Below are 55109 nucleotides of genomic sequence, written 5' to 3'. Positions count from 1 at the left end.
GACAGGAATGCAGAGGCTGCCACAGCAGTCGCCCAAAGCATTACCAAATGCGGGGGCACAGCGACGGCGCGCGAGGTCGATGTCACGGATGACGCAACCCTCACCAAATCTATTGAACAGACGGTCCATGACGAAGGGCGCCTGGACATTATTCATTCTCATGCTGGGGTTCAGATTGAGGGCAAATTGGAACAGGTTTGCGTCGATGACATGGATCTGTCCTGGCGGCTGAATGTCCGGTCGCATTTCGTGGCCGCCCAAGCCGCTCTGCCGACGATGCGTCAGCAGGGCGGTGGCAGCGTGGTGATCACGTCCTCAAATTCCGGAGTACAGTTCGACCGCGAGATGATCGCATACGCGACGACGAAACACGCCGTTCTGGCGATGACCCGCCAGATGGCCGCCGATTACGCCAAAGAGAATATCCGCTTTAACGCATTGTGCCCCGGTTTCATCGATACGCCGTTCAACCTTGGCTTTGAAACGCAGATGGGTGGGCGCGACAAGCTGGAGGCTTACGTGGCCGACACCATCCCTATGGGACGGTTCGGAACGGTCGAGGAGATTGCCGAAGCCATCGTCTTTCTTGCCTCGGACAAGTCTTCGTTCATGACCGGGCACGCCTTTGTGGTCGATGGCGGAGAATGCATCTGAACGATCTGATGGGGAGGATTTGATCATGACAGGGCGATTGGCTGGGAAGACCGCCGTGATTTCCGGCGGCGCAGCCGGGATGGGGCGCGCCACGGCGCTATTGTTTGCGCAGGAAGGCGCGCGGGTGGCCATCATCGACATCCAGAAAGAGGCCGGGGACGAAACCGTCAGCATGATCCGCGATGCGGGGGGCGAGGCGTGGCTCTTTCAGGCGGACGTTACGAAAGCGGACCAGATCGACGCCGCTTTTGACGCAATCAAATCAGACGTCGGCCCCTATGACGTGCTGTTCAATCATGCGGGCACAATCATCGTCAAACCGCTGCACGACTCCACCGAGGAAGACTATGACCGGCTGATGGACATCAACGTCAAATCCGCGTTCTTGGTGTGTCGTCGCGCTTTGCCCGAAATGGCCGTGAATGGGGGCGGTTCCGTGGTGATCACGGCCTCGATCGCGTCGGAACTGGGATATGCGCTTGAATCGCTCTACTGCATGTCGAAAGGCGCGGTTTTGCAGCTGTCACGGACCATCGCCGTTGAATATCGGGACCAGGGCATCCGCTGCAACGCGGTCTGTCCGGGTTTCGTGAAAACCGCCCATGGGCTGCGCGAGATTGCCGAGTTGGATGCCCAGGGGCAACAATGGGAAGACGGCGATCTTGCCGCCACCCAAGGCCGCATCTGCGAACCTGAAGAGGTGGCAAACGCCGTTCTGTTCCTTGCCTCGGATGAGGCCAGCTTTGTCAACGGCGCGGCCCTTTATGTCGACAACGGCTGGTACACCAAGGGCTGACAGAGGGGTTTTCATGATTGATTTCTACTCGGCGCAAACGCCCAACGGGCAGAAGATTCACATCATGCTGGAAGAATGCGGTCTGACCTATCGGCTGCATTGGGTCGATATCGACGCAGGCGATCAGTTCGCACCGGAATTCCTGCGGATCAGCCCCAACAACAAGATCCCCGCCCTTGTGGATCACGACACGCCGGACGGCACGATCGAGCTGTTCGAATCCGGTGCGATCCTTCTCTATCTGGCGGAAAAAACCGGACAGTTCCTGCCCGATGACACGCAGGGCCGATGGGACACAATCAAGTGGCTGATGTGGCAGATGGGCGGGTTTGGTCCGATGCTGGGACAGGCGCACCACTTCAATATGTACGCGCCCATGAATCCGAACGGCGCGGTCGTTCTGCCCTATGCGCAAGAGCGTTATACCAATGAAGCCGGGCGGCTCTACAGCGTTCTGGACCGCAGGCTTGATGGCCGCGATTGGGTGGCCGCCGATCGATACACCATTGCTGACATGGCCATCTTCCCCTGGTGCCGTCTTGCCGAACGGCAGGGCCAGAACATCGCAGAGTTTCCCAATGTTCAGCGCTGGTTTGCTGCTATCGCAGCGCGTCCGGCCGTCGCCCGCGACATGGAAAAGACCAAAGACATCGTCGAAGGGTTTACCCCCGAGGAATGGGAAGCGTCGTTCGGCAAACCTCAATACGAGCGCAGGTAGAATGGAGGGTCCGATGAAAAAGCCCACCAGTGTCGCCGCTTTGACCGAACTGGGTCGCGTTCGCTTGTCCGAGCATTTTTTCATGCGCGAGATGCTCTATAGCGAAGTGGCTAATTTCCACGGGATGCAAAACATACCCGACGATCCCGATCTTGCGATCGAGGTCGGGCGCAACTTGTGTGAGAACATTCTGGAGCCCCTATATGCCGCCTTTGGCCATGTCACCGTGCGCAGTGCTTTCAGGTCGGCCGAGGTGAACGGGTTCTGTCATCAAAAACTGACGGAAACCGGCAGCGCGGAGGGCGGCTATTACTGCTCGGACAACACATACAGTGCGGCGCGCCATATCTGGGACCACAGGGATACCGACGGGCATTTCGGCGGGACAGTTTCGATTGTAATTCCGTGGTATCTGCCTCGGTTTGAACAGACCCAAGACCCCAAACCTCTGGCGTGGTGGATCCGGGACAACATTCCGGCCTACGCAGAGGTCATGATCTTCCCGTGGCTCTGTGCGTTCAATATTCGCTGGTATTCCGGTCCCAGCGATCAGCAGATCATTCTGGACGACGGCCAGACGTCAACGGTTCTGACTGACCGGACAATGGCGAATTATCACCAGGACCAAAGCGCAACATATACGGGCTTTCCAAAGGGCGGTCTTTGACCGCCGTCTGACGCTAGACCGGGAAATGCTTGGGGAAAAACCGCGACAGGGCCATCAGACTGCGATCAGGCAACGGTGCTGCGCAATAGGCTATCAGGTGGCAACACCCATCAAAGCAGCATTATAGGCCAGTTTCTTCTGTCGAAATCCGGTCGTTTTGGGCTCTCGGCCTCCATTGGATTTGTCGTGGGATATTCTTCGAATAGTTATTTGACCAGAGCAGGTGCGGGCAAAGCTCCAATTCGCTGCGGTAGCACCATCGTCCGCTTTGACAACGAACGTTCATGCGTGTCAGATCGCCAATTTCTGCTCAACAATCGTAGCAAAGTACGCGCAGCCATAAGCGAGTGCGTCATCATTGAAATCGAAGGCCGGGTTGTGCAATGCCGCGCTGTCTCCGTTGCCGATAAACATGAAATTGCCGGGACGCTGCTCAAGCATGAACGAAAAATCCTCTCCGCCCATGGTTGGCGTTCGGTTGCCGTCAACTGCCTCGGAGCCCACCAGTTTGGTGGCCGCATCTATGGCAAAGTCGGTTTGTGTCGGGTCGTTCTCTGTCACCGGCAAATCGTCGATGTAATTGAGATGGATGTCCGTACCCGTCATGGACGCTGCACCCGCGCAAATTTCGAACATCCTTTGTTTGCCCAAAGCACGTGCCTTGCTGGATAGGCTGCGCACGGTCCCTCTGATCTCCGCTGTCTCAGCAATGATGTTATCTGCTGTCCCCATGTGGATTTGCGTGATTGAAACAACATGCTGCGCCGACGCATTTATTGAACGCGACACAATCGTCTGGAAACCCTGGATGATCTGAGCAACGGCAATGGCAGGGTCGAGACCCTCGTGGGGAAAAGCTGCATGGCAGCCTTTTCCTGTTATTTGCACTTCAAAGAGGTCCGCTGACCCCATTATGCCACCCGGACGAGTCGAGAAATGGCCGATGGGCAGACCAGGAGACGTATGAAGCGCAAAAACGCTTTGAATACCAAAACGGTCCATCAGACCATCCTGAACCATGGCGAGGCCACCGCCTTCGGCCTCTTCCGCTGGTTGGAAAATCAGAACCGCAGTTCCGTTGAAATTACGGGTCTCGCTGAGATAGCGAGCAGCGCCCAGCAGCATCGTTGTGTGCCCATCATGTCCGCACGCATGCATTCGGCCTTCTATCTTAGACGCGTAAGGAAGATTTGTCTGCTCCTGCATGGGCAAAGCGTCCATGTCCGCCCGTAAGCCAATCACTTTGTTGCTTGCTGTACTTTCGCCTTTTATCACGGCAACGACGCCGGTTTTCCCAATACCAGTATGAACTTCGTCGACACCCATCTCATGCAAGCGCTCAGCAACCAAACCGGCGGTTCTGTGAACATCGAATGTAATTTCCGGATGTGCGTGAAAGTCGCGACGCCATTCAAATAGTTCCGTTAGCTGCGTGTCAAAAACTTCAGTGTGAACCATTGGTCTGCCCTCAGAAATGACCTTCAATGACATGATGCTACACGAAAGCGGTCATGATCAATTGGCGGTTCTTCGGTTTCAACAGCAAACTGAACGGCTGTGGTCTGGTGAAGAAGAAAGTAGCCGATGTCACGGCGCCGGGACAGAACAAGGAGCGCGTGTCCATTCAGCAAAGCAAAACGCAGAAACCGGTACGCTTCGAAATTTCCGAAGGTAAACCTGCTTCCGTCGAGAAGTGGATGGAAAATGAGATCATGGTCGGCTCCAAGTATCTTTGGCCAGACCGTCTCCATGAGCGTTTGCACATCTCAGCCCGACAGTATGCCCGGATGGTCCGGGATTGGGTGACGTCCAAGGGACTCCAGGTAAGAGCCTCCTCAAAGGCTGAAACCAGATCAGTGCTATCGTCTACGACACCCACGTCGCGATTGATCTGGAACGCAATTGTGAGGTCGTGGTGTTCATAATGCCTCCGACTTGAGACATAGCCGGGAAACCAGCCGCCGTGACCGAATACGGGACCGTGCGAGGACCACCGGAAAGAAACGCTTGGTTGTGGTCGTGATCCGCCACATCATGGCTGTGGCCGTGCATCGCCCAGAACAAGTCTTCCTCAAACCCATGCGAATGGCCATGGTTCTCGACCATTTCCAGATGGTCTTGGATCGTCTCAAATATCGCCGGTGCGTGAGAGAATGATGGCGTTACGGACCAAACGACCAACGCGAAACAGAGGGCAGCCAAGCCAACTCTCTGAATGTGCTCGTAAGCCTGTTTCATCACGTCTGTCTGCCCGGTGATCGCAGCTTTATGCGGCTGCCACGATTTTGTTCATTTCTACCGTAGTGTGCGCCGCGTGGTCAATTCCGCCCAACAGGCTCTTGTATTCGTCTGGTGATCTTGGAGCTGTTGAAGCGACCGAGACGATGACTGAATAGTACCCCGGGCCGACCTGCCAGATCTGCAGATCAGTGATCTTGTCAGTATCGCTTTCGATTGCATCGCTCATCACCGAGCTTCACTCAAAGACGTGCGCGCAAGGCTTTTTCACGAAAACCTGACATGGGCGCTATGTCCTAACCGCCACGTGGCGAAGGTTGCTTTCCTTAGTCATGCGGTAGGTTGCGGCTCGCTTGAATTTCCTGAACGCGCTCAGGCCAATTGGATCGGATATAGGCGAGAATGTCCCAAATATCATCATCGGTGAGAGCATCCCCAAATCCGGGCATGCCACTCGCAAAGCCGTCGATGCCACGCGTGGCTAACGCCATTTCACCTCCTAGCCGAGTGTATTCGAACAGAAGCTGGTTGTCGTGGTGCCATGTATGCCCGGTCTCGTCATGTGGCGGCGCAGGAAGAATACCGTTGTCGTCAGGCGTCTGCCAATCCGGCTGACCTTCGAGATCGGCGCCATGGCAGGACGCGCAGTACTCGGCGTAGAGGGTCTGCCCTTTGGCCAAGTTCCGGTCCTCCATTTCGTGACCAGCACTTGCACCCGTTGCGAAGCTGGCAAATGTGACGATTAAAAAGTTCCACTTGATCATTGGATACCTCAATTCGGTAGGGTCAAGACGCTAGTGAGCGTCGCGGTTGCTGCAAGGACCACCAGAATGATTACGGCTTCGATTTCAATGGAGCGTGCCAGGTGGCGGGCAGCTTTGTCGTCCCCGGACTGCATGGCCGGAACGAAGCGGAGCTTGTTTGCGGCTGCCAACGTCAAGACCAAGACAACGAGTGCAAGTTTGATCAGCAGAGTCTGCCCGTAACCCGTTGTCAATAAATCCCGGAGATCGCCCAGCAACATCCAGGCCATCAGCAGTCCCGCCAAAATCAATGCAGGGACAATAACCGAAGCCACCTGTCCAAACCGATGTCCCAACATGGCCGCGTTGCTCAGATATTCTGGCCGTTGAGATAGAGTACGTAATGGTCCAAGGACGCCGATCCAAAACGCGACCCCCAGAAGGTGCAAGAGCAACAGCACACGGAGGCCGGTTATCTCCAACTCGGGGACATGCCCAATCTGGGCGAATGACCATAGGGCGATCATTCCACCGGCAAGCGCGATCCATTGGCCGATAAGGGGCATGAATATTCCGACGATCATCAAAATCGCCCCGACAACCCGATAGACGAGAACGTCGCCAACCGGGGTCTGCCACAGCAGGCCGAGCATTTCTGGATCGGTCATACCATCAACTTCGCCCGTCAGGGCTGCGCCGCGAAGCATGAACCCAAGGACAGAGCCCGCAAGCGCAAGCGCCGCCAACAGCGCAATCTGACCACGCATTCTATCGCTGAGAGGCGACACCAAGTCGGTAAAAGCAGTCCGAATGATCAACAGACCAGTCGCACCACTAATGCCGACATACAGCATGAGCTTGGACAGTATTGCGCCTATTCCCCAGATATCGGGCATGGTCAGTCCACTGTGAATGTGAACTCGCCCTGCATGGCGTGCCCGTCCGCACCCAAGCCCCGCCATTCAATGCGATATGTGCCTTCGCCCATGCTTTGAAGCGGGAGCGCGAACGCGCGCCCAAAGCTTGTCTGGTCTCCTAGGTCGAGCGTGACGGTATGCGCCTCCTGATGGATCATGTTAACCTTTGTCAGGCGAATATCATCTGTGAAATTAAAGCTGATCTCAGAGGGTACTTCGGCAATAGTCGCGCCGTCTTCGGGTGTGGTGGTGTCCACACTCGAATGGGCAAAAGCGTTGGTGGCAAGCATGGAAATCAATGCAAATGTGGTGAGCTTCTTCATTCGGAGGTTCCTCAGTTTATTCCATTAGCGCGCTGGATTTCGCGGATGTAGTCGATGACCATCGTCACGTCACCGCGGGTCAACCCTTCAACAGCAGGCATGTCGCCAAACTGCCAGTGGTGGCTTCTGACGCCCATTGCGACCGCGCGTTGAAAGGACTCGTCTGCATGATGGCTGGGTTCATAGATAATATGGATCAGCGGTGGCCCCGAGCCTTCTACGCCGACTGCGTTGCGACCGTGGCATGCGGCGCATGCGTTTTCAAATATACGCTGCCCGATGGCCGCATTCCCTTCAATAGGCGGCATCTGAATTGCCACCATCGCGTCGCCCTCGACAGGTGCCGACTGCGCAGCGTCCTCAACCGGTGCGGGACGTAGACTGATGTAGGCAGCGATGGCTACCACGGCGCATGTGCCGATCAGGAGATATTTTCGGTTCATGTACTGGTCCTAACCTTGTGTAACAGAGCGGTGCCGCAGTTAAATCGCAGCACACTGGAACGTGTTCACTGCCGTGAACAGCGTCGGAATTCTGTTTCAAGTGTTAGGTGGCCTGTCCGGGTTGTCCGGTTCATTGAGCGTCGAGAGGCTTGCAACCTGTAGTGCCAACACGACCGCAGTTTGGCTAAGTTTGGTTTCGGAAGCCAGTGTCGTGAGCGCGATAATGTTACACAGGAACGGATTGCATCCTTCATGTGCTGCGCTGTCCGGCTCATGCTGCCCGGTTTCGCTAGGAGCAACCAACCCGTGGTCAACATGTTTCGACTCAACACTCATGGCCACGTGATCAATACAATGTCCGCCAACGCAATCACTGGACAGCGCATGCGCGACGTTTCCAAACCCCACAAAAAGGATCAGAAAAACCGTGAGAACTGTCGTGGTTATTGGTCGAAGGTACTTCACGTGGCGAAGCTACCCCGGATTCTGACCGAACACAACGCGCGGGCCAAAGGACCGCGCAACGCCCAGTGTTCCACTACCGGGTACGCAGTTGAGAAAGCACAGGGCAGGAAACATTCCCGCATTTTTTTTCAGTTGAAATAGGTGGCCGAGCTGATCCCAGCCTCCCGGCACACTTCAGCAACCGTCTTGCCGTCCTCAACCTGCTTCAAAACAAACGCTTTCTGTGCGTCCGTAAATCTCGCTGCTTTCATTGCTTCCGCTCCTTCTCCCAGCCAGGGATTTGTCTCGGAGAACTTTAATCACTAATGGACGGACTACTTGGATTTCAGAGCAGCCTGAACGAATGGCGACGCGTCGCCACCCGATATGACAGATGCCCAAAGATATTTCTCTAGGCCATCGCTCTCGCTGCTACAGTCCTATTGTGGCTGTGAACTAATGACACCGGAGCCCAACTTCGTCGCGATCACCAAAACAGTTCGGTTCGCTCAGAACTTTCCGACATAACCGTACAGAAGCGGTGCCTTTTTGCAGAACTTCTCTCTCTACTTCAAATACGTATTGAACCAAGCAATCGTCCGTTCCCAAGCCAGATTTGCCATCTCTTCATCATAGCGTGGCGTACTGTCATTGTGGAAACCGTGATTGGCATTTTCGTAGATGTAAGCCTCGTAGGTTTTGTCATTGGCCTGCAGTGCGGCCTCGAACGCTGGCCAACCCGCGTTGATGCGATCATCAAGCTCTCCCATTTGGATAAGCAGCGGGGCCTGGATTTTCGCCACATCCTCGGCTGCTGGCTGCCGTCCGTAGAAAGGTACACCCGCGGCCAGTTCAGGGTAGGCCACAGCGATCGCACTCACAACGCCGCCACCGTAACAGAAACCGACCGCGCCGACCTTGCCGGTGCTGTCTTCGCGGTTCAGCAAGTATTCAAAGCCGTTGAAGAAGTCGTTCATCAACTCGACCCGGTCGACCGTCCTTTGTAGTTCGCGCCCGTCTGCGTCATTTCCGGGATAACCGCCTACTGACGTCAGCCCATCCGGTGCCAATGCCATAAAACCAGCTTTGGCCAACCTGCGCGCCACATCTTCGATATAGGGGTTAAGACCGCGGTTTTCGTGGATCACAAGGACTGCCGGTAATGGATCATCCACCCCGGCCGGTCGGACAAGATAGCCCCGTACGTCGCCTGTTCCATTTGGCGAAGGGTAGGTGATGTAGTCGGCGTGGATGTCAGGATCATTGAACGACACCTGCTGCGCCAACGCATAATTCGGACTGAGCATTTTCAGCAGCGCGGCCGCTGTCACGCCTCCAACAGCGAATTTCCCGGCGCGATCCAGAAATTCGCGTTTTGTAATTTTTCCATGGGCGTAGAAATCGTAAAGGTCCAATAATTCCTGGTCGAAGTCTTCTGCCGTCATTCGGGTCATAGTGGATCTCCTGTTAAGACTGGTCTTTCAAATGTTGGGCCGCTGCCATCCGGCTGATGGATCGCGATCCGTCAGAATTCGGCGTCGCATTGCATAGCATATTATCTCACTGCGAACCCTGAATTTCGACCTCCCAGATTGAGAGGTCGAGTGTTTGATCATTCGATTTAATCCGCCGACGTCGGAAAGCCGGCTTGTCCTTGATTAACGTCGCCGTAGTCAAAGTACTTGGCGTTATTTTTCTGGAATTCCCACGCGGCGTCCAGCCAACGGCGCACTGAACTATCGCCGTTTGCCTCGGCTTTTTCAGCGACCTTGTTTAACGCGTCCGGCGTTGCGGCGCGCAACTCATCCAAAAGGCCTTGGGGCCACGTCAGGTGCTTAACTCCGGACTGTTCCAGACGTTCAATCGCTTTGCCTTGGATGCTGAGCCGTTCTGCCTGCGTATCAAGAATGGCTGCCTTTGCCACGGCTTCGATCAATGTGCGCTCATGGGCGGGGATGCTTTCCCAAAAGCCCCTGTTCACCACCAGTTCAACCGTCAGCGTTGGCTGGTGCCACGACCCGGAATATTTGTAAGGCAGGCCGACGTCAGAAAGGTTGGCCTCGGCATCAGTTTTGCCCTGCTGCCCTGAAATGAGTTTCAGGAACTGAATGTCATCTGCGGGCATGTTCAATTCGAACGCATCAATGTTTCCGTTTTGGAACATGGTGTGCGGGATCACGCCCGGAGCGAATCCGCCAAAGGTAAGGGTCTCGGGCTCGAACTGAATAGGATTGTCGGGGTTTGTGGCGGGATCACACACCGCAGATGCGTCCTCGCATCTGGTCTGACGACCGATGTTCGGCGTCGTGACGCCCAGTTTGGCGCAAGCTTCCGTCATGACCGCAGCAGCAGAGTCGGGCCAGCGAACGATCATAGGGGTTTCGCAGACTTTCAGTAGCGCGTCTGCATTGCTCAGATGGGCGTCTGTATCCGGGTCGGGCAGTGGATTGGGGAAAAAACCGGGGCCCTGAGCCGTCGTGATTGCAACCGGTATTGTAACGACATTTCCGTCAAAGGTTTCGTCGTAAATCTGCTGCTGCAGCGCTAAGCCGCCGCCATAGAACAGAAACGAGGCGTATTCGTCAGGTGCCATGCCAAATGGCAAACCGCCGGACAACATTTCACCAAACGCCAAACCCGATTCAGCAGGAATAGCCAAAGCGGCGTTGATACCGCCCTCTTCAGCCCCGGCCGCAACCGCATTGTACAGGTTGCCCATAGCCTTTCGGTCGATCAGCTGTGGTTTGACATTGTGCTCGTCAAACGGATTGACTTTGCCCGAGGCGTGAACCTGAAAAGTGATCCCAAAAGGTTCCAGAATCTCATTCGCCTTCAAGACAAAGGCATTTCCGGGCCCGCCGATTGGGTGCGCCCCGCCCGGCGCGGCATCCGTAAATTGCAGCGGTGCGTATCTTGATTGGACCTGGATCGTTGTTTCAGCAATGGCCTGTGAGGCAAGTACAGTCGTCGCGGCCGTTATCAGCGCAAGCGGTTGGCTGGACTTCAGTTTCATAGTTTTCCTCCCGTTTTCGTAAACCTGAATGTCCAGCCATGAAATCTTCGTCGGGGTTTGCGTATTATCCGCTTCGATCAAGCCCGCGACACCGAAACGATGACGCCGACAAAACAGCGTTGACGACAGGCATTCACCCTCAAACGAATGTCGCAATTCATCTGTATCCCCGCGTTATTTCAACGCGGGATCATGACAGCGTAGAAGGCTGAAAATCTGGACAGGACCAAGGTGTACTCGGCGCTGAATATCATTTTTTGAATGACTGCTCAATCTTATTTTTGAATGATCGCTCAAAAATATTTGACGGGCTTCTTGCCGGTCAGAAAGCCAACTCAGGATAATGGCGCATGGAATACGCGCAGCTTGCGAGTTTCTTTGTGCTACCCAAGAATTTCGCAGTGGACTTGGTGCCTATCAAACCCTGCGGCCTACAATGGGATGTAAACGCCATGCGTTCCTGAGGACGGCCCAAAGCTGACTTTGAGCACGGTCATCGGATATTGCGACCGCAGCCCGCTTTTTGGACATTCGCCGCGCACGCAACATCAGCGGCTGTTCAAATCCCTGCGTCGAGGCAAATCCTAAACCGAAGACACTTGCCGTCAGTATCAAAGACATCGCTAAGGCGCCGAGCTTCTGTTTGAAGCCAATCTCCCACCGAGAGTTTAAGCGCGCCTTAGCGCTGCCCTGAAGCGACTGCTTATCTCATGGACCTGGACCTATGTCCTAGGCCCGATACGCGGCCTCCAGCACCTCGGCGGCGCGATAGATCGTGGCCTCGTCGTGGTGACGCCCGCTAAGCATCGCGCCGATTGGTCGGCCATCACTGGTTTTGCCCACCGGCACCGACAGTGACGGATGCCCGGTCGCACAGAAAGGAGAGGTGTTTCCGACCATCTCGAAAGCGCGCGCCACGATCTCTTCATCCGGCGCACCCTCAGGCGGCAATTTACTGGCCGCCATCGGGGTGGTTGGCATCAGCAGCAAATCATAGTCGGACAGTACATCATCATAGGCCTTGGTCAGAGCACGGTTGAGGTTCTGTGCCTTGCCATAGAACCGTCCCTTGTTGCGCGATGACATGTAGTGCCCGGTCAGCAAGCCCAGCTTCAGCGTAGGCGAGAACTCATCTGCGTGATCGCGCCATTTGGATTGGGCATCCAGCAGGCTTTCGACAAAGAGGCCTTTCATATTGGTTCCATAGGCGTTCTGCCGCATCATCAGCTCGGTCGCGCCTTCGACGAAAATCGGTGTCCAGATTGCTCCACCGGCGGCATGCATCGGAATGGATATTTCTTCGACAACGGCACCTGCATCCGCCAGTTTCCGACCTGCTTCGCGTACCCGATCTTCCACCTCATCTTCAGCTCCGGGATGACCGAACCCTTCGCTGACAATCGCGACCCGCAGCCCCTCGGCGCCCTGACCCAAAGCACCGGTATAATCCTGCGCAGGAGCGCCGTTCTGACGCGGGTCCAGCCCGTCGGGTCCGGCCAGGACCTCCAGCATCTGGGCGTTTTCCGCCACGGTCCGCGTCATCGGACCGACATGATCAATGGTCGTGTCCACGGCGAGAATGCCGGTGTAAGGCACCAACCCGTGGGTCGGTTTCATCCCGACAATCCCGCAATAGGAGGCCGGAATGCGAATCGAACCGCCCTGATCGCCGCCGGTGGCCATATCCACGATACCCACCGCAACCAAAGCCGCTGACCCAGAGGATGACCCGCCCGCGTTATGCCCCGGCACAACCGGGTTTTCGACAATCCCCTGCGCCGCGGTATGACTGCCCCCCGAGGCGCAATAGTACTCGCAAGCCGCCTTGCCAGTGATTTCGGCCCCGGCATCCAGCAGACGGGTCACCACCGTGGCATCAATCTCGGGCACATACCCGTCCAGTACGGTCGAGCCGACCTGCATTGGCCAGTCGGCCACGCATGTGTTGTCTTTGATCGCGACGGTTTTTCCTGCCAACGGCCCTTCGGCCTTGCCCTTGATGCTGCCCTGAACGGCCCAGGCACCATAAGGGTTGTCGGCGGGGGTCGGCACGGTGTGGACGCTGCGCGGATAGGACGGCGCCGGATGGGGCTCGTCCATTTCTTCAACAGCGTCATAGGCATCCAACAGACCCTGCATCAGATCGTTGAAAGTCTGTGCCGAGGCGTCGGACAGATTCATACCCAGTTCAGCTGCCGCTGCTTGAACGTCTGAATTTGAGGGCCTTTTAACAGTCATGATCTTCTCCCTGAAATGTGGTCGAGTTTGTTGTTCAGCCGGTCGCTAGTGCTCCGGAAAGGCTTTGAAAACTGTGTGAACAAGCTCCGTCAATGTAGCTCGATCTGGTTGGGTAACGGCCAACACGTTCATCCCCTGCGCCATACAGAGGAGGTATGTAGCCCGACCTTGCGGGTTGTCCCACCCGGCGCGTTCCAGCGCATTCCGGAAAGCTTGCTCGAGAAGATCGAGATGCTCCAGCATGATTGTGCGCACCTCGTCGTTGTTGCGGCCCAATTCCATCAGGGAATTGGTGCCCAAACAGCCAAAGCGCCGCCGACCTGTCAGAATGCCTTCGACGATGAAATGAAAATAGCTGCGGATGCCTGCAATCCCATCCTCGGCCGCATTGATCCTGTCGATACCTTCGGTCGTCACCTTTTGCAGGTATGCGCGAACGGCGGATAGAAACAGCTGATCCTTCTGCCCGTAAGTTGCATAGACGCTGCCGGGATTCAGGTCCATCGCCCGGCAAAGATCTGTCATCGCGCTCGCCGCATATCCTTTCTCCCAGAATACCTCCACGGCCTTCAGCAATGCCGCGTCCGCGTCAAACGTCTTGTGGCGACCCATCCAAGCTCCCTCGGCGTAATTTCACATCAGCTATAGAAATTTCTTGAATGTAAATTCAAGAAAAATGCATTGCAAGACCCATACGACGAACCCGGCGCAACCCGGCAAGGAGAGTGACCAGCCCATCAAAGCCGCTGTGTTCGACACTTATGGCGCGCTGTAGGACGAGCATTCCGTCTCAGCGATCACCGAGGTGGAGTTCCTGGGACATGGCTGCCTTTTTATGCAGATCTGGCGGTTGAAACAGTTGGAATACACTTGGCTGCGATCGCAAATGGCGGACTATAGCAGGTTTTGGGGCCTGTCGGCGAAAAGTCTGCGCTTTACGCTCAAGGCGATCAGGCTGGAGTATGACAGGGACCGGGCTCAGCGGATCATGGCCAAATACAACGAGCTTGATCCATACCCTTCGGCCCTTTCGACTCTGCAGGACCTTTCCGAGCTGCCATGGGCGATACTATCCAAAGGCAATCAGGAAATGCTGGACGCGCTGGCCGAAAACACCGGGCTGAAACCGCATCTTGAGGCAGGTGTCAGCGTCGGCCGCAATCAGGTGTTCGAACCCAACTCCAAAGCTTGCGACCTTGTCGAGGAAACACTGGGCGTGGCGCTGGAACATGTCTCGTTCGTGTCACCCAAATCCTTAGATGCGACTGCCGCGAAGTACTATGGGTTTATCGGACCCACGGACTGTCGACTTTGCCGTCATTCGTTCAACCATGGGCGCTGGCACGAGAGAAAAACGTGCCCCGGCCCTCGACCGGAGCACGGTTATCTTGAAACCAGAGCGCTTTAGAAATCCCCGGTTCGGTCGTTGATAACAAAACCGGTCTCGGACAGCACGAATTTGTGAGCGGTCAATCTGATCCGTCTGGACCGGAGGCATAACCCCGGAACTGGTCGCCGCCGTCTTTTTACTGGCCGAGATACTTTGAAACTTACCGTAGCCCATTCCATGAGCGGAGTGGGTTTTCCTATGGCTGGCCTAGAAACCATTGCCAAAGCAGTCGCGATGCGGGCGGAAAATCAGTTGTCTATGGAGTATTTGGGGCATAAGCATCCCGACAAAAATTTTGGATACGTGACATATCCAATCGAAAACGGCGACTGGGCTATTGTTCCGTTACACGACAAAAGTGAACCCCCGAAAACAACCCCGCCTTGCGTCCAAATTATGTTCGCGGACCGCCTAATTGAACGTGTCCTTGAAAAACTCAACGCAATGGTGTCCGAACAGCCTATTCCGGTCTTTGAGGACCATCGCCCCAACCCGCCTGCTAACGAATACGCGCCCTGTTCCGACTTTTTCAAGAAGTGGGAAAAGGATGAACAAGATCGTTGGGTCTATGTCGGACTAGATCACGGCGAAACGCAAGAGTTTTTAAAGCTCCAAGGCCTGACTCTTGTCGGCGATGACTTGGAAATCAATGAGGATGGTGTTGTTGCCAACGAAGCCGATGACGAACGCTTTCTGCAACTCGATGATCGGTATGAATTGGCACGCAAGAAGCGTATTGACGAAAAACGGAGTGAAACAACCAACTAAAAATCGGTCCGCGCGGCTAAGTTTGGCAACCATCCCGCGCGGACCTTCACTTTAGAACCTAAGAAAGGAAACAAGGATGCCCCTTGACAATTTGAACGAACTCAAAGAGCAACGCGCAGGCAAGATTGCTGAAATGCGCCGGATCAACGAAAAAGCTGTGGGCGACAACCGCGACTTGTCCGGCGAAGAGCGTAAGCGCTTCGACACTCTGGAAACTGAGGTGCACGTTTTGAACGCCCGTCTGAGCGACGCTGAGAAGCTCGCAGAGTTTGAAAGGCTGGAGGCACACGCAGATTCCATTAGCGGCGATGCGGTGGCACTGCGTTCTCTGAATGACTATTCTCTGTCCAAGGCACTGAGCGAGAGCCGTTCCGGTACTTTGACGGGCGTTGAGGCAGAGTGGCACAAAGAGTTGGGCCGGGATCGCGCTGAAGTTCGCGGTGTCATGGTTCCCACCCAAATCATCCTTGGTGGAGATTCCCGCGCCCTGACTACCGCTGGTACTGCCGGTAACATGGTGGCAACCGATCTGGCTGCGATGACAGATCGTCGCCGCGCTGCGCTGAAAGTGGAGATGATAGGGGCGACCGTCTTGCGTGGTTTGAGCGGCAACTTGGAATAGCCCCGCCTTGTCGGTTCCGGCACTGCCGCATGGGTGCCCGAACATATTGATGCCACCTTCGGCAAGAAGGCCATGGGCCCCAAGACGGTATCAGCTGAATATGAATTGTCTCGCCGCATGTTGCTGCAGGCAAATCAAGCTCTCGAACCGATCCTTCGCGCTGATCTGGCTTACTTGCTGGCCCAAGCTTTGGACAGTGCGGCCATCCGTGGCGGCGGTGCCAACGAACCCACAGGCGTCTTGACCGATGCTGATGTAAACAGCGTGCCCGGTGGTGCATTCAGTTCCGATATCACGGCAGACCTGATTGCGGCCTTGGAAACCGACAATGTGTGTGGAACCGCAGGCTTTCTGACAAATCCCGACATCATGAACAAAGCTCGCAAGACCAAGGATGCAGACAGCCGTGTAATCCCGATTTCCGAATTGTTTCATAACGAACGTGTCGAAAGCTCTACTCAGGCTCCTACTGACATTGGGGCTGGATCAGACAAAAATGCGCTCATCTATGGTGAATGGTCATCAGGTCGATCCGGATGTGTCCCACACACCCACAGTTGCACCCGGTTCAGTCGATATCGCAGGCAGCCACGATGCCGACGCTGACACGTCGCATGATGGTGCTGTTTCGCAGGGTGCTGCACCCGCTCGGGTCATTGACGGCGCGCATCACGATGACCCGGATACGTCCTACGGGGCGACAGTCACGCCAGGCGGCGTGGATGTGGATGGCGACCATCATGTTGATGGAGATACATCCCATAATGGCGCTGTATTACAGGGTGGGGCACCTGATCAGAACATCGGCGGCACGCACCAGTCTGATCCAGATGCCGCCCACGATCCGTCAATCGACGTTGGGCCGGTCGGTATAAGTGGCGATCATCATGCAGATGGCGACCAATCGCATGACGGTGCGGTTTCACAAGGCGCATCACCAGATCAGGCCGTAGGTGGCGAACATCAAACCGATCCCGATGTATCCCATGACCCAACAATCAGCGCTGGCTCGGTCGGTCTCAGCGGTGATCATCACACGGACGCAGATGCATCACATGGGGGCACTTTAACACCCGGTGCGGTGGACATCACCGGTGATCATCACGCGGACAGAGATCATTCCCATTCTGGCACTATTACAGCAGGTGTCGCACCGGGGACGCCTGTCTCTGTGTTTCAGGCGGTTTTTGACGCTGCATGGGTCATTCCCCAGTTCGAAGGAACGTGGGTGGAAGCCGTTGAATATGCGTCTTGGACAACGCCCACTGGATACTCGGCCAAATGGTAGGCCGACATTCGCGGTAAACTGGAGAGAACGACATGACAAATCGCCCAAGTTTTGAAATTCATGAGCACGATTCATTAAAGTTTCAAGCCATCGTCTATGAGTCAAAGAGCAGCAAAATCACTTAACCCAAGGTACTCAGAGATCTGACGGGTGCCACGGCGGAAGCAAGTGTCACCATTCCGGGCGGCGTGAGAGTGGACGCTGTTTGCCAGATACCGCAGCCGACCACAGCAGTGGTAAACGTGTTCTTTGCCGAGGGCAGTTTTAGCGGTCATCCGGGGAAGTACGAGTGCAAAGTCCGCGTTCTGGCACCCGGTCAACGTAGTCAAACTGTGTTGGTCGTGCGTTTCACAGTCCGGGATGCCGACTGAAAACAAAGTGCGGGTAAGTTGTCGCATTAGTGTGGTTCAAGGGTGGTGAATGTTTTTTTTGACGCTCTACCATCTGGTGAATATGGCCGCCAAGCGGCAATTGTGACTGTATTTTTTGATAGAGGTATCAATGTACTTAGTATTGGCTTCCGCACTTTCATTGGCCTGCCTGGTGGCCACTATTTTTGGAGTAGTTCTGCAATTTAAGAAGGGTAGGCGCAAAAGGGATTCATGATCATCCCGAGTGCATTGCTCGTTTGGTTCATTGGTTTAGGAACTATCGGGAACATGATGGGAAACGCCGACGCTCAAGAGACAGGTTTTCTAAATCGTGGGGATCAGCAGGCAGCTATTGAGGCTGGGTATTCCGATGCAGAAGCCTGGTCCGCTCGGAAAGCTGAGATCGCGGCCGGAGAAGCCGCTCAAAAACGCGCTGATGAACAAGAGGCAGCTCGGTTGGCCGAGGAGGCGGAGAGATTGGCGACCGAAGCTGCGGAGAAAGAAGAAGCCGAGCGCATAGAGCAAGAGCGTGTTGCCAAGGAACGTGAGGCCGCCGAGAAGCGTTTGGCCGAGGCTAAAGTTGCCGAGGAAAAGAGAAAGGGTTTTCAATGCTTTAGTGCATGGGGCGGTTCTCATCCCGGTTTCAAACGTTCGGTCAAAGACCTGATGAGAGATCCAGATAGTTTTGAAGAAATCGAGACACGTATCGCCCCTGTTTATGCCGAGGGATATCACTCGCTGATCATGACATATCGGGCCAGGAATGGGTTTGCCGACATGAACGTCAGCGAAGCACTCGGGTTAGTTCGCAATTCGGATTGTATGGCGACGGTTGTTTCTGTGGAATAGTTGACCCTTAGTCTGTCTAAATAGGCGCGCACGCTCATCTAGTTAGGCGCGCCGCGCTATAGCCATGCGCATCGGAGCGCTTGTACGCCCTTCCTGAAGGTTGCACATTTTTCAGTGCAATATCCGTCAAAGGCATCAAATAACCCGCCAAATTGATCACATCGGTTATACCAACACTTTTTTCGGATGGAAGCGGACAAATGCGGAACAACCCAGACTCCCAAAAGTGGAAATTTCTGCAAAACAGACACATCGCACAATCTTGGACAGATTTGGAAGGTAGTATGGTGCCCGGGGGCGGAATCGAACCACCGACACGAGGATTTTCAATCCACTGCTCTACCCCTGAGCTACCCGGGCACGGGAACGGTGTTTGCCGTTGGGTGGAGGCCTTCTATGACTTGCACCAGGCAGTGTCCAGAGGCTTTTTACATTTTTTCAGTGCGGGCGCGGTTGTGGGGCTTCGTCTTCCGGGCCGTCCGCATCGACCTCGTCTTGGCGCTGCGACGGAACAGCGTACGAGCCGTTCAGCCATTTGGCAAGATCGACATCCGCGCACCGTTTCGAGCAGAACGGACGGTAGGTCGCCTGCGTGTTCTCACCACAGATCGGACAGCTCATTTCAGCACCTCCGACAAAGGCAGTCGGGCGCGTTTGCGTTGCAATTCGTAGTGACCCAACGGCGTCCAACCGGCCAGAACGGTTTCGATCGGGTCGGACCGGAATGCGGCACGCAGGGCGGATTCGAAGCCCCTCCGGTCTTTCTTCGGCATCGGCGCGAGGTCCAGTGTGATCTGTCCACCCAACCCGCGTACGCGTAGTGCGCGCGGCAGAGTTTTGGCGCAGGCGAAATTGGCTTTGGTTCCGGCAGCTAATGAGGTATCGGCCCCGGTGTTGACATCCACGGCAATCAACGCCCGTGTCGGCTGGATGTACAAATGCCCTCCGCCCGGCAGCGTTTCGGTGATACCCAGAGTGGTCTCGAGAGCGTCCAGCACGCCATGCGTTTCAAAACCACCCGCCTGCGTCACGACCTCAGCCGGGTCGGTCCAGTCGCGCCAGGCCAGGACATGTGGTCCGTCGCCATCCTCAAGCCGTTCGGTTTCAGTTCCGGGATCGTTCATGACCTGATCCGCCTGCGCGCGCATGGCGTTGATGTCCTCGGCAATCTCGGCCGCGTCCTCGCCCTGGCAGCAAGAACGCAGGATCAGCCCGTATTCGCTGCCCTCCATGACCTCATGCGCAACCTGCAGCAGACGGTCGCGTTCTGCGTCATCGCGGATGCTGCGCGATACATTCAGCCCGGGCGCATTCGGCGTAACGATTGCGTAGCGGCTTTTAAACAGGATCCGATCTGTGACGGGCAAAGCCTTGCCCGGCTCGGCATATCCCGTCACCTGCACCAAAAGCGTGGCACCAGAGGCAAGCCCCTTGACCTGACGCAGGAAGGCCGGGCCGTCGGGCGTTGTCAGGAACATGCCGCCTTGTCCTTTGACAGGACGGTCAGCGCGCGCGCGATACACCGTTCCGGGTGGTGGCGCGTCTGCGGAAATCAGAAAATCGTCCAGCATGCCATCCACCATCAGGGCTGCGGCTTCACGATTTTCGATATGGTCCAGAATGATTGTACGGCCCTTCATGGTGCCTCACGATACAACGGATAGCCGATGCCCTGCAAAAGTGTGGCCGTTTCCGCCAGTGGCAAACCGACAATGGCCGTGAATGAGCCCGAAATCCAGGGGATGAACGCCCCGGCAGGGCCCTGAATGGCATAGGCACCCGCTTTGCCCTGCCAATCGCCGGTTGCCAGATAAGCATTGATCTCAATATCCGACAAGCGTTTGACCTTGACCTGCGAGACCACGTCGCGCTGCAGGATTTTCTCGCCCCTGCGCACAGCGACCGATGTAATAACCCGGTGGCGTCGCCCGGATAGTGAATGCAGGAACTCAGCTGCCTGCCCGGCATCATCGGGTTTGCCCAAAATCCTGCGACCCAAAGCAACCGTGGTGTCGGCGCACAGGGTGATATCCTCTGTCCCGGCTTGAACCGCCCGCACCTTTTCGCGGGTGATACGGCTGCAATAGGGAACCGGCAGTTCGCCCTTCATGGGCGTTTCATCGATTTCAGGGGGCTGTATCGCATCGGGCCGAACGCCAAGCTGCGCCAGCAGGTCCAGCCGCCTAGGGCTGCCCGATCCGAGAATGAGCGCCATGGGGTGGGGCGTTACTTGAAGCGGTAGTTGATCCGACCCTTGGTCAGATCATAGGGGGTCATCTCGACCTGCACCTTGTCGCCGGCCAGAACACGGATGCGGTTTTTGCGCATCTTGCCTGCCGTATGTGCGATGATCTCATGGCCGTTTTCCAGCTCGACCCGAAACGTCGCATTAGGCAGGAGTTCCTTCACGACACCGGGAAATTCGAGCGTATCTTCCTTGGCCATGTTGTCTCCATAGTTACGTTGCACTCGCAGAATCTGCGAGGATGTGCGCTTAAATGAGCCTATTTCCGCCTTATTTCAAGGCCGGAATCACTAAAGTGCAGAGATTGTGACCGATTCGACTCGGGGGGGCTGCTCGGCCCAGTGGGTGCGGTTCAGCACATGACCATCGGCCCGGACATTGGCGATCGCCTTCAGATCGACATCCGCATAGGTCCAGCCGGGCTGGTTCAATTCGCCTTCGGCCAGAACACCCGTTGCCGGAAACCCTTTGTCCGGCGGGCCAAAGATGCCGCCGGTGCCGGTGTTCTGATCCACGGCCTCGGACCAGGCATTATTGCCAACCAAAGACGCCATGACGGACAGGCATTGAGACTCCAGCGCTCGGGACATCGCACCGATGCGAACGCGCCAGTACCCCGAGAGGGCCTCGGTACAGGACGGAACAAGGATCAGATCGGCCTCGCTCAGCGCCCGGCCCAACAATGGAAATTCGCTGTCATAGCAGATCAGCACACCGATTTTGCCAATCGCGGTGTCAAACAGCTTAAGCGGGCCACCCGGGGCGATGTCCCAGTCTTCCCGTTCGAACCGGGTCATGATTTGCTTGTCCTGGTGGTCGTAGCGACCGTCCGGCGCGTAGAGCATGGCCCTGTTAATCGGGCGTCCCGCGCCGTCCACCACCGGAGCGGATGCGCCCAAGATGTATGTGTTGTGTTCCTGCGCCAAACGCTGATGCAGGGCGCAGGCTTCATGCATCCGATCAGACACAGCGTGAATTGAACGTTCCAGATCACCCGCAACATCGGCACCATCGAGCGTGGACAATTCCATCGCTCCATATTCCGGAAAAACCAGCAGGTCCGCCCCATGGCCCGCAGCCTCGGAAACCCACCGGGCCAGCTTATCTTCGTACTGCGCCCAACTGTCGAGCCAACTGAGGTCATAGGCGGCGGTGGCGACTTTCATGGCATTGGTCCAAAATGGTCAAATCGGCCGGACCTTAAACGGGAATGCCACCAGCTGTATAGACCGTTTCACCCCGCCGTCGTCGGATCAATGATAGTGGTGACTTCGGTTACGACATTGGCCGGAAACCCACTGAGTTCCGCATGCTTGTGGATGGCCTGCTCGCTTTCGGCCAAATAGATGCAAAAAGTCTTGTCGCCCGCGACGTAGGAATGCTCCCACTGCACGCCGGGGATTTGTTCCAATGCTTCATTTGATTTAGCCGACGCGCCGCACAATTCGTCTTTGGACATCGAGCCGACGCCAGGCAGATCGCGTTCAATCACGTAACGTTTCATTTCACTTCCCCCACAGAAAACACAAGGGTAGCACATTTCGATCTAACAATCTGCCCTGCAGCGTCAAAGGTCCCTGATCCAGAACTGCAATGGCTTCTGCGTCTCGGTCTCTTCGCCGATATCTTTCCATGAAAACTGCGCCACGACACCGGACAAAGGCGCATACCCCCGCGCTTTCCAGAACGCATTGAGCGGACGGTAGTTCGTGGGGCGCATCGGGTGATCATCAGGGCGCTGAACACTGCAGAAAGCGCATTTGGACAAACCCAACATGCGGGCATGGGTCTCGCGCAGATCAAAGAACTTGTGACCCACGCCCTGTCCGCGATAGCCGGGCAGTAAAACCGATTCCGCGCAATAGAAGATGTCGGACAGGTTCAGGCCGGCGCCATCGAACGCAGCGGCGAAATCATCGGCATGATCCTCCAGCGGCGCGCCGGTTGACGCACCGACAAGACGATCCCCATCAAACGCGCCGACGACAATGGCCCTTTCGCTGTCGCGGTAGGATTGCAGGTATTTGCGCTCGTATTCCAGATCTCCGTCATAGAGATAGGGCCACGCACGAAACACTTCGATCCGCAGACGCGCAACATCGACCAATGCTGCCTCAAGCGCATCGCCGATCAGGGGGCGAACTGCGGTGATCTCAGCCACCGGACACCTGTTTGGTCCAGTCGGCGAGATTGTAATAGGTCGTTACGCGGGTGATCTGACCGTCATGGAGGTCAAAGAACGATCCGGCAGGCAGCCGGTAGGTCTGGCCATGCGCGTCGGGCAATCCCTCGTCCGTTTCCAGATAGGTGCCGTTGACGATGAACTCGGCAGCCGCGCGGGTGCCGTTTTCAGCCTCAAAGATCACGATGTCCGTCAGGTTTTCGCGATAGCAGCGGTTCATATGGACACAGAAGGCGGCAAACTTCTCTTTGCCGACGCGGATCTGACCTTCGTTTACGTGATGGGCCACATCTTCGGACAGGCAGGCCAGCATGCCATCCACATCTCCGGCATTGAAGGCTTTGAAATAGGTTTCGATGGTCTGGTTCATGATCACTCCGTGGGTTCACCCCAGCGATCTTTCAGATGTTTGATGATCTGATCGCGGGTCTGTCGGTAGTGCGTTAACTTGTCTTCGCGGGTTTCGCCCAACCCGGTAGGGTCCATTATTGGCCAATAATCGACATCGAGGTGGAAAATCCGCGTCAGTTCCAGCGCCCGACGCTGGCTTGCGGGGGACAAGGCGACAATCAGATCAAACGAACTGAGGTCGTCGCCCCATTCCTGCATTTCATCGAAAGACCGCGACCTGTGGCGAGACAGCTCGACTCCCACCTCGTGACAGACCGCGATGCAGAAGCCGTCAATCTCAAGATCATTATGGACACCCGCGGATTGCACATAGGTGCCGGTGCCGTAGAATTTTTTCATAATGCCTTCAGCCATGGGCGAGCGCACCGAATTGTGGTCGCAACAGAACAGAATAGACTGTGGCAGAGGGCTCACCCGTCACCCCCCGAAATGCAGGACGCAGATCAGTGTGAACAGGCGGCGGGCGGTGTCAGTATCAACCTCGGCTTTCCCTTCCAGCCTTTCCTGCAAAACCCGGCTGCCTTCGTTGTGGATGCCACGCCGGGCCATGTCGATGGTTTCGATCTGACTGGGCGGCAGAGATTTCACCGCATCGAAATAGCTTTCACAGATTTGGAAATAGTCCTTGACCACCTGACGGAAGGGCCCGAGCGACAGGTGAAACTCGGCTGCCTTTTCTGCGGCTTCAGTAGCGACATCGAACACCAGACGCTTGTCGCGAATTGAAAGCTGCACGTGGTAGGGACCATCCGGCACAACGCGATCATCGCGCTGGGGCAGTTCGAACGAGTTATCCTCGAGCAGATCATAGATTGCGACTTTACGCTCCTGCTCGATCTCTGGGGTTGGCGGCGGCAGGTTTCTGTCGTCCAGTTCGATATGCGATATGCGGGTCATGTCATGCTGTCCTGTCGGGTCCGACACGGTTTAGCGCGAGCCTGCACCAGGAGCAACGCAGGTTACGCGAATTTGCAAACACCAATGTCAAAGCGGATGCGCAATCGGGTCGACCGCATGTTTCTTCAAGAGAACATCGACCAACGAACCGGAGTTGATCTTTTTCCCTGCAAGAACCTGTCGAAACCAGGACCCAAAGAAATGAATGGACATTTTATCCTGCCATTCCAGGTGATCCAGCTTTGAGATATCGGGATCATTCCAGAGGTTCCTGAACCTCAGCGGGATCGAATAAAGCTGCTGGCGGTGGACATGCATGGAGCGTTCCGGGGAACCATTAAGAAAGTGAAAAAGCATCGGCGGACCAAATGTAAAAAGTGGCAAGCTCCAGTATGTTGAGCTGCCAAAAAGAGCCAGATAGTTCTCTTTTTTCTCATTGGGCCACCACGGTGGGACAAGATCACTATGAAAGGCGAAGTCGAGCATGCCTTTCAGGGCGGGGCTGTCACTGGGCAGGGCCAGAACACCACTGTTGATCCGCCTTTGCCTTTTGTGGGCATGAGGGAACAGATACCCCTCGCGGGTTTCAAAGGGTTTGACCGCGTAGGCATCTGCGTCCACCCAGATGTAATCCGTCAATTCGAGCAGCTTTAACCGAAACAGATCCGAGTGAACGGCAGCAGATCGCTTGATCGGATCTCTGTAGATTTCCGCGGTGTCGAAAATCTCGCGGGCGTCCCGCACTTCCACAAAGTCCGGAATATCCTGCACGTCACCATAGTGGTACAAAATCGGCCGTTGATCCAAATCCGCAAATGACTTCAGGCAAAGACGCTCAAGGTAAGAAAGGCGGCTTCCAATCCAAAGCGTAGCAACCCGTTCCAAATCTCTCTCCATCCACGTCCTGAAACACAGCTATTTCAGAATATTTCTGAATTCAAACCGGAAAGCCGCGATCAATTCAGAGCCCCGACTCACTGTCTGGATTTTGACACGGTGTATGAAAAAACCGGCGTTTCTAAGTATTCAGGCGATCCAGCCGCGCTGTGACCGAAAGCCCATGCGCTTCTAGGCTTTCGGAAGCGGCCAGCTGCGCTGCGGCTGGACCGATGGCCCTTAAGGCCGCCGGAGTCATTTGACTAAGTGTGGTGCGCTTTAAGAAATCCAGCACGCTCAGGCCTGACGAAAAGCGCGCAGAACGCGCAGTGGGCAGCACATGGTTGGGGCCGCCAACATAGTCACCGATCGCCTCGGGTGTGTGTTGTCCCAAGAAGATGGCCCCCGCATGTATGGTCTTCTGGCTGAGCGCGACCGGATCAGTCACGCAAAGTTCCAGATGTTCGGGTGCAATCCGGTTGGACAGTACAGCCGCCTCGTTCAGATCTTGCACCGTGATCACCGCGCCGAAATCACGCCAGCTGGCCCCGGCAATCGCGCGGCGTTGCAGGGTTTCAAGCCGGTTATCGACGGCCTGAGCGACGGCCTGACCAAACGCGGCATCATCGGTGATCAGGATCGATTGCGCGCTTTCGTCATGTTCAGCCTGGCTCAGCAGGTCCAGCGCAATCCAGTCGGGATCGTTGTCCTTGTCGGCGATCACCAGAATCTCGGACGGCCCTGCGATCATGTCGATGCCCACCTTGCCGAAGACGCGGCGTTTTGCGGCGGCCACAAAGGCGTTGCCCGGGCCGGTGATCATGTCCACGGGCGCGATAGAGGCCGTGCCATATGCCAACGCGGCGATCGCCTGTGCCCCGCCGATGCGGTAAATCGTATCCACTCCTGAAAGCCTCGCCGCCAACAAGACCAGCGGATTGACCTGTCCGTCCGGCGTTGGCACCGCTATGGCCAGCCGTTCGACCCCAGCCACTTTGGCCGGAATGGCATTCATCAACACCGACGAGGGATAAGACGCCAAGCCCCCCGGCACATACAACCCCGCCGCCGACACGGCTGACCAGCGCCAGCCCAGCGTCGCCCCGGCCTCATCCGTCCATTGCTGGTCTGCAGGCAGTTGCTTTTCGTGATAAGCCCGGATGCGGTCCGCCGCCAGTTCCAGCGCGGCGCGGTCTTGCGCCGACACTGCTGCAACCGCCGCATCGATTTCCCCGGCCGAGAATGCAAGCGTGTCTGGCGTCAGCTCAAGCCGGTCGAATTTCGCAGTCAGTTCGATCACCGCCGCGTCTCCACGGGCGCGTACATCCTGAATGATATCAGCGACGACCGCATCAACGTCTGGACTGTCTTCACGCTTGGCGGACAACAAAGCCTGAAAGGCAGTTTCAAAATCGGATGAGGTCGTATCCAGGAAAACAGGCATATTGGGCACTCCGAGGCAGTTCATCGGGACATATCGCCGGGATCGGGTGGCCTCAACCCTTGTCCGCCTGGTGCAGCAATTTGCGCATCGGATATTGCGGCATACCGTGCCAGTCACCCGGATCATCCCATTCTTGCCAGCCAAACCGGCGATAAAACTCACGGGCGGTAGCCGTGGCATCCAGATGTGCCAGCGTACAGCCTTGACGGGACAGCTCGTCCTCAAGCCGGATCAACAACGCCAGTCCGACACCGCGCCGCGCATATGCCGGATCAACATACAACAACGAAATCTCGGACCGGTGGCGTAGTCCGCCGACACCGGCGACATGCCCTTCGACCTCAGCCAGCCACAGCTCGGCCCCGGATTGTATCCAGTTTCGGATGGCCTGCGGGTCTTTGTCGGCTGTCCACAACGCCAGCAGCACGCTGTTCTTATGGTGATCCGCAGCGCACAGATAGGTAATCGAACGGATCAGCATCCGGCTGATCTGAAAAACGTCAAAAACCGTTGCACGGCGCAGCACCAAGCCCTTTGAAGGCCCGGAGAACGCTTGGGCTATGCCGCGTTTATTCCGGATGGTGCGGGGCCTGGCCCGAGGGCGCCTGATAGGGTCGGGTCACATCCTTGAGCGTCACGTCCAACGCTTCGACCGACAGGCGGATCGCGCCGTCTCCGGCCAATGTCAGCGTGATCCGTCCCGCGCCATCTTCCACCGCTTCAAAGTCTACCGACAGCAGCGACATCACCATGTCCTTGTCACTTCGGTCGATGCCCTGACTGGACACGGATAGAACCGAGTCAAACACCAGAACCGATTGCACCCGTTCAAACGGTCGATCACGACGGGTGGCGGCGTTCTGATCTTCCCAACGGAACCGGTTAAGCAACAAGCCAAACCGGCGTTGCGATGGCCGCCACGTCATCTCGGTGATCGGAAACACCGCGTCTTGCGTCAGGGTCGAGATCACCTGCAAATCATCGACATCCTCGGCCCCCAGATTCAACGGGGCCTCGCGCCCTTCGTGAAAACTTGCGTCAGTCATTGACCTTTGATCCGTTCAATTTTTGCGCCCACACCTTCCAGCTTGCGCACTACTTGCTCATATCCGCGGTCCAAATGATAGACCCGGCTGACCGTTGTTTCCCCTTCCGCCGCCAATCCGGCAAGGATCAGCGAAACCGAGGCCCGCAGGTCCGTCGCCATCACCGGCGCGCCCTTCAGGCGATCCACACCCGTCACGGTAGCGGTGCCGCCATGCACCTCGATCTCAGCGCCCATTCGGACCAGTTCAGGCGCATGCATAAAGCGATTCTCGAAAATACGCTCTTCAAGAACGGACACACCTTCGGCAGTGCACATCAATGCCATCATTTGCGCCTGCAGATCGGTTGGAAAACCGGGGAAGGGTTCGGTCACTACATCAACCGAAGCCACCCGCCCATTCTTGCGCGCCACTTTCAGGCCCTTCTCGGTTTCGGTGACATTGATCCCCGCTGCATCCAGCTTGGCCGCGAAGCTTTCGACCAGACGCATCCGGCCACCCAGCAGCTCGACCTCGCCGCCGCAAATCGCAGGGGCCAACATATAGGTGCCCAGCTCGATCCGGTCGGTTACGACCTGATGGGTCGCGCCATGCAGCCGGTCGACGCCCTGAATTTCGATGGTCGAGGTGCCCTCGCCCGAAATCTGCGCGCCCATCTTGCGCAGACATTCGACCAGATCGACAATCTCGGGCTCGCGCGCGGCGTTTTTCAGCACCGTGGTGCCTTTGGCCAGCGTGGCGGCCATGACGATATTCTCGGTCGCGCCCACGGATGCAAAACGCATCTCATGCACCGCGCCTTTCAACCCGCCGGGGGCGTTGGCGTGCAGGTAGCCGTCTTTCAGCTCGATCTCGGCCCCCAGCGCTTCCAGCCCCTCGACATGCAGGTCCATGGGGCGTGCGCCAATGGCACAGCCGCCCGGCAGCGAGACGACCGCCTGCCCGAACCGCGCCAGCAACGGCCCCAGCACAAGGTTCGAGGCGCGCATCTTGCGCACGATATCATAGTCGGCGACATGGCTGGTCAGATCATGACTGGACATTGCAATCACCTGCCCGTCCTGCAGCGCCGAGACCTCGGCCCCCAGCGATTGCAGCAGCGCTGTCATGGTCTTGATGTCGCTCAGACGCGGCGCATTGGTCAGCGTCAGCGGTTCTTCGCTGAGAAGCGTCGCAGGCATCAGCGTCAGACACGCATTCTTGGCCCCCGCGATCGGAATATGCCCGTTCAGCGGGCCGTTGCCCGTCACCAGAATCGAATCCATCTGCTCTTATCCCTCGTCCTTGCCGGCCTTGTCATCCGAAGCCGCCCGCGCCTTGGCCTGCGCCTTGCGCCGCCCCATGTTCGCTTTCAGCGCTGCTTTCAAGCGGTCTTCGCGCGTTTCCCCGGAATTGCCGTGTTTTTTAGGTGAATTTTTCTCTGCCATTGCCTTTCTCTACAGGAGACACAAAAAACCGTCCAGACACCCTTGCGCCGCGTTTCGTTTGAGTCTAATCACCCGCCCACGATGCTGCTGTAGCTCAGAGGTAGAGCACTCCCTTGGTAAGGGAGAGGTCGAGAGTTCAATTCTCTCCAGCAGCACCATCTCGCTTTTTGATCCCGAAATCCCCCCTAAATACCTGAAAGGGAAGGAAAATTCGGGAGTTCCATACACACCATTTAGGCCGTACCTTAGTGGCTCTGCAAATGCCAATCTGAGTACAGTTTGGCGCATGGCGTAGTCACCATTTTTATAAATATTCCAAGGACTTGATAGGAACCGTAGTGAGAGTTCCATACACTCCTCCAGCCGTCCCTTGTCAGGCACGGCAGCATCGATCTTTTCTTGGAGTACCATTTTGTCGCGTTCGAGCCTATCGATACGCGCTTCATAGGCGCTCACGACGGATGCATTTCTTGCTTCGACAATTCGGTCGAGCAAGCCATCGATTTGCTTGTTGGTATCATCCAACTTTTTCTGCATCGCTTCCTTTTCGCCTAGGGCGATTGCAAAACGCATATCCCAGGCATCGCGTAACATGACCTTCGCCAGATCGAAGAGTTCTTTGGCTGGCTGCAAACCCTTTAGGATTTCAGCAAAACCTTCTTCTAGTTTCGCCTTGGGAACAGATTTGCTCTTAGCTTCGCAGCCACGGGTTTCGCATCGGTAGTACGCGTAATGACGGTACTTGCCTTTTGACCAAGCGGCGGTCATCGCGTTGCCGCAGCAATCACACGCAACAAAACCGCGCAGCGGGAAGTCTGCGTTGTGATCTTTACGAGCGGGATAGTGGCGTTTGCGACCTTCCAGAACGTCTTGAACCTTTTGGAAGGTCTCAAAACTAACGAGACCTTCATGTTGTCCTTTGCGGGTGCTCACGCCCCATTTGGGGGCCTCGACGTAACCGGCGTAAACAACCTTCTTAAGCAGACGATTGACCGTCATTGGTCGCAATGTGCCGTCCGGTTTGTCCTTTGGGAAATGTGGGCTGCGTTCCAAGAAACGCTGCACTTCGGCCTGAGAGCCAAAGTGACCTGATGCGTAACCTTCAAGCGCATCCGTTACAATCGGCGCAAGCACTGGATCGGGTTCGAGAACCTTGCCACCACCTGAAGGCGCTGACACGTAACGATATCCAACAGGCGCGCGGAAAACCCAAAAGCCGTTCTCGACGCGTGCCTTCATTTTCTGAACAACTTGGCGACGATTTTGCTCGCGTTCCAACTCACCTTGAGCTGCAATTACTGTTTCGATGAATTTGCCTTCAGGTGTATCCTCGATGCGGAAGTTCAAACATTCTATCGTTGCCCCTCGCACGGCAAATTCGCGGCGAAGCTTCAAATGAAATTCAGTATCGCGGGCGAAGCGCTTCAGGTCGTCAAAGATGACGACATATGGCTTGCCCTTTTGAGCGTCGAGAAAGCTAAGCAGAGCGACCATGCCAGGACGACGCATGAAGTCGCCGCCACCGCTGACATCATCAGGGAAAACAGCTTCGACAGCATAGCCTTTTTCATCGGCATATGCGCGGCAGCGCTGTTCCTGGCTTTCGAGCCCGCTACCTTCTAACCGTTGCTTGGTTGATGACACGCGGCAATAGACCAATGCCCGTGTTACTTCCGCGCTTTTTAGATACTCGTCTTTCATTCTAACTCCAAACTGCCTTCACGCTCATTGGCGCGGGCGTCCTCGTCATCTTGGGGGTGATCCAAGTTTAGCGCATCTGAATCTGCATCGGTGGACAGAGTGCTTGTCCCAGCATCTTTTCCACAGACTTCCTGAAGCGGATGCACACCGAACCCCAGCTCAACAAAACTCATCATGATGTTCCAAAGAGATTGAAGGAACTCAGCTTTCTGAACTTCGGTCAAATCGCTTTCATCAAGGAAGTGTTGATAGCGCTCCACATCCACCGATAGGGTTGGTTTTGTAGAGGAGTCGAACTCGAACTTAAGGCCGTCACGGCCTGTTTTATCATTCGGTTTTTCAACCATATTATCACCTAACTTCATTTTACCATAAACTCCTAAAAACGCCTAATTTCTGCGGGTTACAGCGTGACTTCCCGCATAAGTTGCGATTGATGTGTTTCTAGCGGCTCCATGATCGTTGACGCCGTTCGTGCCCAGATCGGCGGTCCACAGATTTTTGAAAATCCCGTTTCACTTCTTCGCGTTTGAAGGCCCGTTTCTCGCAGGTTTCGAGCATGGTGCGCAGAACTTCGGTTTCGTCACGATCAATCCGCGCTATGTCTTTTTTGTGGGCATCGATCACTTGAGCTTTCGCACGGCGATTAATGTCATTCTTGTCGAAGTTATCGGCACCAATGAACTTTGGTGTGAACTGGCGTTTCACGGAGCCTGCTTCATCGATCAGGCGCTTGCGGGTTTCTTGAAACCGCAAATTGCGATCAAGCTGAAATGCCCGTTCGGTGTAGCGGCGTTTGGCATCGTACTCCCCCGCAACCTTAGAATACGTTTTCCATTCCTTTTTGTTCATGACGCGTGCTAGTTGATGGCGCAGCTTATAAAGCTCACCCTTTGGATTGAAATGCGCACGAAGTTCATTGGATGACTCTGGCATCACAGTCTCCCTTGGTTTCGGGCCGAAATTTGTGGCCGGATCACATATTTTGCTATGCTGAATCCAATATGAAATTCAGCTTCATCAACGATATTGTGGATTGGCTTGAGCCAATGGATTACGAAACCTTCTGGGAAGAGATCAGACCTTTTTGCTTGATCATGCTGCCCCGTGAGAAATGCGACACCGACATTGCCAATGGTGATGTCGATGAAGAAACCGTTCTCCACGTCGTGAAGAATTTGGCCAGGGTGGAACTCGCTTCCATTCTGAAACTCGAATGGCGTGTCGATTGGCCCGAAGAGACAGTCCATTAGCGCGTCTCCTCATGGAAGAAACGCACCCAAGCGCAGTTGCCACCTGTCGCCGGAACATCGAATTCACCATAGGGTCCGATGAAGCGGCAGCGCACATAGATACGTGGCACGGATAGGCTCATACCATGACCGTTGTCCCGCCAAGTGTAGGACCAAATCACATGCGGCAATCCAAACGCATGGTAGGATAGCCACAACGCTGCCACGGGGCCGACCCACCACAGATAACTGGGTTTGAACAAACGCGGAGTCATTGTTCACCCTCTGGCACCATGTTGATTGTCACTTTCGGATCGGGCGCACGCTGCGATCCTTCCAGTGGGTTAGCCGCCAACTCCCCGTTGCAAAACGGAGCGATCTGGTGCTGCCCAACCTTGTGACAAAGTATCCAACCAACATCTTTGACATGGATAAGCTGTTCGTTCGGCTTCATACGAAGCAGACGTTCAGCCGGAATACGGCGATCTTTGCCGGTGCCGATGGTCGAAGTGAATTCAAGGTCTTTGCTGTTAAAGCCATAGCTTTGTTGCTGGACCAACGTCTCACCGATCGCGCGCGAAATCCGCTCACATTCTTCGAATGAGCTGAAACCAAAATACTGCTTCACGATCGCATTCTCTTCGATCGTTGCCGTCTCCTTATCAGAATAGGCACGCTGTATCTCTGAGCGCGACTGCGCGATGAAATGCAGGTTTCCGCCATAGCCCCGAATGACGGTCATGGCCGAAATTAGAGACTTGAGCGGCGCATTGGTGGCTTCGTCCAAGATGAACTCAACCGGCACACCACCACCCGCGAGCACAACATCTACGAACGATTGAAGGTGCAGCGCATAATGGGCACCAAGCCTCGCTATGTGCCGCTGCGGACCAACAATGAAGATAATATATCGTCCACGGATCAAATCCTCATGGGTCAGTTTGGCGTTGCGCCCAGCTGAATGAAGCGGACTTCCGGCGCTGTATATGCGCAAAGACTTCAAGGCAGCGGCGCGGTGTTGCCCCCAATGTTCTTTGTTGTTTTCTTCCATATCCAAAATGTGTGCGCCGAGCGCTTTGCGCGTTTCATCGCCTTCTTCGATGGCGATATGCGCCGCGCTCTTGAGCACATCAGGATTGGCCAGCATGGACCACACCATGCCCGGTGTGAGCATTTGTGGATCACCGGCAAGTAGCTCTCTCATGCAGAACTCTATCAGCGTGCGCGGCTCGTCTCGGAAATACTGGTTCTTTCCATCATTGGGCGGCTCTGGGATCAGAGCATGGTTGGCATTATCAATGGCAAAGACCAACTCGCCGTTCTCTTTTTCAAAAGCATCACGGACGCTTCCAAATGGCGACAAAGCGATGCGAAACGGGTTGTCTTCACCAGCCACGGCTGTCTCATCAAGAATGGCGACGTTACGACCATGTCGGTGGCACAGCTCTGCAGCTTGAATTGCAACTTCGCCGTCTTTGCAGTCGTTAAAAACGATTGCCCGGTTCTTGTCCGGCAGTAACGACAAGAGCCATGGCATCGCCCCGCACGTGGTCTTCCCACCACCTGCAGCCGACAGCAACAGGCTATGAGAGTGCTTCGGTGCGAAGATGGGCTTCCCATCTTCGCTGATGCCGAGCAGACGCTTGACTGGCTTAGTCATTGAGCATCCCCGCATTCTTTAGAGCATCGATACCTGCCAGATCGGAAGGTTCCGGCGCGCGGCTCGTTTGGGCGAGGCGTGCGATTTCTTTTTCGCGCGCATAGACTTTCAGCATCTCGCGAGCCGCAGTGATGATGTTTGCCAACGCGCAAAGACCCATCAAAACACTGAGCACACCAAAGCCCCACCACTCTGGGGTGGCTGGCCACATCGAGAATGCAGCGATGATTTGCATCGCCGCCTGAAACAAGCGCCCATTGATCACAAAGATGGAGCTTGTAGGTGTTCTAAATTCATTCATCGCAAGTCATCTAAAGTTGAAGAAGCTGCCAGAAACGACGACCGATGCAGCACCAGCAGAGGTCAAGAAATCTTCCCACTGGGGGATCAGGCGTTGCTCCAAGCCCGCAGCATCGACGTTGCTCTTCACTTGGCCCACGCCAATCATCTCAACATGACAGCCACTCAAGAATTCATCCGATGGGCTTGGTAGTTTGATCGCGCCACTCATCAAAGCGGGACCATCAATGGTCGCGCTCCATTCGACACCATCGGTGAACATGATCACGCGCGTATTACCGCGTGCGCAGACAGGCTCAATCGCCTGAAAGAACTCGATGATTGAAGTGGTGTTTTGCGGAACAAGATCACCACTTTGCACCAACTTCGGCAACGCACGGAAATAACCTGCAAATTGGCTGGACAGGGCCGCCGCGTTGGATGCGCGGCGCTCGCCAAGCGTTGCCTTGATATTGATGACACGGTTAGCAAGACCTGGCTCGCCAAAGGACAACATCCAAAGCCGGTGCGGATGATCAAGTCTTGCGATGTAGTCTTCGACATATTCGGCGGCTTCATCCGCATTGATCTGATCAAACAGATGACCAACCGAGCCGGAGATATCGACCGCCAACATCGTCGCTGTCACATCATCCGCATGTGCGGTTTGGCCAGCAAACAGGATACTGGTCGCAAGAAGCATTTTCTTGATAGTCATTTTTCATCTCCATTTTCGGGAAGGCCGGTCAGCACGCGCAGCACATTGTGAATGCGCATTTGGTCCATTTGATCGGCTAGGTGACGGCAGAAGCTTTCTTCATCCGAAAAGCGGTTCGGGATGCGATCCACCTCAGGATCATGGATCGCCACCGCCAGTGGATCGTTCATGCGCGCGGGATTAAATTTGCGGCGCGCAGCACCGAGTTGGCCCTGTAGCACTTTCCATGACGCATGATGTGCTTCGCGCGCGAACTTATGCTTGAGATCAAGCGGCATATTCCACCGCGCGGCATCGTCATCATTTTGAAGCGCGCGTAGTGCTTTGAGTTCTGGCTGGATGGCTTTGATCTTCGCTTTGATCTCTTTGCCCACCGCAGGGGTCTGGGTCAGCAAGTTGAAGGCTTGCAATGCGCGGCCAAGGCAGAACGAGGCAAAGTAGATCGTGATGATCATACCAAAGGACAGGCCAAGAAACAGCATGCCGTTCGGAATTGCCCCGATCCAGCTCGCAATGCCTGTCGCTTCAGGTTGATCCGAACCAATGTTTCGGCCACCAAGCGTCCCGGTTGGTCCCGAATTTACAATCGATACGGCTTCTTTTGCCGCTTGCCATGCGGAAAAGCCAACCATCAACGACAGCCCCAGCACAAAAAACAAGATACCGACCCCCGTCAGTTTCTTTAGCCACCATGCCGTGAAATGATCTGCTTCATAGTGAAGCTTCACATGCGTCGCCAAAATCACCGTTGGGACCATCAACGCAAAGGCTGCACCAGAGATGACTTTGCCAAGGACTTCGACGCTGATGATCGAGAACATCAACGTCGCGAACAAAGTCTCGCCTATGACAAGCGTCATAAATGCGGCGGCAAAGATAATACCAACCACCACCGCAACCCTGCGGCGGTGCTCGGCCATTATGGCTTCATGCTCAACACCGGACAGAACAACTTGAAACTTATCCTGGCCATCGGGCGCGCGTAATGCAGTCATGACTTATGGCCTTTCTTTTCGAGGAAACGATCCAGCTCCAGTCGGTGTTTGGCTGCAGCGCGCTCGATTAAGTCAGGCGCCAGGGCCTGCAACGCGGCAAACTCAGCAATCACGTTGGAGAAATGCTCACTCATCGCCCGGCGACGTGATGCAAACGGCGCATTCAGCTCGTCGCAATACAAGTTGTAGGCGTGAAGGATGACCTCATCGGATGGCGCGAGCGCGTTTTCCTTGAGCGAGAACGTTAATACGCTCTCCCATTCGGGAGTTCGATATTGGGTAGCGACGTGCACGTCTGGCTTCGCCTTTCGCACGCTCCGCATCTCTTCTTTCTGAGTGGTCGCGCTCTTCCTCCCGAAGAGCAGGTTAATGGCTCTCTTAAACAACTGTCTTCCTTTCGTCGCGTTCGACTCCACTACAGGCCGAAAAAATCGAGTTTCTGCCTCTGAATGACACAATGAGCGGCTCGCGGCGCGCTGCGTTATCGCTGAAAGCGCTGAGAAAGCGCTGAAGTACTGCCGATGATTGGGAAGCTGGCTTGACCGCCCGTTGCACTCATCCGAAACTGAGATCGCAGGGAGCTACTGATGAATGTTGTTGATATAAACTCAAAGGTGATCCGCACGCGGACGGACTACCCCGAGCCGTTTCGGTACCGTCTCTGGGTTGCCTTAGCCGACGATATGGATTTGCTTACGATGGGGTATCGCGCCTACCATACTCACATCTTTGAGAGCTTCCACGCGTGGCAAGTTGCGGGAACTGAGTTTGTTAACGCGAAGAACATACCGTTGAACTTGGATAATCTCAGCAAGGATGACCTGTTCGGTTTCCTTGGTAAGAAAGACCAAGTTCCATCTGGCCCGAAGAGAGTGATACACAGCGCGAAATTTGCTGTACTCGACGCGTTCTTTCAGGCGAAATATCCGAGGCTAGCGGCCTCATTTGACTCAGATACACCAACTGCCGAATTGATATCGATATTTCGGTCATTTTTATCGAAGAACACTGCGCCAACCGGATCGCCACAGGAGATGTATGAACTACATCGATCTATTGATGGAGCTTACATCCCAGTCAATAATATTTCTGTAGAAGGCTTGAACCGTGCGCGGAAATCTGGTGAGCCATACCTCCGAATAACCCCGGTATTTGTAGTTAATGCGAGGCCGAACTTTTGCTTTGTTCACAAGATCGAGTTTCCTTTTCACTTTAACTATCTTAGGCCAGATACATCAGATCGCGAAACGCTCGAAAAAGTAAGCCGTTGGATGGGGCACCACGCTCCAAAGGAAACGCTGATTTACAGCGGCATTGGGGTACCAATTGCGACGGAAAGGGAATTTGGTGATCCGTCTCTAGCGTGCATATTGCGCGACAGAACATTTGCGCGGCCCTGTTTGACAACTTTGGGGATACGCCGCTTCGACGAAGGTGGCATTGATGAAACTGCTTGGGTAACTGATGGCGCGATAGAGAAATCTGGAGAGGATTACTGGCGAAACTATTTCTTTTGCAAAGACGCTAATCACTATGCTAAATTAAAGAATAGCGTCAGCTATAGTGCTGATTTTATTAACGATATCTTTGAAATGAAGATGACATTGGGTGCGGAGGTCTAACCATGATCACCAAGCCAAAAACTGTTGTAATGAGTGAATACGGAACTACTACTGGTGGGAATGCGGGAGATATTGTTGCCTGCGCCAGCAAGAACGACTTCAAAGGAGTCGATGACATTCTTGCGACTGACCCAGGGCAGATAAATGCGCAGCGAGAAGGTAGTGGCACGACCGCATTAATGGCCGCCTCAAGCAGAGGTCTGGAAGTGATGGTTGGACACCTGCTGTCCAAGCCAGGGATCGACGTTTCGATAGCTGATGACTTCGGCAAAGATGCTCTGATGTATGGGCGACCTTTTCCTGCGGTTGTCCATCGAATTATGGAGTATCGAAACCCTGGCATGACCCGAAGATGGGCAGAGCCTGACATCAAGCCAGTTTAAGGTAAAGCAAAAGGCGAGCAAAAAACGACGCGGAAGAACTGTATGAGCTTGCCGGTCGATATCACGCCTTACAAGTGCTTTAAAACCGAGGCCGCAAGATGTGTTTTGTAGTACAAAACCATCTTGGCAAGGGGGCCGCTGCGCGCCCCCGTTGCATCCCCCAGGCCGTGACTCTTCAAGGGTGTTGAACCCGTTTCAGAGCCAATAGATCGTATCGCCGATCAACCACTCGCGGAAGACTTCGCTCTCCCTGCACCCATCGATCAAAGGGCGTTCCTGCCCTTGTGAAATCCTGACCAACCCTACGCGGATTGGATGCCGCCATCTTACCGAAGATGGATCACTCTCGGAGGCCTTTCGCCGCCCCCAAACCCAGCTCGTCGGACTTGGAGAATTGCCTCTCCACCGACACCGAACCATGCACAATCGAACGCGCGATTGATGAGCGTCATTTCATGAAGACGATTTCATCGAGACCAACTTGAGGCCAGTTGGATCGCCCCTGGACCCGACCGTTCCGGCACGCCTTCCACTTGATACCCCTTCTGTCTAGCTTACGGCCATGGACACCCGCACACCAGATCAGCGTCGCCGCATCATGCAAGCGGTGAAGACCAGAAACACCGCTCCCGAACTCATAGTGCGGCAGCTCCTTCACGCCATGGGCTACCGCTTCCGACTACACCGCAAAGACCTGCCTGGCCGCCCGGACATCGTACTACCAAAGCATCGCAAGGTCGTTTTCGTTCACGGCTGTTTCTGGCATGCACACGGTTGTTCCAAGGGCCGACCCCCGAAGTCCCGTCTCAACTACTGGCTGCCCAAGCTTCAAGCAAATGTTAACCGTGATCGGGCCAAGATCGCTGAGCTGCAGCAGCTTGGATGGAGCGTTTTTGTCGTCTGGCAATGCGAGACTAAGGACATAGACATCCTGCGCCTTCGCCTACAAGCCTTTGTGGATGAAGCCTAGAAAGCGATCGACATCCTGTGTTAGTCAAGGTATAATTCTTGGACGACTCACACCATCCAAAAAACAAGAGGCAAGGCATTTATGAGACCAGTTGGAATCGATCTATTCGCAGGAGCAGGAGGGCTTAGTCTCGGCTTCGAGCAAGCTGGCTTCGATGTTGCTGCCGCTGTAGAGATCGATCCCGTCCATTGCGCCGTCCACAAATACAACTTCCCCGAAACCGCGATCATCCCGCACTCTGTTGATGGGCTCAGCGCAGCTCAAATCCGCAAGAAAGCGGGTATCGGCAACGCCCCCGTAGATTGCGTCTTTGGTGGCGCGCCTTGCCAGGGTTTTTCCTTGATTGGTCACCGCGTTCTCGATGACCCAAGGAATAAACTCGTTCTGGAATTTGTTCGCATCGTTGCTGAACTTCGCGCGCGGTTCTTTGTATTCGAGAATGTCAAAGGATTGACGGTCGGCAAGCACAAGGCATTTCTCAAAGAGCTAGTCGAAGCTTTCGATCAAGCAGGCTATGATGTTCTTATCCCTTGGAAAGTACTGAACGCGGGCAACTTCGGCACGCCTCAGAACCGCGAGCGGTTATTCCTACTTGGCTGCCGCAAGGGAGAAACACTGCCTGAATACCCTGAGCCGATGACCAACCTCTCAGGGCGTGCCAAGCCAATCGACGGGCTGCACGACGGACCAAGCTGCAGTGATGCGCTAGGCGACCTACCCGATGCCGACAGATTTGGAACATTGATTGCGTCAGATACGGTGAAGACGACTAGCTTCTCTGCTCCTTCAGCCTACGCAGCCGAACTTCGCTGCATGGCGAATGAAGCTTGGCACTTTGGATATGTTCGGGATTGGAACCCGTCCCTTCTAACTTCAAGTGCCCGCACAGAACACACAGAAATCTCGCGGCGGCGATTTTCTGAGACAGAGCCAGGCACGGTTGAACCCATTAGCCGTTTTTTCAAGCTTTCCCCAAACGGCGTATCGAATACCTTGCGTGCGGGAACAGACGGCGCGCGTGGCGCATTTACCAGCCCGCGACCAATCCACTATCGCTACAATCGCTGCATCACAGTTCGTGAAATGGCGAGACTGCACGGGTTTCCTGATTGGTTCCGGTTCAATGTCACCAAATGGCATGGCGGGCGGCAGATCGGGAATGCCGTGCCACCGCCACTTGCGCGTGCGGTCGCCGCACAGGTCATAGCGGCTCTTGGTATTAAACCAAAACAGCCATCGCGCGTGCTTTCTCTCGGTGACGACGCATTGCTCTCACTCGACCTATCCGGCGCGGCGGCGCACTTCGAGGTCAAGCCGCTTCCTAGTCGTCGCGATCAGAAAAGCGGAGCAAAGAAGCGTAGGCAAGTCGATATTGAGCGCGAACGGCTCGCGGGGCAGGAAGCATATGGCTAAGTCCCCGAATCGTTATGGAGCCCTAATAGAAAGGATATTTGCTGATCGATACGCAGCAGGCGCAACAGAGCTTGAGTTTGCGCGCACCGATATTGAAGACGCTGCCCAAGAACTTGGGATTAAGCTTCCAAAAAACCTCGGAGACGTACTTTACTCCTTCCGATTTCGCGTTGCGCTTCCTGCCAGCATTCTCGCAACTCAAACGGAAGGCATGGAATGGGTGATAGAACTCGCTGGGCGTGCCAATTACAGGTTTCGCCTCGTCAAGATAAACCGCATCCTACCGCGCGAAGACTTGGCGCGGATCGATATTCCCGACGCAACACCCGAGATCATACGCGCATATGCACTCGACGATGAACAGGCACTTCTTGCCATCGTCCGATACAACCGGTTGATCGACACGTTTCTGAGCCTCACGACCTACAGCCTCCAGAACCACCTGCGGACAACTGTGAAAGGCATCGGTCAGATCGAAATCGATGAGCTTTATGTCGGGATCGACAAGCGCGGGTGTCACTACGTAATACCGGTACAAGCCAAGGGCGGTAAGGATCAGATAGGGATCGTACAGACTTCGCAAGATATTCGTTTCGTGCAGGAGAAGTTCCCCGACATGCGCTGTCGTGCCATCGCAGCGCAATTCATGGACGATGACATTGTCGCGCTCTTTGAGCTAACGCTTCAGGACGATGAAATCAAAGTGGTTGACGAAAAGCATTACCGCCTGGTTCCCGCACGCAAGCTCGATCAGGTAGCGATCCGAAATTATCGGGACTAATCGCAATGCCTGAGGTTTCATTTAGGGCCGCGAGGATGACAAATGATTGAAGCAGGGAGTTCATCACAAGGTTCGCTGTGGCGACGTTGGGATCTTCATCTCCACTCGCCCGGCACGAAGTTGTCTAACGGTTACGGCGACGCCGACGACGCCAATCTCAGAGCATATGTCGAGCAGCTTGAAGCATCCGACGTACAGGTCTTCGGAATAACCGACTACTTTTCCTTCGATAGCTACTTTGCCGTTAAAAACGCGTATGAAGCGGCGTACCCCAAGGGCAACAAACTCTTCATCCCGAATATCGAGTTCCGTCTAACCGAAACGGTCAGCAAGGACGCGCGCCACATCCATACCCACGTACTGATCGATCCGGACGTCGCAACAGAAGCGAAACTAAAGACATTGCTGAGCGATCTGCTAACGCACATAACAAAAAACGAACGGCGAATTCGGTGCGGTGAGTTGTCCTCAAAGTCCGACTTCGAGCAAGCCACAGTTAGTATAACCGACTTGCGTAAAGCGCTTGATGGAGTCTTTCCTGACCGGGTAGCATATTTGATCGCGACGGCCGCCAACAATGACGGCCTAAAAGGCGTCGATACGAAATCTCCAAGAAGTATCTCGATCTCGGATGAGCTTGATAAGGCAAGTGATGCCTTCTTCGGATCATCCAAGAACACCGAATATTTCTTAAAGACAGACCGTTATGAGGATGGCTCACCGTCTGGGAAAAAGCCCGTATTCTCAGGGACTGACGCTCACTCCTTCGACGATCTTGCGCGATTGTCTGGTGATGAGGCTGGCTATGAAGCGACCTGGATTAAGGCCGACCTGACTTTTCGCGGACTGCGGCAAACCCTCTTCGAGCCAAAGGGACGTGTTCATATTGGCGAGCAACCGACAGTGCTGCAACGGCAGGATCAAGACGCGACACGGTTCATCTCCGAACTACGGATCGACCAGATTGCGGGGTATACAGGTGTTAACGGGTCCTGGTTCAAGGATGTTGTTATTCCCTTCAACCCCGAGCTAACCGCTATTATCGGAAACAAAGGCAGTGGCAAGAGTGCGGTTGCTGACATCATTGGTTTACTCGGAGAGTCGCATCAGTCCGAGCACTTTTCCTTTCTGACCGACAGGGCACAGAACCGAAAATTCCGCCAAAAAGGTTATGCAGAGAACTTCGTCGCCACGCTGGCTTGGGCAAGCGGTGCGAAGCCCGAGAAGCGACTCGATCAGGACGTTGATCCGCAAAAACCTGAAGTCGTGAAATACCTTCCGCAGAACTATTTCGAGAGTTTGACGAACGAGATCGAAGTTAAGGCGTTTAGAGAAGAGATCGAAGAGGTCGTATTTTCGCACGTCGAAGAATCGGACCGTATGGGAAAGTCACGTTCTCGGAGCTCGAAGAGCTAAAAACAGCCCAAAGCAAGAGCGATATCAGTGCGTTAAAGGTGCAGCTGCGCGAACTGAATATCGAAATTGTCGAACTTGAAGAACAGGCAGACAGCAAGACGAAGACCGCGCTCAAAGAACAGCTCAAACAAAAGCGAGAAGAGTACCGCGTTCTAGAAGCCTCCAAACCGGCAGAGGTTGCAAAGCCCGAAGGTGAAACCGAAGAACAGAAGACAATTGCCGAACAGATTGGAAAAATCAGGCAGGACCAGTCCGAGTTAGAGGGCCGGGAAAAGGAAGCCGTCGAGCGGCTGTCATCGCTCAAGAGCGATCTTGTTGGTCTGGGCGACATAAAGGAATCGATCACAGCGCTTGATTCCCATGTCAAGAACGCCAAGGAGGAACTTCGAACTAGCTGCACGCGCTTCGGGCTGGATGTCGATGCTATTATCTCCCACCGTATCGATACGACGACAATTGACGCCAAGATCATTGAAGTATCGGCCGCGATCAAAACGCTCGAAGCAGGCAGCGAACCAGCTATCACGGACGCAACAGAGCTTTCAAACCTCGTCAGCGTTCCTGATCTTCGTCGTGCGCACCAATTGCTATCCGAGAAATTGAAGGCGTTGCAGGAAACACTATCCGCGCCCCAGCGCCGCTATCAGCGATATGTGCAAGCAATGTCCGATTTGGCGGCGAAGATGACGGCAGTGTTGGGAGAAGATGAGAACCCCAAACCTGGGACAATTAAAGATATAGAAAAACGCATCCATTACATCGAGAATGATCTGTCTGCGAAGCTAGAAAGCAAACGTGCCGAACGCGACCAGATTGCCCGCTCAATATTTGAAGCGAAGAAGAAAGTCCGTGAGTTCTACGAAGGGCTGAAATCGAGCGTTGAAGATAGACTGGAAACTGTAAGGTCGGACGAGTTTGAGGTGACAATTGATGCCTCCTTCGTTCCCTCGCACGAGTTCCCCGAGCAGTTTTTTGGTCTGGTAAATCAGGCTTCAAGTGGTCCGTTTCGCGGAACTGCACAAGGCGAAGCAGCCCTTGAATCTCGCGTCACCGAAACGGATTGGAACAATTTCGAAAGCGTTCTGGCGTTCGCTAAGGGAGTGCTCGAGGCCATTCGCACAGAGGACGTGAGCAAGCAGGTCAAGGATGTTAAGCGCCTTTATGACTTGTTGTTCTCGTTAGAATATTTTGATGCGCGCTATGAACTCAGGTTGGGTGGTAAGAACCTGAACCAACTATCGCCAGGCGAAAAGGGACTTCTGCTTCTTGTTTTTTATCTCCATCTCGACAAAGAGAAGACGCCGCTCATCATCGACCAACCTGAGGACAATCTTGACAATGACAGCATATTTAGCGTCCTTGCGACATGTATCAGGCAGGCCAAGAAGAGCCGCCAGGTTATTCTCGTGACCCACAACCCGAACCTTGCGGTTGGCGCGGACGCTGAGCAAATTCTCTATGTCGCGTTGGATAAGGCGGCAGGCTACAAGTTCTCTTATGAGTCGGGTTCAATCGAAAATCCGCGAATTAATGGCGTGATCGTCAAAATTCTCGAGGGTTCGAAACCTGCATTTGTACAACGGCGCTTAAAGTATCAGATTAGGTAACTTTGTTCTTTCCGTCACACGCTGGGAACCTCACGCAGCTCAGGAACTTTCCGTACTTCCCCCGGCGTTCGACGAGCCAGCCGTCATCGCATTTGGGGCAACTTGAAAACGTTGCGCAGCAGCTGCAAATCAGTTGGTTGGCATTGGCAGGGTCCTTGTTTGGCAGGTCCTGGCCGCACACGCTGCACGGGCTTAGTGTCTCACCGCAAAGGCGTCCATGCTCGCAAGTGTAGAAGGTGCGTCCCTTTTTGGTGGTCTTTGCCAACATACGACCACCGCATTCTCCACAGCGATGTTCCGCAATTCCTGATGTGCCGAGTTGTGTGACTTCGTAAGCAGCGTCTGCGATTAACTCGCGTACGAATACCGATGGCTTCTCGCGGTCGGCAAGGATCGTGACGCTGTGACGGGCGCGGGTGAGCGCCACGTAGAACAGCCTTCGCTCCTCGGCGTGCTCGAAGTTTTCCGGCTTGGGCAAGACCATGTCGAGGAGCGGATCGTCGACAATCTCGGAGGGGAAGCCCATCCTGTCACTCTCCGCGCGGAGGATGATCACATGGTCAGCCTCCAAGCCCTTGGAGGCATGCACCGTCATGAAGCGGATCGATAGGTTTGCGTGATTTCGGTTCAGCGCGGCGAGGCTCTTGGGTTTCAGGAAGTGATAGCGGCCGAGCAGAAGAACGCTGGTTTCCTTTGTGGCCGCTTGTGACAACTCGTCGAGGGTTTCATTGAGCGCTGCGTCATGCTGACGGCGTTCATAGTGCCTAACCTGGATGGCAGGCTGATCAGACTGTGATGCGGTGACAACCTTCTTGTCGATTTGGGACGGGTTTTGAAGAACGAAGCGGCGGGCAGGCAGCGCGATCTTATCGACGCTGCGAAAGGTGCGTCCGAGATCAACCGTTCGGTGAACGTCCTTCTTGTCGGCAAACGAGCCACCAAACTCTTCGCCAAAATCACGCATCAGATGGATGTCGGAGCCGGTGAAGCGATAGATGGACTGCCAGTCATCACCGACAGCGAATAGGCGCGCATCGTCATGCTGCGCTTTGAGTGCTTTCAAGAGCCGCGCCCGGCCTTCGGAAATGTCCTGAAACTCATCCACCAAGAGGTGGCGATATGGGCTCTTGTAGCGACCTGCTTCGACGTGTTCCGCAGCGCGCACGATCATGTCTTCGAAGTCTATGCGCTCTTCGAGGCGTTTTTCGTAGGCTTCGATCAGTGGCTCGAACAGCTTCAGAAACGCTTTGCTGCGCGGTGTATCTGAAGATGACTCACTGCGTTTCTGGCACTGTTCGATCGACGTGCCTGAGCTCTTATAGTGCCGTAGGAAGGTCGCGAGGGTCTGGGTGAAGGCATCGACCTGACCCAACTCTGACAAGGTGTCGAATACTTGGTCTTGAGAAACTGGTTTCAGGGTTACGTAAGGTGCGATCTTCTCGGCGAGCGCTTCGGTCAATCGTCCTTCGACTTGTTCGTAGCTAAATGTCTCGATCAGGACGGTGTCATTGTCTTTGTGAACTTTTCGCTTCCAGGCCATTCCTTCGAGATAGCGTTCGCGATCCACATGGGGGGCGGTGACAAGGCGTACTGTGCTGACCGTATCTTTAGCTTTTCTCACACCGAAATGCTCGATGTAGACGCCGCTTTCGGTGAGGCGAAAGTCAGGTGTATAAGCCCGCCGATCATTGTCTGGAAGCTTGTGCTCGTAGGTGGGCTCGTACTCGTAGGCAATGCCATTCAGGAAGAGCCAGTTGGCGATCTGCAACTCTTCGAAGCTTTTAACGCGCTCGCCGCCCATGGTGCGCAGGTCATGGGATTCAACGTACTGGTAGTATTCGTTCTTGCTCTTGAAATCCCATTCGCTCTTGAACGGCCAATAAAACTCAGAAAACCACTTTAGCAGCAGGGACTGCATGCCACGCAAACGTCCGACATCATTGATGAGAATGTCGCGCAGCAGGGCGCGAAACTGGGCATCGTCACTCGCGTGAGCCGCCAGAGCGGGCGCACCACCTTCGACCTCACCAATGATTTCATAGCCGAGGGCATGGAACGTGAGAGCATCGACGCTTGCCCCGGAACGTTCTTTGATGCGCGCCGCCATCTCTTCGGCGGCCTCTTTGCCAAACGCCATGAGCAAGATTTCATTTGGCTCACGTATTTTACGTTCAAACAGATACACAGCCTTCGCCACGATTACGCTGGTCTTTCCTGATCCTGCGCCTGCCAGAACCAAGGTGGCATCTTCATCCGCCACAACCGCGAGACGTTGTTCCGGTGTCAGCGGATTGGACTCGATGGTATCGAAGAAGCCCTTCATCTCTTCAAGTTCGGTCTCGACAAATCGGTCAATCGCGCCACCGCGCGCTTGGCTCGGATTGCTCGCGAAGCCCCGCACATTCTCCAACAGACGTTGGGTCTCTTCTGACAGTGCTCCTTCCGGAATGCCTTCAGGCAGTCTCTGCAGAAGCGCAGACGTTCGCTTCAGAAAAGGTTCGAGCAAGCACGCGGAAGGGTAACGCCTCGGGTCATCAAGTCGCGTAACAGCCTTAACCAAAGACTGAAGCTCATTGTCAGACTCGTTTATGATAGCTGAGTAGTACTGACGGATGGCCGATTGTGCCGACATAACGAGCTGAGATACGTCATTGCTGTTAAGACCGACCAGCTTGATCTCCGAACCTGTTTTGAGCGGAAAGGATGCGGCCTTGAAACCAAGTGCTTTGGTCTTCTTGGGTGATCCGGCAAGCTCAGAGAAAGCGACACGTCTTCCGCCCTTACCGAAGAAAGTGAAACCGCCGTCGGTTTGTTCAACGCCCCAGTACCCATGCCCGAGCGGGCGCAAAAACAGCCCCAGAATCTGGCTACGTCTTACAGGAGTTGCAGACGGCATACTCATCAACTATCGAGATGCACTTCGATTGAGTGAGCAAACGTTCCAGCAATGTGCATGACGGGAAAGAACTGTAGTTTCAAACATTTTCTGGGAAAGCCTTTCATTTGCCTCGATGATACTGAGATTGCGTTAATTTGCAATGTTTACAGAGTGTTATTTGGATGCCCACCTGGCGCACCCTTACTGGTCGGGCTGTCGTAAACCGAGCCTGTAGTCTCGGCCATACGGCTTCCATCCCTTGCGCATGAATTGATGTCAGCCCTGGCGGGCTGAACTTCTTTTTACTGATTGGGGTCTGCGACCCCGTCCTCCGTCAAGACCAAGCCCTTCGTTTCATCTTCGGGCGCATCCAGCGGCTTCCCCGTCCTTCCGCACATTCGTTTGTGCAGGACGGGTGATCCCCCTCCGCTGGCTGCGGTCTGGACGGTCTCCCCCCGCTCATTGGCGCGGGCCTAGTCCGGTTGCATGCGTAACCGACTAACCAAAGGGAAGGAAAAGCCAATGAAACAAGATATCTATCAAAAAGTGACCGACAAAATCATTGCCGATCTGGAGCAAGGCGAGCTGACTTGGCTCAAGCCTTGGTCAGCAAGAAACCTTGGGGGGCGGATTGTCAAACCGCTACGCCATAACGGGATGGCCTATAGCGGCATCAACATTCTGATGCTGTGGGGCGCGGCGATGGAGGCAGGATTTCTGTCGCCGTACTGGATGACCTTCAAACAGGCCAAGGAGCTTGGCGCGCACATCAAGAAAGGCGAGCGCGGCAATCAGGTGGTCTATGCCAACAGCATCACCAAGACCGAACAGCAGATTGATGGTAGCGAAGAAGAGCGCACCATTGCTTTCATGAAAGCTTATACGGTTTTCAACGTCGAACAAATCGAAGGCTTGCCCGAGCACTACTACGTCAAACCCGAGCCCGTGATTGATGGCGCGCAGCGCATCGACCATGCGGAAGAATTCTTTACGGCAAGTGGCGCAGATGTCCGTCACGGTGGAAACCGTGCCTATTATTCAGGTGGCAGTGACCATGTGCAAATGCCGCCCTTTGAATGCTTCAACAGCCCAGAGAGCTACTATGCGACCCTCGCGCATGAACTCACCCACTGGACGAAGCACCCCAAACGCCTTGACCGCGAATTCGGACGCAAGAAATGGGGTGATGAAGGCTATGCCCGAGAGGAACTTGTTGCCGAACTTGGCGCAGCGTTCTTGTGTGCTGACCTTGGTCTGACGCCCGAAGCTGGCACCGACCATGCGGCCTATATTCAAAGCTGGCTCAAAGTCCTGAAGAGCGACAAGCGCGCGATTTTCGCGGCAGCGACGCATGCACAAAGAGCAGCTGACTTCCTGCACGGCTTCCACGTCTCAACAGAAACCAAAGAGGAAGGAGTCGCCGCGTAAGCGGCGGCTCCCCGCAAGGAGGAGGAAAAGACATGGAAAAACACACCATCACATGGCGGCACGTCGAAATCGAAATTACCTACACCCCCGAAAAATGGAGTGTGGTCGATCACATCGAAGTGCACACCAAAGGCAAGGCGACGCTGCCCGTCACCGAGACAGGCTATCGCTCACACTATGTCGATGTCGGCGCGGTCGCGCACTATGGCGGCGTAGTCGCCTTTGTCACCGCGTGGCTTGACCATGAGGCCGAGTGCACAGGCTGGAGCAATGATCAGATGACTTTGTTCTGAGAGGAAAAATTTCGGCTGGCCATTCAGTCAGCCGAAGAAGCTCATCCACTAAACTGTGGATGGCTAAGGTGCCAGTTTCCAATCAAGCTTTCAACCAGACAGCCCACGCGGTAGCCTGTCTGCATTTAAAGCCTAGGAGAAATTATGGCCTCGTTGAATGAAATTCTTTCAAGCGATGAAAAACCTGCACTGTTTGTTGGGAATGGCATCAATCTTCATGGCGGCCACAAAACCTCAAGCTGGGATGACCTTTTAAAGGAGTTGTCTCGTAGACAGGGTTTGACACTGACCAAAGAGGAGCGGTCTGAGATGTCGAACACGGAGTTTTTTGATATTCTCGACCTCGCGCATCCGCGAGAGAAACGGAACAGCCTACAGGGTGAATTCTGCGATCTCATGCAGACTTGGCAACCTACAGTTCACCATAAGAGAGTAACGCGATGGGCGCAAAGGCACCGACGACCTATCATAACTGTGAACTTTGATGAGAATCTTTCACGAACAATGGACTTGGAGCTTTTCCATCCATCCAAAGGATTCACCGTCTACTACCCTTGGAGCTCATATTTCTCTAATCGAAGAGTTGAAAACCCAAGATCCGATTTTGCGATCTGGCATGCCCACGGCATGATGAAGTACCCGCGTAGCATTCGGCTTGGTTTGACCGACTATATGGGTTCCGTTCAGCGTGCTCGATCATGGGTTTATAATCGGAAGGACAGCTTGAGGGAAAAAGTGAAGAGCGGCGACATTGACTGGCAAGGCTCAAGTACGTGGTTAGACATAGTTTTCTTTTCCCCAATCGTCATCTTTGGGTTCACTTTTGGGAAAGACGAGAATTTTATTCGATGGCTTTTCTTGGAACGAGCCAAGCTTCAAAAAATCATGCCCGATAAGCCAAAGAAAATTTGGTTTGTTGAAAAGAGAAACGAGAATAGCCAAAGCAGGAAGCTATTTTTCAAGCGCCTGGGCGTTGAATTTATTACGTTCAATGACTATCCAGATATCTATGAGGATGAGGCATGGGAAGCCTGACACTTGCGTGTTGGCCAGCATTGCCGCGGCAGATGACAGCATAAATAGCTGCTTCGACATTCAGATTTTTGGAGAACGAGCAGCCAGCTCGTTTTCGATGGCACGCATGGACGCAAGGGCATCGCGCTGTTCTTGAGAACCACGCGGCGCAGCTGAAAAAGCAATGAACGCTTGCTTGCGCAATCCAAATAGTTCTGCGGTGTCAAGTGTTGCCGCTTCAAATCGTGAGACGAGTTTCATCGTATCCTCCTTTTGTTCAAGGAGGCCCCGAACCGGTCAGGGCCTTTCGGCCCCACACATCATCATTGGCCCTCAACAAGGCTCTGATGGGTCGGGTGTCTTTCTGGACAAGAGGAAAGGATGCGCTCAAAGCGCTTCGAGCAATTGAGGCTGCATCGAGTGCAGACACATAGAACCGAATGGATTTCCCGCAGGAAGCCTAACGGCAGCTTTTCTCCACCGTCGCGTGCGGTCTATTCGGCGCGAACTCGACTTCATGGGCTGTCGCAATCGAACGAGCGTGGCGATGGCATCTGTGATCAGCGTGTAAGGGCACAGGTGTCAGTGTTCTACATAATGCATAACTTGCTTCTCATAGTTCTGGGAAGGCTTGCACCAGTTCACCCAAGAATCCCTGACCGAATGCGGCATCAGACTTCAATGGACGGCCCGCACCACCTGGCTATGCCAGCCGTGTTGTCCATGAACTCCGAGCCTTTGCCTTCGGCCTGACGGGAGGGCGTTAGCAAGCCAACCCGAACAAAGGAGAAGACATCATGGCACGCGAAAAGAACACCAAAACCCAAGCCCAAAACGCCCCCGACTACCTAGCCTGGCACGTCACCGAAAAAGGCGACAAATCCTACTGGAACAAAGTCGGCGCAGCATGGTCGCACAAGGACGACAAAGGCTTCACTTTGCAGTTGGAAACCTGCCCGATCAATGGCCGCATCGTTCTGCGCCTTCCACGCGAAGATGCTCCCGAAGCAAGCACCGAGGGGCGCGCATAAGCGCCCCTTCCGCTACGGTCCAGAGGGACGGCGCGATCTGTTTCGTCGCCGTCCTTCTTCTTTTTCTCTTCGCCTTTGAAGCTCTTGGTCACGCTCGGTTGCGGAGAAGTTCGCGATATCTGCGCGCAGCTGCATTAGCGTTTCGCTTGAACGCGCGCGGTGCCGCTTAATGTCGTGTTGCAGGGTTTCTCGCTCTTCGAGTTGTTTGAAAATCAAGGCGTCCTTCTCGGCGCGGTCACGCTGCCACGCTTCAATTGTCTCCCGTTCGTTCAATTCTCTGATCTGACGATACTGACCTGTCAGGCGATGCCAGATACCGGAAAAGCCACGTGGCAATCGCCGTGCTCTTTGATTGGTTTCTGCCAACCAGCGTTTATCGTGAGCAACCCACAGCCTGCTTCGCTCGTCTTTATGGCGCTCTAGCAACTCACCTTTGCGGAAGTCGAGCATCGCCATGCGTTGCTTGGCCTCTGCTTCGACTTCTCTGATGAACCCTTCGAGTCTTGGCGAAAGTCTTCGCGAGATTTCTGCTTTGACATCATCGACGGATGGCAGAGCGCCACGATCTCCAAGGCGTGCTTCGAGCTCTTTTGTCTTCACCCCGGCGTAACGTGAAAGCGAATAAACTTCCCCGCGATGGTCGAGCGCGACATAGCCGCGCCGATCACCTCGTGCGAGCCAGAAGCCGCGTTCGTTGAGGGCGCTCTCGAACGAAGCACGATTATCCGAAGCTTCCCAGCTTTGCTTAAGGACTGCTTTTATCTCACGCGGATCAACGCCCGCACGCTTGGCTTGCTGCCATTCTTCGCGCGTGAAGTTCTCTGGGTCGCGCAAGGACCAATCCTGCAACCCGCGTGGCATGTCCCAGCCATGCTCAAGATAGAGCTCACGCGAGATGTCCTTCAGTTTCGACTTGAAGTGTGGAAGGTTAATGGCCCGCATCCGTTCAGTATCGATGCGTGACCAAACGACATGCGCATGGCGTCTGCCATCTTTTTCATGAAAGACGATGGCGCGCGGCTGGTTCTCTAGCCCGAACTTCTTCTCGATCAGGTCTGCCGTCTTGTCGAAGACTTCCGTTTCAACGTGAACACCCTCAGGCGGGTTCAGGCTCATCGAGAACAAGTAATTCTTGCAGCGCGTCCCGCGTGCGATGGCATCAGCTTCATGGAAGGCTTCGATCAAGTCATCGCTCATGAAGCCCGCAACCTCGTGTAGTTCGACATGCTCGTTATCACGAGTTGCCAAGAGATATCGGGCAAGCTGGCCAGCATCACCACGTTCTTTGGCCTTCAGAATCATGGCGATGCACCGGGCAATTTGCCGAGCGCGCGCAGCAGGTCGGCACGCAGGGCTTTGACCTCCTGACAGGCTTCGACGAGATCGGCTTCGGTCTCCGGTGTCACAGGTAGCGAACCTGTATTCACGGCCTTTGCAAGCTGGTTCAGGTTGTTCGAAAGGCGTGACCCACCCAGAGCACCGAGCACGCGTCCAAGCGCTTCCGCATCTTTGATCGGACTGTTCCCTGGCTTTCTCCGAGGCGTGACTTCATCACCGAACAAGCATTCACGAATATGAACCGCGAGCGAGCTGCGACCTCGCGCGGCGTCCAGTCTTGCGCGTTCTTCGAACGTAAACCGAATGGAAAACGGTGCTGGATACTTCGGCGCGTCGGCCTCAGCCTCGGGCTTTCGCCCGCCTATGTCGTTGAATCTATGGCGTAAGGTGCTCATCGTCGCACCTCAGACTCGGCGAGTCTAATTGTGCGAGTTGGTGCTCCCAGTCTTCTAGGGCTTCAAACAGCGCGCTGAGTTCATTCTCTGAAAGGGAATTGAACCGGGGGTTCAATCTTTTTCCCTCCGGGCGCACCATCTTCCAGCTAGGTCAAATAAACGCATTAACCTCTTTGCGAGTGTCGTGCCAAACAAGGATCATTCGGCGTCCTACCGACCCCGGTTGTGCAACAAAAAAGAATTGCACCGGGATTTTGGTTTGGAATGAAAAGACCGGCAAAAGGCAGCCGATGTGACAAGTCTATCTTGCCGCATGCTGTGCCATCCTCATCTGAACCGGTCAGCGCGCTACGAACCTGCGTTTAGTCCAGCCGCTTTGAGTTGTGATTCAGACTCAGGATGTCGCGGCGGCTATAGTGGCCCGCCGGGTCAAGTTTGAGGTGCGCAGATACGACAAGATCCAGATCGACATCAGCATAAAGTGTGACCTCCTCGTTCAACACCGGACCCGCGACAAGCGCACCGCCCGGAGCGGCAATCATGCTGCCGCCATTGTTGATGACGTCTCGCCCCTCGGTGACATAATCGCGTAAGGGAAAGCTGTCGGGGATATCACTACTGCGCAACAGGCCCGAAACAGAAACCACATAAACCCGCCCCTCCATCGCGATGAACTGGGTTATGTGATCCGTGACATCCAGATCTCCAGGCCATGTCGCGATATGCAGCTGTTCGCCCTGCTGATACAGCGCCTGGCGCGCCAATGGCTGCCAATTCTCGTAGCAGTTCAGCCCACCGACTTTCACACCTTGCCAATCCTGAACCGACAGGCCGTGCCCGTCTCCGTCGGCCCACAACAGACGTTCATGAAAGGTGGGTTTCAATTTCCGATGTACGTTCACGACACCCTGATCGGGATGGATCGTAACCAGCGTGGCATAGACCGAACCGCCCGAGCCCGAGCGTTCGACAATACCGGTCATCACGGCGACACCCAACGTGTCGGCCTCAGCGCAGATGGCGGCGATTTCGGGGCCGTCCGTGGTGATCGCCGACTTCAGATAAGCCAAATGGCCGACTTTCAGCAGCTCATCATTATGCGCAACGCCCTTCGCCCGCAGCCAGACAGGATAGCCCGACAGAAATACCTCGGGGAAGACCACAAGATTCGCGCCGTTTGCCGCAGCCTCGCGCAGCAAACCAATCAGCTTGTCCGTGCTGGCCTGAGGATCAAGAAAAACCGGTGCGGCCTGGACAGCGGCAACTTTCATTGGGGCGCTCCTGCGAATTGGGCAAATTGTCTCCGCGCCCGACCACATCAGGCGCGGATCAAACTGTCAAATTATCGGGCTCAGCCCGGATTGGCAGGGGCTTTGGCCATGTCGTCGGTCACGGGTCCCCAGGGCTGAGCCGAGTTGCACCAGATCTGGATCGTGGGTTTGACCCAGCTGCTGTCCTGCAGCGTTCCGGCTTTCACAGCAGCCAGATTGTCGAAAGCTGGCAATTCGGTCGCCAGCGGCGAGCCACAATTCTTGCAGAAATTCCGCGTGACCGGCTGGCCCGAGGCGCCGTTGACCACATACTGACTAAGGCTGTCGCCCGTGAATGTGATCGAAGATGTCGGCACCAGCACATTTGTGGAATAGGCCGAACCACTTTGCTTCTGACAATCGGGGCAATGGCAGACCACCATCATCGCGGGTTCTTCGGCGCTGGAACTATAGGTGACCTGGCCACACAGGCAGCTTCCTTGGATCTTGGGCATTGGGTTCTCCTTGTTGGTAGGTTTCGCTTGATTTTGTTTACGCAGATGGCTCTCGGGTCGGCATCAGATGGGCAGCGGACTGGTTGAACAGCGTTGCGTTTTGTTCAGCGGTGGCCTTGTCGCTGAATTGCGCGTCCTTGTGCAGGTTGATCGCAGTCACCACCGCCGGACGTGTCTTGATCCGTCTCCGCCAGGCGGCCACATTTGGGAAGTTATCCAGCGAAACACCCAGCGGTTTGGCGATAAATGCCCAGGGAAAACACATCATATCGACGATGGTGTAGCGGCCAAGCATATAATCGCGCCCGTCCAGCCAGGTCTCCATCACCGCCAGCGCGCGTTCGAATTCACCCTTGTAGCGTTTGTGGGCATAAGGCTGATTTTCGGGGGCATAATTGACGAAATGACTCAGCTGCCCACCCATCGGTCCTTGATTGGCAGCCTGCCAGAACAGCCATTCGTTAAAGGCAATCCGCTCCCGGGTGGTTTGAGGGCCAAACTGGCCGGAACGTTCGGCCAGATACAACAGGATTGCGCCGCTTTCAAAAACGGTTTGCGGACCGTCTTCGGCATCATGGTCCAGAATGGCGGGCATCTTTGCATTGGGGCTGATGGCGCGGAAATCAGGGGTAAGCTGATCCCCTGCCCGCAGGTTCATCAGGATGGTCCGGTGTTCCAACCCGGTTTCGGCCAGCATAATGGCCACTTTCCAGCCATTGGGCGTAGGCGAGTAATAAAAATCGATCATGAGGCATCCGCCAGTTTGCCAGCACCCAGTTCGGCCCGAACTTCATCGGTATGCTCGCCCAATTCCGGGGCCGGGCGCAAATCGGTTGCAGGCGTTCCGTGGAACACGGCCGCAGGTCGGGTCTGGCGCAGGCGGCCTGCCTTGGGGTGGTCGTATTCGACAAAAATACCATTGGCCTGCATCTGGGGATGCTGCCGCATCTCCCGCCGCGTCAGAACCGGAGCACAGGGTACACCCGCTTCCTCCAAAGCGGCCAGCAGCGCGTCGCGGTCCACCTCGCGCACAATTGTCTGCGTCAGGTCCAGCCGCGCATCGCGGTTGATGTCGCGCAATTCGGTGGTTCTGAAACGCGGATCATCCAGGATATCCGGACGCCCCGTGGCATGCGCCAAGGCCTCCCAATGTTTGTTCTGCATGATCGAGATGCTGAGA

At 55.1% G+C, this 55109-nt stretch carries 62 protein-coding genes, 2 tRNA genes and 3 pseudogenes (2 of these 67 only partly in view); 21 read left to right on the top strand and 46 right to left on the bottom strand.

Features of this window, described 5'->3' with window-relative positions:
- The 4 genes in view from ACRZ9X_RS17840 to ACRZ9X_RS17825 are tightly spaced (at most 25 nt apart) and all read left to right on the top strand, a layout consistent with a single transcriptional unit that may run on beyond the window.
- Window positions 1-654, top strand: the 3' portion of a protein-coding gene (locus ACRZ9X_RS17840; protein WP_480521301.1) for an SDR family NAD(P)-dependent oxidoreductase. Its footprint begins 105 nt before the window's first position; the window shows 654 of its 759 coding nt (coding positions 106-759); the start codon falls outside the window, past its left edge; the stop codon is at window positions 652-654.
- A 25-nt stretch (window positions 655-679) separates the two neighbouring features.
- Complete coding sequence (locus tag ACRZ9X_RS17835) at window positions 680-1450, top strand: SDR family NAD(P)-dependent oxidoreductase (RefSeq protein WP_480521299.1); 771 nt, start codon at window positions 680-682, stop codon at window positions 1448-1450.
- Between the two features lie 13 nt (window positions 1451-1463).
- The gene (locus ACRZ9X_RS17830) at window positions 1464-2168 is read left to right on the top strand and encodes a glutathione binding-like protein (RefSeq protein ID WP_480521297.1); all 705 of its coding nucleotides are present in this window, start codon (window positions 1464-1466) and stop codon (window positions 2166-2168) included.
- Between the two features lie 13 nt (window positions 2169-2181).
- Window positions 2182-2835, top strand: a complete 654-nt coding sequence (locus tag ACRZ9X_RS17825; protein ID WP_480521295.1) for a hypothetical protein — start codon at window positions 2182-2184, stop codon at window positions 2833-2835.
- 291 nt (window positions 2836-3126) lie between these two features.
- On the opposite strand, the gene ACRZ9X_RS17820 is transcribed toward ACRZ9X_RS17825, so the two are convergent.
- From ACRZ9X_RS17820 to ACRZ9X_RS17770, 11 genes and pseudogenes are all read right to left on the bottom strand, one after another.
- Entirely contained in the window at window positions 3127-4293 is a 1167-nt protein-coding gene (locus ACRZ9X_RS17820; protein WP_480521293.1) for a M20 aminoacylase family protein, read from the bottom strand.
- 808 nt (window positions 4294-5101) lie between these two features.
- A complete protein-coding gene (locus ACRZ9X_RS17815; RefSeq protein WP_480521291.1) occupies window positions 5102-5302 on the bottom strand; it encodes a hypothetical protein in 201 nt (66 codons plus the stop codon).
- Between the two features lie 97 nt (window positions 5303-5399).
- The gene (locus ACRZ9X_RS17810) at window positions 5400-5837 is read right to left on the bottom strand and encodes a c-type cytochrome (protein WP_480521289.1); all 438 of its coding nucleotides are present in this window, start codon (window positions 5835-5837) and stop codon (window positions 5400-5402) included.
- A gap of 8 nt (window positions 5838-5845) precedes the next feature.
- On the bottom strand, window positions 5846-6712 hold the full coding sequence (locus tag ACRZ9X_RS17805; RefSeq protein WP_480521287.1) for a copper resistance D family protein: 867 nt from the start codon (window positions 6710-6712) through the stop codon (window positions 5846-5848).
- 2 nt (window positions 6713-6714) lie between these two features.
- Window positions 6715-7056, bottom strand: coding sequence for a copper resistance CopC family protein (locus tag ACRZ9X_RS17800; RefSeq protein ID WP_480521285.1), 342 nt, complete (start codon window positions 7054-7056; stop codon window positions 6715-6717).
- An 11-nt stretch (window positions 7057-7067) separates the two neighbouring features.
- Entirely contained in the window at window positions 7068-7499 is a 432-nt protein-coding gene (locus ACRZ9X_RS17795; RefSeq protein ID WP_480521283.1) for a c-type cytochrome, read from the bottom strand.
- Window positions 7500-8095: 596 nt separating this feature from the next.
- Window positions 8096-8215 (bottom strand): annotated as a pseudogene (locus tag ACRZ9X_RS17790) (transposase); the annotation flags it as partial.
- A 294-nt stretch (window positions 8216-8509) separates the two neighbouring features.
- Complete coding sequence (yghX, locus tag ACRZ9X_RS17785; RefSeq protein WP_480521281.1) at window positions 8510-9397, bottom strand: YghX family hydrolase; 888 nt, start codon at window positions 9395-9397, stop codon at window positions 8510-8512.
- 167 nt (window positions 9398-9564) lie between these two features.
- The gene (locus ACRZ9X_RS17780; protein ID WP_480521279.1) at window positions 9565-10956 is read right to left on the bottom strand and encodes a hypothetical protein; all 1392 of its coding nucleotides are present in this window, start codon (window positions 10954-10956) and stop codon (window positions 9565-9567) included.
- Window positions 10957-11685: 729 nt separating this feature from the next.
- Window positions 11686-13194, bottom strand: a complete 1509-nt coding sequence (locus ACRZ9X_RS17775) for an amidase (protein WP_480521277.1) — start codon at window positions 13192-13194, stop codon at window positions 11686-11688.
- A gap of 45 nt (window positions 13195-13239) precedes the next feature.
- The gene (locus ACRZ9X_RS17770; RefSeq protein ID WP_480521275.1) at window positions 13240-13806 is read right to left on the bottom strand and encodes a TetR/AcrR family transcriptional regulator; all 567 of its coding nucleotides are present in this window, start codon (window positions 13804-13806) and stop codon (window positions 13240-13242) included.
- Between the two features lie 223 nt (window positions 13807-14029).
- On the opposite strand from ACRZ9X_RS17770, the gene ACRZ9X_RS17765 reads away from it, so the two are divergent.
- The 6 genes from ACRZ9X_RS17765 to ACRZ9X_RS17740 all read left to right on the top strand — a co-directional run bounded on the left by ACRZ9X_RS17765 (window position 14030) and on the right by ACRZ9X_RS17740 (window position 18482).
- Window positions 14030-14602, top strand: a complete 573-nt coding sequence (locus ACRZ9X_RS17765) for an HAD-IA family hydrolase (RefSeq protein ID WP_480521273.1) — start codon at window positions 14030-14032, stop codon at window positions 14600-14602.
- A gap of 180 nt (window positions 14603-14782) precedes the next feature.
- Window positions 14783-15352, top strand: coding sequence for a hypothetical protein (locus ACRZ9X_RS17760; RefSeq protein ID WP_480521271.1), 570 nt, complete (start codon window positions 14783-14785; stop codon window positions 15350-15352).
- Between the two features lie 76 nt (window positions 15353-15428).
- Window positions 15429-15974, top strand: a complete 546-nt coding sequence (locus ACRZ9X_RS17755) for a hypothetical protein (RefSeq protein ID WP_480521269.1) — start codon at window positions 15429-15431, stop codon at window positions 15972-15974.
- A gap of 72 nt (window positions 15975-16046) precedes the next feature.
- Window positions 16047-16580, top strand: a complete 534-nt coding sequence (locus ACRZ9X_RS17750) for a phage major capsid protein (protein WP_480521385.1) — start codon at window positions 16047-16049, stop codon at window positions 16578-16580.
- A complete protein-coding gene (locus ACRZ9X_RS17745) occupies window positions 16471-17262 on the top strand; it encodes a hypothetical protein (RefSeq protein WP_480521267.1) in 792 nt (263 codons plus the stop codon). Before ACRZ9X_RS17750 ends, ACRZ9X_RS17745 begins: the two co-directional genes overlap by 110 nt.
- Window positions 17263-17864: 602 nt before the next feature.
- Window positions 17865-18482, top strand: coding sequence for a hypothetical protein (locus ACRZ9X_RS17740; protein ID WP_480521265.1), 618 nt, complete (start codon window positions 17865-17867; stop codon window positions 18480-18482).
- A 285-nt stretch (window positions 18483-18767) separates the two neighbouring features.
- Here the strand turns inward: ACRZ9X_RS17740 and ACRZ9X_RS17735 are convergent.
- From ACRZ9X_RS17735 to ACRZ9X_RS17655, 17 genes are all read right to left on the bottom strand, one after another.
- Window positions 18768-18842: transfer RNA gene (locus tag ACRZ9X_RS17735), tRNA-Phe, on the bottom strand.
- Window positions 18843-18920: 78 nt separating this feature from the next.
- Window positions 18921-19103: a DNA gyrase inhibitor YacG gene (locus ACRZ9X_RS17730; protein ID WP_480521263.1), complete on the bottom strand. Its 183-nt coding sequence runs from the start codon at window positions 19101-19103 to the stop codon at window positions 18921-18923.
- The gene (locus ACRZ9X_RS17725) at window positions 19100-20122 is read right to left on the bottom strand and encodes a ribonuclease E/G (RefSeq protein WP_480521261.1); all 1023 of its coding nucleotides are present in this window, start codon (window positions 20120-20122) and stop codon (window positions 19100-19102) included. The genes ACRZ9X_RS17730 and ACRZ9X_RS17725 overlap by 4 nt, the downstream gene beginning before the upstream one ends.
- On the bottom strand, window positions 20119-20697 hold the full coding sequence (locus ACRZ9X_RS17720) for a Maf family protein (protein ID WP_480521259.1): 579 nt from the start codon (window positions 20695-20697) through the stop codon (window positions 20119-20121). The genes ACRZ9X_RS17725 and ACRZ9X_RS17720 overlap by 4 nt, the downstream gene beginning before the upstream one ends.
- Before the next feature lie 11 nt (window positions 20698-20708).
- Window positions 20709-20927 carry a translation initiation factor IF-1 gene (gene infA / locus ACRZ9X_RS17715; RefSeq protein ID WP_005978431.1) on the bottom strand — a complete coding sequence of 73 codons (219 nt, stop codon included), beginning with the start codon at window positions 20925-20927 and terminating at the stop codon, window positions 20709-20711.
- 90 nt (window positions 20928-21017) lie between these two features.
- Window positions 21018-21893 carry a carbon-nitrogen hydrolase family protein gene (locus tag ACRZ9X_RS17710; protein ID WP_480521257.1) on the bottom strand — a complete coding sequence of 292 codons (876 nt, stop codon included), beginning with the start codon at window positions 21891-21893 and terminating at the stop codon, window positions 21018-21020.
- Between the two features lie 68 nt (window positions 21894-21961).
- Complete coding sequence (locus tag ACRZ9X_RS17705) at window positions 21962-22231, bottom strand: DUF4242 domain-containing protein (protein WP_480521255.1); 270 nt, start codon at window positions 22229-22231, stop codon at window positions 21962-21964.
- Between the two features lie 63 nt (window positions 22232-22294).
- Window positions 22295-22888 carry a GNAT family N-acetyltransferase gene (locus ACRZ9X_RS17700; RefSeq protein WP_480521253.1) on the bottom strand — a complete coding sequence of 198 codons (594 nt, stop codon included), beginning with the start codon at window positions 22886-22888 and terminating at the stop codon, window positions 22295-22297.
- On the bottom strand, window positions 22881-23279 hold the full coding sequence (locus tag ACRZ9X_RS17695) for a ketosteroid isomerase-related protein (protein ID WP_480521251.1): 399 nt from the start codon (window positions 23277-23279) through the stop codon (window positions 22881-22883). The genes ACRZ9X_RS17700 and ACRZ9X_RS17695 overlap by 8 nt, the downstream gene beginning before the upstream one ends.
- 2 nt (window positions 23280-23281) lie before the next feature.
- On the bottom strand, window positions 23282-23734 hold the full coding sequence (locus ACRZ9X_RS17690; protein WP_480521249.1) for an arsenate-mycothiol transferase ArsC: 453 nt from the start codon (window positions 23732-23734) through the stop codon (window positions 23282-23284).
- Between the two features lie 3 nt (window positions 23735-23737).
- Complete coding sequence (locus tag ACRZ9X_RS17685) at window positions 23738-24217, bottom strand: UPF0262 family protein (RefSeq protein WP_480521247.1); 480 nt, start codon at window positions 24215-24217, stop codon at window positions 23738-23740.
- Between the two features lie 87 nt (window positions 24218-24304).
- Entirely contained in the window at window positions 24305-24988 is a 684-nt protein-coding gene (locus tag ACRZ9X_RS17680) for a glycosyltransferase family 32 protein (protein ID WP_480521245.1), read from the bottom strand.
- A 247-nt stretch (window positions 24989-25235) separates the two neighbouring features.
- Complete coding sequence (gene hisD, locus ACRZ9X_RS17675) at window positions 25236-26537, bottom strand: histidinol dehydrogenase (RefSeq protein WP_480521243.1); 1302 nt, start codon at window positions 26535-26537, stop codon at window positions 25236-25238.
- A gap of 52 nt (window positions 26538-26589) precedes the next feature.
- A complete protein-coding gene (locus ACRZ9X_RS17670; protein WP_480521241.1) occupies window positions 26590-27063 on the bottom strand; it encodes a GNAT family N-acetyltransferase in 474 nt (157 codons plus the stop codon).
- Window positions 27064-27106: 43 nt separating this feature from the next.
- On the bottom strand, window positions 27107-27583 hold the full coding sequence (locus ACRZ9X_RS17665; RefSeq protein WP_480521239.1) for a DUF2948 family protein: 477 nt from the start codon (window positions 27581-27583) through the stop codon (window positions 27107-27109).
- Window positions 27580-28848 carry a UDP-N-acetylglucosamine 1-carboxyvinyltransferase gene (murA, locus tag ACRZ9X_RS17660; protein WP_480521237.1) on the bottom strand — a complete coding sequence of 423 codons (1269 nt, stop codon included), beginning with the start codon at window positions 28846-28848 and terminating at the stop codon, window positions 27580-27582. Before murA ends, ACRZ9X_RS17665 begins: the two co-directional genes overlap by 4 nt.
- Before the next feature lie 6 nt (window positions 28849-28854).
- Entirely contained in the window at window positions 28855-29010 is a 156-nt protein-coding gene (locus tag ACRZ9X_RS17655; RefSeq protein ID WP_480521235.1) for a hypothetical protein, read from the bottom strand.
- 83 nt (window positions 29011-29093) lie between these two features.
- Here ACRZ9X_RS17655 and ACRZ9X_RS17650 point away from each other — a divergent pair.
- A tRNA-Thr gene (locus ACRZ9X_RS17650) sits at window positions 29094-29168 on the top strand.
- Window positions 29169-29715: 547 nt separating this feature from the next.
- Here ACRZ9X_RS17650 and ACRZ9X_RS17645 read toward each other — a convergent pair.
- The 10 genes and pseudogenes from ACRZ9X_RS17645 to ACRZ9X_RS17600 form a co-directional block, all read right to left on the bottom strand.
- Window positions 29716-30711: pseudogene (locus ACRZ9X_RS17645) on the bottom strand (recombinase family protein); the annotation flags it as partial.
- The gene (locus tag ACRZ9X_RS17640; protein WP_480521233.1) at window positions 30708-31076 is read right to left on the bottom strand and encodes a hypothetical protein; all 369 of its coding nucleotides are present in this window, start codon (window positions 31074-31076) and stop codon (window positions 30708-30710) included. The gene ACRZ9X_RS17640 and the pseudogene ACRZ9X_RS17645, both read right to left, overlap by 4 nt.
- Window positions 31077-31155: 79 nt before the next feature.
- On the bottom strand, window positions 31156-31647 hold the full coding sequence (locus tag ACRZ9X_RS17635; RefSeq protein ID WP_480521231.1) for a hypothetical protein: 492 nt from the start codon (window positions 31645-31647) through the stop codon (window positions 31156-31158).
- Window positions 31647-31961 (bottom strand): hypothetical protein, encoded by a 315-nt coding sequence (locus ACRZ9X_RS17630; protein WP_480521229.1) that lies wholly within the window; start codon window positions 31959-31961, stop codon window positions 31647-31649. The genes ACRZ9X_RS17635 and ACRZ9X_RS17630 overlap by 1 nt, the downstream gene beginning before the upstream one ends.
- Window positions 31961-32218: a hypothetical protein gene (locus tag ACRZ9X_RS17625; RefSeq protein WP_480521228.1), complete on the bottom strand. Its 258-nt coding sequence runs from the start codon at window positions 32216-32218 to the stop codon at window positions 31961-31963. The genes ACRZ9X_RS17630 and ACRZ9X_RS17625 overlap by 1 nt, the downstream gene beginning before the upstream one ends.
- Window positions 32215-33603 (bottom strand): type IV secretory system conjugative DNA transfer family protein, encoded by a 1389-nt coding sequence (locus tag ACRZ9X_RS17620; protein WP_480521226.1) that lies wholly within the window; start codon window positions 33601-33603, stop codon window positions 32215-32217. Before ACRZ9X_RS17620 ends, ACRZ9X_RS17625 begins: the two co-directional genes overlap by 4 nt.
- On the bottom strand, window positions 33596-33838 hold the full coding sequence (locus ACRZ9X_RS17615) for a hypothetical protein (protein ID WP_480521224.1): 243 nt from the start codon (window positions 33836-33838) through the stop codon (window positions 33596-33598). The genes ACRZ9X_RS17620 and ACRZ9X_RS17615 overlap by 8 nt, the downstream gene beginning before the upstream one ends.
- Window positions 33839-33910: 72 nt before the next feature.
- Window positions 33911-34600, bottom strand: coding sequence for a hypothetical protein (locus ACRZ9X_RS17610; RefSeq protein WP_480521222.1), 690 nt, complete (start codon window positions 34598-34600; stop codon window positions 33911-33913).
- Window positions 34597-35595 (bottom strand): hypothetical protein, encoded by a 999-nt coding sequence (locus ACRZ9X_RS17605; protein WP_480521220.1) that lies wholly within the window; start codon window positions 35593-35595, stop codon window positions 34597-34599. The genes ACRZ9X_RS17610 and ACRZ9X_RS17605 overlap by 4 nt, the downstream gene beginning before the upstream one ends.
- Window positions 35592-35981 carry a hypothetical protein gene (locus ACRZ9X_RS17600; protein ID WP_480521218.1) on the bottom strand — a complete coding sequence of 130 codons (390 nt, stop codon included), beginning with the start codon at window positions 35979-35981 and terminating at the stop codon, window positions 35592-35594. The genes ACRZ9X_RS17605 and ACRZ9X_RS17600 overlap by 4 nt, the downstream gene beginning before the upstream one ends.
- Before the next feature lie 201 nt (window positions 35982-36182).
- Between ACRZ9X_RS17600 and ACRZ9X_RS17595 the strand changes: the two genes are divergently transcribed.
- The 6 genes and pseudogenes from ACRZ9X_RS17595 (at window position 36183) to ACRZ9X_RS17570 (ending at window position 43787) form a co-directional block, all read left to right on the top strand.
- Window positions 36183-37217, top strand: coding sequence for a hypothetical protein (locus tag ACRZ9X_RS17595; protein WP_480521217.1), 1035 nt, complete (start codon window positions 36183-36185; stop codon window positions 37215-37217).
- Between the two features lie 2 nt (window positions 37218-37219).
- Window positions 37220-37600 carry a hypothetical protein gene (locus ACRZ9X_RS17590; protein WP_480521215.1) on the top strand — a complete coding sequence of 127 codons (381 nt, stop codon included), beginning with the start codon at window positions 37220-37222 and terminating at the stop codon, window positions 37598-37600.
- Window positions 37601-38162: 562 nt separating this feature from the next.
- Window positions 38163-38570: a very short patch repair endonuclease gene (locus ACRZ9X_RS17585; RefSeq protein WP_480521213.1), complete on the top strand. Its 408-nt coding sequence runs from the start codon at window positions 38163-38165 to the stop codon at window positions 38568-38570.
- Between the two features lie 81 nt (window positions 38571-38651).
- Window positions 38652-39983 (top strand): DNA cytosine methyltransferase, encoded by a 1332-nt coding sequence (locus ACRZ9X_RS17580; protein ID WP_480521211.1) that lies wholly within the window; start codon window positions 38652-38654, stop codon window positions 39981-39983.
- A complete protein-coding gene (locus tag ACRZ9X_RS17575) occupies window positions 39976-40764 on the top strand; it encodes an endonuclease (protein WP_480521209.1) in 789 nt (262 codons plus the stop codon). The genes ACRZ9X_RS17580 and ACRZ9X_RS17575 overlap by 8 nt, the downstream gene beginning before the upstream one ends.
- A 42-nt stretch (window positions 40765-40806) precedes the next feature.
- Window positions 40807-43787, top strand: a pseudogene (locus tag ACRZ9X_RS17570) (TrlF family AAA-like ATPase).
- Here ACRZ9X_RS17570 and ACRZ9X_RS17565 read toward each other — a convergent pair.
- Window positions 43780-46689, bottom strand: coding sequence for a UvrD-helicase domain-containing protein (locus ACRZ9X_RS17565; RefSeq protein WP_480521207.1), 2910 nt, complete (start codon window positions 46687-46689; stop codon window positions 43780-43782). The pseudogene ACRZ9X_RS17570 and the gene ACRZ9X_RS17565 sit on opposite strands and share 8 nt — an antisense overlap.
- A gap of 498 nt (window positions 46690-47187) precedes the next feature.
- Here ACRZ9X_RS17565 and ACRZ9X_RS17560 point away from each other — a divergent pair, with 498 nt between their 5' ends.
- The 3 genes from ACRZ9X_RS17560 to ACRZ9X_RS17550 all read left to right on the top strand — a co-directional run bounded on the left by ACRZ9X_RS17560 (window position 47188) and on the right by ACRZ9X_RS17550 (window position 49421).
- On the top strand, window positions 47188-48093 hold the full coding sequence (locus ACRZ9X_RS17560) for an ArdC family protein (protein WP_480521205.1): 906 nt from the start codon (window positions 47188-47190) through the stop codon (window positions 48091-48093).
- 32 nt (window positions 48094-48125) lie between these two features.
- The gene (locus ACRZ9X_RS17555; RefSeq protein WP_480521203.1) at window positions 48126-48386 is read left to right on the top strand and encodes a hypothetical protein; all 261 of its coding nucleotides are present in this window, start codon (window positions 48126-48128) and stop codon (window positions 48384-48386) included.
- A gap of 144 nt (window positions 48387-48530) precedes the next feature.
- On the top strand, window positions 48531-49421 hold the full coding sequence (locus ACRZ9X_RS17550; RefSeq protein WP_480521201.1) for an SIR2 family protein: 891 nt from the start codon (window positions 48531-48533) through the stop codon (window positions 49419-49421).
- 60 nt (window positions 49422-49481) lie between these two features.
- Here ACRZ9X_RS17550 and ACRZ9X_RS17545 read toward each other — a convergent pair whose 3' ends face one another.
- Window positions 49482-49661: a hypothetical protein gene (locus ACRZ9X_RS17545; RefSeq protein ID WP_480521199.1), complete on the bottom strand. Its 180-nt coding sequence runs from the start codon at window positions 49659-49661 to the stop codon at window positions 49482-49484.
- Window positions 49662-50197: 536 nt separating this feature from the next.
- On the opposite strand from ACRZ9X_RS17545, the gene ACRZ9X_RS17540 reads away from it, so the two are divergent.
- Window positions 50198-50431: a hypothetical protein gene (locus ACRZ9X_RS17540; RefSeq protein WP_480521197.1), complete on the top strand. Its 234-nt coding sequence runs from the start codon at window positions 50198-50200 to the stop codon at window positions 50429-50431.
- Between the two features lie 12 nt (window positions 50432-50443).
- On the opposite strand, the gene ACRZ9X_RS17535 is transcribed toward ACRZ9X_RS17540, so the two are convergent.
- From ACRZ9X_RS17535 to ACRZ9X_RS17510, 6 genes are all read right to left on the bottom strand, one after another.
- A complete protein-coding gene (locus tag ACRZ9X_RS17535; protein WP_480521195.1) occupies window positions 50444-51733 on the bottom strand; it encodes a relaxase/mobilization nuclease domain-containing protein in 1290 nt (429 codons plus the stop codon).
- Complete coding sequence (gene mobC / locus ACRZ9X_RS17530) at window positions 51730-52164, bottom strand: plasmid mobilization relaxosome protein MobC (protein ID WP_480521192.1); 435 nt, start codon at window positions 52162-52164, stop codon at window positions 51730-51732. Before mobC ends, ACRZ9X_RS17535 begins: the two co-directional genes overlap by 4 nt.
- 362 nt (window positions 52165-52526) lie before the next feature.
- Window positions 52527-53435 carry a carbon-nitrogen hydrolase family protein gene (locus ACRZ9X_RS17525; protein WP_480521190.1) on the bottom strand — a complete coding sequence of 303 codons (909 nt, stop codon included), beginning with the start codon at window positions 53433-53435 and terminating at the stop codon, window positions 52527-52529.
- 80 nt (window positions 53436-53515) lie between these two features.
- Window positions 53516-53929: a GFA family protein gene (locus ACRZ9X_RS17520; protein WP_480521188.1), complete on the bottom strand. Its 414-nt coding sequence runs from the start codon at window positions 53927-53929 to the stop codon at window positions 53516-53518.
- 37 nt (window positions 53930-53966) lie between these two features.
- Window positions 53967-54677 (bottom strand): glutathione S-transferase family protein, encoded by a 711-nt coding sequence (locus ACRZ9X_RS17515; protein ID WP_480521186.1) that lies wholly within the window; start codon window positions 54675-54677, stop codon window positions 53967-53969.
- Window positions 54674-55109, bottom strand: the 3' end of a protein-coding gene (locus tag ACRZ9X_RS17510) for a CaiB/BaiF CoA transferase family protein (protein WP_480521184.1). Its footprint extends 746 nt past the window's final position; only the last 436 of its 1182 coding nucleotides appear in the window; its start codon lies off the right edge, out of view — the gene reads right to left on this strand; it ends in the stop codon at window positions 54674-54676. Before ACRZ9X_RS17510 ends, ACRZ9X_RS17515 begins: the two co-directional genes overlap by 4 nt.

Source organism: Ruegeria sp. AL1, assembly GCF_056540905.1.
Note: the sequence above shows the minus strand (reverse complement) of the source record. Positions and strands in the feature narration are given on the sequence as shown.

Coding starts and splice junctions, on each gene's coding strand:
- ACRZ9X_RS17835 (WP_480521299.1), top strand. CDS start 680: ATGACAGGGCGATTGGCTGGGAAGACCGCCGTGATTTCCGGCGGCGCA.
- ACRZ9X_RS17830 (WP_480521297.1), top strand. CDS start 1,464: ATGATTGATTTCTACTCGGCGCAAACGCCCAACGGGCAGAAGATTCAC.
- ACRZ9X_RS17825 (WP_480521295.1), top strand. CDS start 2,182: ATGAAAAAGCCCACCAGTGTCGCCGCTTTGACCGAACTGGGTCGCGTT.
- ACRZ9X_RS17820 (WP_480521293.1), bottom strand. CDS start 4,293: ATGGTTCACACTGAAGTTTTTGACACGCAGCTAACGGAACTATTTGAA.
- ACRZ9X_RS17815 (WP_480521291.1), bottom strand. CDS start 5,302: ATGAGCGATGCAATCGAAAGCGATACTGACAAGATCACTGATCTGCAG.
- ACRZ9X_RS17810 (WP_480521289.1), bottom strand. CDS start 5,837: ATGATCAAGTGGAACTTTTTAATCGTCACATTTGCCAGCTTCGCAACG.
- ACRZ9X_RS17805 (WP_480521287.1), bottom strand. CDS start 6,712: ATGCCCGATATCTGGGGAATAGGCGCAATACTGTCCAAGCTCATGCTG.
- ACRZ9X_RS17800 (WP_480521285.1), bottom strand. CDS start 7,056: ATGAAGAAGCTCACCACATTTGCATTGATTTCCATGCTTGCCACCAAC.
- ACRZ9X_RS17795 (WP_480521283.1), bottom strand. CDS start 7,499: ATGAACCGAAAATATCTCCTGATCGGCACATGCGCCGTGGTAGCCATC.
- yghX (WP_480521281.1), bottom strand. CDS start 9,397: ATGACCCGAATGACGGCAGAAGACTTCGACCAGGAATTATTGGACCTT.
- ACRZ9X_RS17780 (WP_480521279.1), bottom strand. CDS start 10,956: ATGAAACTGAAGTCCAGCCAACCGCTTGCGCTGATAACGGCCGCGACG.
- ACRZ9X_RS17775 (WP_480521277.1), bottom strand. CDS start 13,194: ATGACTGTTAAAAGGCCCTCAAATTCAGACGTTCAAGCAGCGGCAGCT.
- ACRZ9X_RS17770 (WP_480521275.1), bottom strand. CDS start 13,806: ATGGGTCGCCACAAGACGTTTGACGCGGACGCGGCATTGCTGAAGGCC.
- ACRZ9X_RS17765 (WP_480521273.1), top strand. CDS start 14,030: ATGCAGATCTGGCGGTTGAAACAGTTGGAATACACTTGGCTGCGATCG.
- ACRZ9X_RS17760 (WP_480521271.1), top strand. CDS start 14,783: ATGGCTGGCCTAGAAACCATTGCCAAAGCAGTCGCGATGCGGGCGGAA.
- ACRZ9X_RS17755 (WP_480521269.1), top strand. CDS start 15,429: ATGCCCCTTGACAATTTGAACGAACTCAAAGAGCAACGCGCAGGCAAG.
- ACRZ9X_RS17750 (WP_480521385.1), top strand. CDS start 16,047: ATGGGCCCCAAGACGGTATCAGCTGAATATGAATTGTCTCGCCGCATG.
- ACRZ9X_RS17745 (WP_480521267.1), top strand. CDS start 16,471: ATGCGCTCATCTATGGTGAATGGTCATCAGGTCGATCCGGATGTGTCC.
- ACRZ9X_RS17740 (WP_480521265.1), top strand. CDS start 17,865: ATGATCATCCCGAGTGCATTGCTCGTTTGGTTCATTGGTTTAGGAACT.
- ACRZ9X_RS17730 (WP_480521263.1), bottom strand. CDS start 19,103: ATGAGCTGTCCGATCTGTGGTGAGAACACGCAGGCGACCTACCGTCCG.
- ACRZ9X_RS17725 (WP_480521261.1), bottom strand. CDS start 20,122: ATGAAGGGCCGTACAATCATTCTGGACCATATCGAAAATCGTGAAGCC.
- ACRZ9X_RS17720 (WP_480521259.1), bottom strand. CDS start 20,697: ATGGCGCTCATTCTCGGATCGGGCAGCCCTAGGCGGCTGGACCTGCTG.
- infA (WP_005978431.1), bottom strand. CDS start 20,927: ATGGCCAAGGAAGATACGCTCGAATTTCCCGGTGTCGTGAAGGAACTC.
- ACRZ9X_RS17710 (WP_480521257.1), bottom strand. CDS start 21,893: ATGAAAGTCGCCACCGCCGCCTATGACCTCAGTTGGCTCGACAGTTGG.
- ACRZ9X_RS17705 (WP_480521255.1), bottom strand. CDS start 22,231: ATGAAACGTTACGTGATTGAACGCGATCTGCCTGGCGTCGGCTCGATG.
- ACRZ9X_RS17695 (WP_480521251.1), bottom strand. CDS start 23,279: ATGAACCAGACCATCGAAACCTATTTCAAAGCCTTCAATGCCGGAGAT.
- ACRZ9X_RS17685 (WP_480521247.1), bottom strand. CDS start 24,217: ATGACCCGCATATCGCATATCGAACTGGACGACAGAAACCTGCCGCCG.
- hisD (WP_480521243.1), bottom strand. CDS start 26,537: ATGCCTGTTTTCCTGGATACGACCTCATCCGATTTTGAAACTGCCTTT.
- ACRZ9X_RS17665 (WP_480521239.1), bottom strand. CDS start 27,583: ATGACTGACGCAAGTTTTCACGAAGGGCGCGAGGCCCCGTTGAATCTG.
- murA (WP_480521237.1), bottom strand. CDS start 28,848: ATGGATTCGATTCTGGTGACGGGCAACGGCCCGCTGAACGGGCATATT.
- ACRZ9X_RS17655 (WP_480521235.1), bottom strand. CDS start 29,010: ATGGCAGAGAAAAATTCACCTAAAAAACACGGCAATTCCGGGGAAACG.
- ACRZ9X_RS17640 (WP_480521233.1), bottom strand. CDS start 31,076: ATGAAGTTAGGTGATAATATGGTTGAAAAACCGAATGATAAAACAGGC.
- ACRZ9X_RS17635 (WP_480521231.1), bottom strand. CDS start 31,647: ATGCCAGAGTCATCCAATGAACTTCGTGCGCATTTCAATCCAAAGGGT.
- ACRZ9X_RS17630 (WP_480521229.1), bottom strand. CDS start 31,961: ATGGACTGTCTCTTCGGGCCAATCGACACGCCATTCGAGTTTCAGAAT.
- ACRZ9X_RS17625 (WP_480521228.1), bottom strand. CDS start 32,218: ATGACTCCGCGTTTGTTCAAACCCAGTTATCTGTGGTGGGTCGGCCCC.
- ACRZ9X_RS17620 (WP_480521226.1), bottom strand. CDS start 33,603: ATGACTAAGCCAGTCAAGCGTCTGCTCGGCATCAGCGAAGATGGGAAG.
- ACRZ9X_RS17615 (WP_480521224.1), bottom strand. CDS start 33,838: ATGCAAATCATCGCTGCATTCTCGATGTGGCCAGCCACCCCAGAGTGG.
- ACRZ9X_RS17610 (WP_480521222.1), bottom strand. CDS start 34,600: ATGACTATCAAGAAAATGCTTCTTGCGACCAGTATCCTGTTTGCTGGC.
- ACRZ9X_RS17605 (WP_480521220.1), bottom strand. CDS start 35,595: ATGACTGCATTACGCGCGCCCGATGGCCAGGATAAGTTTCAAGTTGTT.
- ACRZ9X_RS17595 (WP_480521217.1), top strand. CDS start 36,183: ATGAATGTTGTTGATATAAACTCAAAGGTGATCCGCACGCGGACGGAC.
- ACRZ9X_RS17590 (WP_480521215.1), top strand. CDS start 37,220: ATGATCACCAAGCCAAAAACTGTTGTAATGAGTGAATACGGAACTACT.
- ACRZ9X_RS17585 (WP_480521213.1), top strand. CDS start 38,163: ATGGACACCCGCACACCAGATCAGCGTCGCCGCATCATGCAAGCGGTG.
- ACRZ9X_RS17580 (WP_480521211.1), top strand. CDS start 38,652: ATGAGACCAGTTGGAATCGATCTATTCGCAGGAGCAGGAGGGCTTAGT.
- ACRZ9X_RS17575 (WP_480521209.1), top strand. CDS start 39,976: ATGGCTAAGTCCCCGAATCGTTATGGAGCCCTAATAGAAAGGATATTT.
- ACRZ9X_RS17565 (WP_480521207.1), bottom strand. CDS start 46,689: ATGAGTATGCCGTCTGCAACTCCTGTAAGACGTAGCCAGATTCTGGGG.
- ACRZ9X_RS17560 (WP_480521205.1), top strand. CDS start 47,188: ATGAAACAAGATATCTATCAAAAAGTGACCGACAAAATCATTGCCGAT.
- ACRZ9X_RS17555 (WP_480521203.1), top strand. CDS start 48,126: ATGGAAAAACACACCATCACATGGCGGCACGTCGAAATCGAAATTACC.
- ACRZ9X_RS17550 (WP_480521201.1), top strand. CDS start 48,531: ATGGCCTCGTTGAATGAAATTCTTTCAAGCGATGAAAAACCTGCACTG.
- ACRZ9X_RS17545 (WP_480521199.1), bottom strand. CDS start 49,661: ATGAAACTCGTCTCACGATTTGAAGCGGCAACACTTGACACCGCAGAA.
- ACRZ9X_RS17540 (WP_480521197.1), top strand. CDS start 50,198: ATGGCACGCGAAAAGAACACCAAAACCCAAGCCCAAAACGCCCCCGAC.
- ACRZ9X_RS17535 (WP_480521195.1), bottom strand. CDS start 51,733: ATGATTCTGAAGGCCAAAGAACGTGGTGATGCTGGCCAGCTTGCCCGA.
- mobC (WP_480521192.1), bottom strand. CDS start 52,164: ATGAGCACCTTACGCCATAGATTCAACGACATAGGCGGGCGAAAGCCC.
- ACRZ9X_RS17525 (WP_480521190.1), bottom strand. CDS start 53,435: ATGAAAGTTGCCGCTGTCCAGGCCGCACCGGTTTTTCTTGATCCTCAG.
- ACRZ9X_RS17520 (WP_480521188.1), bottom strand. CDS start 53,929: ATGCCCAAGATCCAAGGAAGCTGCCTGTGTGGCCAGGTCACCTATAGT.
- ACRZ9X_RS17515 (WP_480521186.1), bottom strand. CDS start 54,677: ATGATCGATTTTTATTACTCGCCTACGCCCAATGGCTGGAAAGTGGCC.